The 40,371-nt window shown below is 69.0% G+C and carries 44 protein-coding genes, 1 tRNA gene and 1 other RNA gene; 22 read left to right on the forward strand and 24 right to left on the reverse strand.

Annotation, left to right across the window (positions count from 1 at the left end; genetic code table 11):
- Window positions 1–196 precede the first annotated feature (196 nt).
- The gene (locus ABN401_RS15645; protein WP_349685798.1) at window positions 197–1,861 is read left to right on the forward strand and encodes an amidohydrolase; all 1,665 of its coding nucleotides are present in this window, start codon (window positions 197–199) and stop codon (window positions 1,859–1,861) included.
- A 60-nt stretch (window positions 1,862–1,921) separates the two neighbouring features.
- Here ABN401_RS15645 and ABN401_RS15650 read toward each other — a convergent pair whose 3' ends face one another.
- A complete protein-coding gene (locus ABN401_RS15650; RefSeq protein WP_349685799.1) occupies window positions 1,922–4,567 on the reverse strand; it encodes a TonB-dependent receptor domain-containing protein in 2,646 nt (881 codons plus the stop codon).
- A gap of 83 nt (window positions 4,568–4,650) precedes the next feature.
- Window positions 4,651–6,159: a beta-helix domain-containing protein gene (locus tag ABN401_RS15655; RefSeq protein WP_349685800.1), complete on the reverse strand. Its 1,509-nt coding sequence runs from the start codon at window positions 6,157–6,159 to the stop codon at window positions 4,651–4,653.
- Window positions 6,160–6,445: 286 nt separating this feature from the next.
- Between ABN401_RS15655 and ABN401_RS15660 the strand changes: the two genes are divergently transcribed.
- A tRNA-Gly gene (locus tag ABN401_RS15660) sits at window positions 6,446–6,519 on the forward strand.
- Window positions 6,520–6,586: 67 nt separating this feature from the next.
- On the opposite strand, the gene ABN401_RS15665 is transcribed toward ABN401_RS15660, so the two are convergent.
- The 8 genes from ABN401_RS15665 to ABN401_RS15700 form a co-directional block, all read right to left on the reverse strand.
- The gene (locus tag ABN401_RS15665; RefSeq protein WP_349685801.1) at window positions 6,587–6,790 is read right to left on the reverse strand and encodes a hypothetical protein; all 204 of its coding nucleotides are present in this window, start codon (window positions 6,788–6,790) and stop codon (window positions 6,587–6,589) included.
- The gene (locus ABN401_RS15670) at window positions 6,787–7,746 is read right to left on the reverse strand and encodes a TraB/GumN family protein (RefSeq protein WP_349685802.1); all 960 of its coding nucleotides are present in this window, start codon (window positions 7,744–7,746) and stop codon (window positions 6,787–6,789) included. The genes ABN401_RS15665 and ABN401_RS15670 overlap by 4 nt, the downstream gene beginning before the upstream one ends.
- 59 nt (window positions 7,747–7,805) lie before the next feature.
- On the reverse strand, window positions 7,806–8,393 hold the full coding sequence (locus tag ABN401_RS15675; protein WP_349685803.1) for a hypothetical protein: 588 nt from the start codon (window positions 8,391–8,393) through the stop codon (window positions 7,806–7,808).
- Between the two features lie 2 nt (window positions 8,394–8,395).
- A complete protein-coding gene (locus ABN401_RS15680) occupies window positions 8,396–8,593 on the reverse strand; it encodes a helix-turn-helix transcriptional regulator (RefSeq protein ID WP_349685804.1) in 198 nt (65 codons plus the stop codon).
- Window positions 8,594–8,597: 4 nt separating this feature from the next.
- Window positions 8,598–9,008, reverse strand: a complete 411-nt coding sequence (locus ABN401_RS15685) for a hypothetical protein (RefSeq protein ID WP_349685805.1) — start codon at window positions 9,006–9,008, stop codon at window positions 8,598–8,600.
- Window positions 9,009–9,096: 88 nt separating this feature from the next.
- Complete coding sequence (locus ABN401_RS15690; RefSeq protein ID WP_349685806.1) at window positions 9,097–10,356, reverse strand: DNA recombination protein RmuC; 1,260 nt, start codon at window positions 10,354–10,356, stop codon at window positions 9,097–9,099.
- A 181-nt stretch (window positions 10,357–10,537) separates the two neighbouring features.
- Complete coding sequence (gene recR / locus ABN401_RS15695) at window positions 10,538–11,140, reverse strand: recombination mediator RecR (protein WP_349685807.1); 603 nt, start codon at window positions 11,138–11,140, stop codon at window positions 10,538–10,540.
- 171 nt (window positions 11,141–11,311) lie between these two features.
- Window positions 11,312–11,641, reverse strand: a complete 330-nt coding sequence (locus ABN401_RS15700) for a YbaB/EbfC family nucleoid-associated protein (protein WP_349685808.1) — start codon at window positions 11,639–11,641, stop codon at window positions 11,312–11,314.
- Window positions 11,642–11,792: 151 nt separating this feature from the next.
- Here ABN401_RS15700 and ABN401_RS15705 point away from each other — a divergent pair, with 151 nt between their 5' ends.
- From ABN401_RS15705 to ABN401_RS15720, 4 genes are read left to right on the forward strand one after another with little or no spacing between them, the layout of a single operon-like run.
- Complete coding sequence (locus ABN401_RS15705) at window positions 11,793–12,086, forward strand: BufA1 family periplasmic bufferin-type metallophore (RefSeq protein WP_349685809.1); 294 nt, start codon at window positions 11,793–11,795, stop codon at window positions 12,084–12,086.
- A gap of 46 nt (window positions 12,087–12,132) precedes the next feature.
- On the forward strand, window positions 12,133–12,993 hold the full coding sequence (bufB, locus tag ABN401_RS15710; RefSeq protein WP_349685839.1) for an MNIO family bufferin maturase: 861 nt from the start codon (window positions 12,133–12,135) through the stop codon (window positions 12,991–12,993).
- The gene (locus tag ABN401_RS15715) at window positions 12,986–13,774 is read left to right on the forward strand and encodes an HvfC/BufC N-terminal domain-containing protein (protein WP_349685810.1); all 789 of its coding nucleotides are present in this window, start codon (window positions 12,986–12,988) and stop codon (window positions 13,772–13,774) included. The genes bufB and ABN401_RS15715 overlap by 8 nt, the downstream gene beginning before the upstream one ends.
- The gene (locus tag ABN401_RS15720; RefSeq protein ID WP_349685811.1) at window positions 13,767–14,252 is read left to right on the forward strand and encodes a DoxX family protein; all 486 of its coding nucleotides are present in this window, start codon (window positions 13,767–13,769) and stop codon (window positions 14,250–14,252) included. Before ABN401_RS15715 ends, ABN401_RS15720 begins: the two co-directional genes overlap by 8 nt.
- Window positions 14,253–14,322: 70 nt before the next feature.
- Here the strand turns inward: ABN401_RS15720 and ABN401_RS15725 are convergent, their stop codons facing one another.
- The 5 genes from ABN401_RS15725 to ffs form a co-directional block, all read right to left on the reverse strand.
- Window positions 14,323–14,979, reverse strand: coding sequence for an NrsF family protein (locus ABN401_RS15725; protein ID WP_349685812.1), 657 nt, complete (start codon window positions 14,977–14,979; stop codon window positions 14,323–14,325).
- Complete coding sequence (locus ABN401_RS15730) at window positions 14,969–15,508, reverse strand: sigma-70 family RNA polymerase sigma factor (RefSeq protein WP_349685813.1); 540 nt, start codon at window positions 15,506–15,508, stop codon at window positions 14,969–14,971. The genes ABN401_RS15725 and ABN401_RS15730 overlap by 11 nt, the downstream gene beginning before the upstream one ends.
- A 90-nt stretch (window positions 15,509–15,598) precedes the next feature.
- Window positions 15,599–17,455: a DNA polymerase III subunit gamma/tau gene (locus ABN401_RS15735; RefSeq protein WP_349685814.1), complete on the reverse strand. Its 1,857-nt coding sequence runs from the start codon at window positions 17,453–17,455 to the stop codon at window positions 15,599–15,601.
- Window positions 17,456–17,689: 234 nt separating this feature from the next.
- Entirely contained in the window at window positions 17,690–18,088 is a 399-nt protein-coding gene (locus ABN401_RS15740) for a DUF3597 domain-containing protein (RefSeq protein WP_349685815.1), read from the reverse strand.
- Between the two features lie 244 nt (window positions 18,089–18,332).
- Window positions 18,333–18,426: signal recognition particle sRNA small type (ffs, locus tag ABN401_RS15745), an RNA gene on the reverse strand.
- A 74-nt stretch (window positions 18,427–18,500) separates the two neighbouring features.
- On the opposite strand from ffs, the gene nudC reads away from it, so the two are divergent.
- Window positions 18,501–19,418: an NAD(+) diphosphatase gene (gene nudC, locus ABN401_RS15750; RefSeq protein WP_349685816.1), complete on the forward strand. Its 918-nt coding sequence runs from the start codon at window positions 18,501–18,503 to the stop codon at window positions 19,416–19,418.
- Window positions 19,419–19,614: 196 nt separating this feature from the next.
- Here nudC and ABN401_RS15755 read toward each other — a convergent pair whose 3' ends face one another.
- The gene (locus ABN401_RS15755) at window positions 19,615–20,337 is read right to left on the reverse strand and encodes a 3-deoxy-manno-octulosonate cytidylyltransferase (protein WP_349685817.1); all 723 of its coding nucleotides are present in this window, start codon (window positions 20,335–20,337) and stop codon (window positions 19,615–19,617) included.
- A 155-nt stretch (window positions 20,338–20,492) separates the two neighbouring features.
- Between ABN401_RS15755 and ABN401_RS15760 the strand changes: the two genes are divergently transcribed.
- Window positions 20,493–21,221, forward strand: coding sequence for a c-type cytochrome (locus tag ABN401_RS15760; RefSeq protein WP_349685818.1), 729 nt, complete (start codon window positions 20,493–20,495; stop codon window positions 21,219–21,221).
- A 1-nt stretch (window position 21,222) separates the two neighbouring features.
- Here ABN401_RS15760 and ABN401_RS15765 read toward each other — a convergent pair whose 3' ends face one another.
- The gene (locus ABN401_RS15765; protein ID WP_349685819.1) at window positions 21,223–22,011 is read right to left on the reverse strand and encodes a C40 family peptidase; all 789 of its coding nucleotides are present in this window, start codon (window positions 22,009–22,011) and stop codon (window positions 21,223–21,225) included.
- Between the two features lie 72 nt (window positions 22,012–22,083).
- Window positions 22,084–23,481, reverse strand: coding sequence for a leucyl aminopeptidase family protein (locus ABN401_RS15770; RefSeq protein WP_349685820.1), 1,398 nt, complete (start codon window positions 23,479–23,481; stop codon window positions 22,084–22,086).
- A gap of 82 nt (window positions 23,482–23,563) precedes the next feature.
- Here ABN401_RS15770 and ABN401_RS15775 point away from each other — a divergent pair, with 82 nt between their 5' ends.
- On the forward strand, window positions 23,564–24,421 hold the full coding sequence (locus ABN401_RS15775; protein WP_349685821.1) for a tetratricopeptide repeat protein: 858 nt from the start codon (window positions 23,564–23,566) through the stop codon (window positions 24,419–24,421).
- Between the two features lies 1 nt (window position 24,422).
- On the opposite strand, the gene ABN401_RS15780 is transcribed toward ABN401_RS15775, so the two are convergent.
- Window positions 24,423–24,974, reverse strand: a complete 552-nt coding sequence (locus tag ABN401_RS15780; protein ID WP_349685822.1) for a DUF4168 domain-containing protein — start codon at window positions 24,972–24,974, stop codon at window positions 24,423–24,425.
- Between the two features lie 144 nt (window positions 24,975–25,118).
- Here ABN401_RS15780 and ABN401_RS15785 point away from each other — a divergent pair, with 144 nt between their 5' ends.
- The 6 genes from ABN401_RS15785 (at window position 25,119) to ABN401_RS15810 (ending at window position 28,660) form a co-directional block, all read left to right on the forward strand.
- Window positions 25,119–25,574, forward strand: coding sequence for an iron-sulfur cluster assembly scaffold protein (locus ABN401_RS15785; RefSeq protein WP_349685823.1), 456 nt, complete (start codon window positions 25,119–25,121; stop codon window positions 25,572–25,574).
- Window positions 25,575–25,716: 142 nt separating this feature from the next.
- Window positions 25,717–25,965, forward strand: a complete 249-nt coding sequence (gene yidD / locus ABN401_RS15790) for a membrane protein insertion efficiency factor YidD (protein WP_349685824.1) — start codon at window positions 25,717–25,719, stop codon at window positions 25,963–25,965.
- Complete coding sequence (gene thrS / locus ABN401_RS15795) at window positions 25,962–27,881, forward strand: threonine--tRNA ligase (protein WP_349685825.1); 1,920 nt, start codon at window positions 25,962–25,964, stop codon at window positions 27,879–27,881. Before yidD ends, thrS begins: the two co-directional genes overlap by 4 nt.
- Window positions 27,878–28,177, forward strand: coding sequence for a type II toxin-antitoxin system RelE/ParE family toxin (locus tag ABN401_RS15800; RefSeq protein ID WP_349685826.1), 300 nt, complete (start codon window positions 27,878–27,880; stop codon window positions 28,175–28,177). The genes thrS and ABN401_RS15800 overlap by 4 nt, the downstream gene beginning before the upstream one ends.
- Complete coding sequence (locus tag ABN401_RS15805) at window positions 28,177–28,425, forward strand: helix-turn-helix domain-containing transcriptional regulator (RefSeq protein ID WP_349685827.1); 249 nt, start codon at window positions 28,177–28,179, stop codon at window positions 28,423–28,425. Before ABN401_RS15800 ends, ABN401_RS15805 begins: the two co-directional genes overlap by 1 nt.
- A 67-nt stretch (window positions 28,426–28,492) precedes the next feature.
- Window positions 28,493–28,660: a His/Gly/Thr/Pro-type tRNA ligase C-terminal domain-containing protein gene (locus ABN401_RS15810; RefSeq protein WP_432763575.1), complete on the forward strand. Its 168-nt coding sequence runs from the start codon at window positions 28,493–28,495 to the stop codon at window positions 28,658–28,660.
- A 40-nt stretch (window positions 28,661–28,700) separates the two neighbouring features.
- On the opposite strand, the gene ABN401_RS16385 is transcribed toward ABN401_RS15810, so the two are convergent.
- On the reverse strand, window positions 28,701–29,369 hold the full coding sequence (locus ABN401_RS16385) for an HNH endonuclease (protein WP_432763576.1): 669 nt from the start codon (window positions 29,367–29,369) through the stop codon (window positions 28,701–28,703).
- 429 nt (window positions 29,370–29,798) lie between these two features.
- Here ABN401_RS16385 and ABN401_RS15815 point away from each other — a divergent pair, with 429 nt between their 5' ends.
- Together ABN401_RS15815 and ABN401_RS15820 are read left to right on the forward strand one after the other, a co-directional pair.
- Window positions 29,799–30,800 carry an LLM class flavin-dependent oxidoreductase gene (locus ABN401_RS15815; RefSeq protein WP_349685828.1) on the forward strand — a complete coding sequence of 334 codons (1,002 nt, stop codon included), beginning with the start codon at window positions 29,799–29,801 and terminating at the stop codon, window positions 30,798–30,800.
- Between the two features lie 109 nt (window positions 30,801–30,909).
- A complete protein-coding gene (locus ABN401_RS15820) occupies window positions 30,910–31,410 on the forward strand; it encodes a YciE/YciF ferroxidase family protein (protein WP_349685829.1) in 501 nt (166 codons plus the stop codon).
- A gap of 33 nt (window positions 31,411–31,443) precedes the next feature.
- Here the strand turns inward: ABN401_RS15820 and ABN401_RS15825 are convergent, their stop codons facing one another.
- Window positions 31,444–32,028, reverse strand: coding sequence for a CAP domain-containing protein (locus ABN401_RS15825; protein ID WP_349685830.1), 585 nt, complete (start codon window positions 32,026–32,028; stop codon window positions 31,444–31,446).
- 182 nt (window positions 32,029–32,210) lie between these two features.
- On the opposite strand from ABN401_RS15825, the gene ABN401_RS15830 reads away from it, so the two are divergent.
- Together ABN401_RS15830 and ABN401_RS15835 are read left to right on the forward strand one after the other, a co-directional pair.
- Window positions 32,211–33,416, forward strand: coding sequence for an acetyl-CoA C-acetyltransferase (locus ABN401_RS15830; RefSeq protein ID WP_349685831.1), 1,206 nt, complete (start codon window positions 32,211–32,213; stop codon window positions 33,414–33,416).
- Between the two features lie 177 nt (window positions 33,417–33,593).
- A complete protein-coding gene (locus ABN401_RS15835; RefSeq protein WP_349685832.1) occupies window positions 33,594–35,768 on the forward strand; it encodes a 3-hydroxyacyl-CoA dehydrogenase NAD-binding domain-containing protein in 2,175 nt (724 codons plus the stop codon).
- A 75-nt stretch (window positions 35,769–35,843) separates the two neighbouring features.
- On the opposite strand, the gene ABN401_RS15840 is transcribed toward ABN401_RS15835, so the two are convergent.
- A complete protein-coding gene (locus ABN401_RS15840) occupies window positions 35,844–36,173 on the reverse strand; it encodes a hypothetical protein (protein ID WP_349685833.1) in 330 nt (109 codons plus the stop codon).
- A 174-nt stretch (window positions 36,174–36,347) separates the two neighbouring features.
- Between ABN401_RS15840 and ABN401_RS15845 the strand changes: the two genes are divergently transcribed.
- Entirely contained in the window at window positions 36,348–37,319 is a 972-nt protein-coding gene (locus ABN401_RS15845; RefSeq protein ID WP_349685834.1) for an alpha/beta fold hydrolase, read from the forward strand.
- Window positions 37,316–38,515 carry a BaiN/RdsA family NAD(P)/FAD-dependent oxidoreductase gene (locus ABN401_RS15850; protein WP_349685835.1) on the forward strand — a complete coding sequence of 400 codons (1,200 nt, stop codon included), beginning with the start codon at window positions 37,316–37,318 and terminating at the stop codon, window positions 38,513–38,515. The genes ABN401_RS15845 and ABN401_RS15850 overlap by 4 nt, the downstream gene beginning before the upstream one ends.
- On the opposite strand, the gene ABN401_RS15855 is transcribed toward ABN401_RS15850, so the two are convergent.
- Window positions 38,512–38,748, reverse strand: coding sequence for a zinc-finger domain-containing protein (locus ABN401_RS15855; RefSeq protein ID WP_349685836.1), 237 nt, complete (start codon window positions 38,746–38,748; stop codon window positions 38,512–38,514). The genes ABN401_RS15850 and ABN401_RS15855 overlap by 4 nt on opposite strands.
- A gap of 111 nt (window positions 38,749–38,859) precedes the next feature.
- Here ABN401_RS15855 and ABN401_RS15860 point away from each other — a divergent pair, with 111 nt between their 5' ends.
- Window positions 38,860–39,834: an ABC transporter ATP-binding protein gene (locus tag ABN401_RS15860; protein ID WP_349685837.1), complete on the forward strand. Its 975-nt coding sequence runs from the start codon at window positions 38,860–38,862 to the stop codon at window positions 39,832–39,834.
- 91 nt (window positions 39,835–39,925) lie between these two features.
- Here ABN401_RS15860 and ABN401_RS15865 read toward each other — a convergent pair whose 3' ends face one another.
- Window positions 39,926–40,327: a Tat pathway signal protein gene (locus tag ABN401_RS15865; protein WP_349685838.1), complete on the reverse strand. Its 402-nt coding sequence runs from the start codon at window positions 40,325–40,327 to the stop codon at window positions 39,926–39,928.
- Window positions 40,328–40,371 lie beyond the last annotated feature (44 nt).

The following is a 40,371-nucleotide window of genomic DNA, read 5'->3' on the forward strand; positions in this document are numbered from 1 at the left end:
AGACGCGATGTCGGCGCTCAAGCACCGGCCGCCCCCACCCGGTCTCCGCTTCGCGTCGACCACCCTCCCCAGAGGGGGAGGGAGAGGTGCCCACCTCGACCCTCGACCTCCGCCCCCCGCGCGCCGGCGTCGCCTTGACGTCGCGGCCCGGAGCGCCGCAACTCGCGGTTCGTTCCCGTCGCATCCGGACCTGTCCATGACCCGCGCCTTCCTCGCCGTCGCCTTCGCCGCCCTCGCGCTTCCCGCCGCCGCCCAGGACCTGCTGATCCGGGGTGGGACGATCCACACCGGCGTGGACGGGGCGGCCCCGGCCGAGGTCGTCATCGCCCGCGACGGCCGCATCGCCTATGTCGGCCCCGCCGCCGGCGCGCCCTCGACCGAGGGGCTGGAGGTCATCGACCTCGGCGGCGCGACCCTGTTTCCCGGTTTCACCGACGGCCACGCCCATCTGGACGGCATCGGCTGGCGCGAGCTGACGCTGAACCTCGAGGGTTCGGCGTCCCTCGTCGAGGCCATGGCCCGGCTGACCGCCTGGGCGGAGGCCAACCCCGAGGGCGTCATCATCGGGCGCGGCTGGATCGAGACCCGCTGGCCCGAGAGCGAGAACGGCGCCCGCTTCCTGACCTCGGCCGATCTGGACGCCGCCGCGCCCGGCCGCCTCGTCCTGCTGCAGCGCGCCGACGGCCACGCCACCGTCGCCTCCACGGCCGCCCTCGCTCGGCTGGGCATCGACGCCTCGACCCGGGCCCCCTTCGGCGGAGAGATCCTGAAAGGTCCCGACGGCGAACCCACCGGCCTGTTCGTCGACGCCGCCGAACAGCTGCTGGCCCCCCTGCAGCCCCAGGCCGACCCGGACGCCACCCGCGCCGCCTATCGCGCGGGCTTCGCCGTCGAGGCCCGCTACGGGTGGACCGGCGTTCATTCCATGAGCGTACCGTGGCGCGACGTCCCCCTGCTCGAAGCCATGGCCGAGGCCGGCGAGGCGCCCTTGCGGGTCTACAACAGCGTCACCCCGGACGGCGCGGCCGAGCTGTTCGCCCAGGGACCGCGCGACGTGGCCGACGGCCGCATCATCACCCGCGCGGTCAAATACTATGCCGATGGGGCGCTCGGCTCGCGCGGTGCGACCCTGCACCAGCCCTATTCCGACGCGCCCGAGACATCGGGCCTGATGCAGGTCACGGCCGAGCAGCAGATCCCGCTTTACGAACAGGCCCTGCGCGCCGGCATCCAGCTGGCCACCCACGCCATCGGCGACCGGGGCAATACCGAGGTGGCCGAATGGTATGCCGCCGCCCTGGCCAATGTGCCCCCGTCCGAACGTCCGAACGGCGCCGACGTACGCTGGCGCATCGAGCACGCCCAGATCCTGCGCCCGTCCGACTATCACTGGTTCGAGGATCTGCCGATCATCGCCTCGATGCAGCCCAGCCACGCCATCGGCGACTTCCACTTCGCCCCCTCCCGGCTGGGCGACGCCCGTCTGGACGGGGCCTATGCCTGGCACAGTCTGGTCCACCGCGGCGTCATCGTGGTCGGCGGCTCCGACGCGCCGGTCGAGCGCGGCGATCCTCTGATCGAGTTCTACGCCGCCGTCGCGCGGCGCGACCTGCAGGGGTTCCAGGGGCCCGACTGGCGCCCGAACGAGGCCGTCGACCGCGCCACCGCTCTGAAGATGTTCACCCTGTGGCCCGCCTACGCCTCGTTCCGCGAGGCCGAGCTGGGCACCATCGAGGTCGGCAAGCGCGCCGACTTCACCGCCTTCGACATCGACCTGATGTCCGTGCCCGAGGCGGATATCCCGGGCGGCAAGGCGGTGCTGACCGTCGTCGACGGCGAGGTGGTCCATCGCGCGGAGTGAGACGAAGAACGGCCGCCCCGTCACCGGAGCGGCCGTCAGTCGGGAAGATGTGTTTAGGTCCTAGAACCGCGCTGTCAGGCTGATCGAGGCGCTGGAGCCCAGGTCGTAGTTGTTGATCCGGATCTTGTTGCCCAGCTCCTGGAACTCGTCGAACTCGGTGCCGAGGAGATTGCGCAGCTCCAGGGCGAAGCCCAGGTCGCGGCCCATCGCCGTGAAGTCCTTGCGGTAGACGAAGTCCAGGAACACACCCGGCTCCTGGATGAAGTCAGGCTCGCGGCTGCCGCCGACACCGGCTCCGCGCGCGGTGATCCGCTCGGAGACGTAGTTGACGATCAGGGTCGCCTGCGACCGCGCCGCGTCGTCCTCCCAGCCGAACTGGGCGTTGACGACGTGCTCGGACTGGCCTTGCAGACGGGCACCGTCGGCGATGAAGAAGGCGGCGCTTTCCGGCGTGCCCGCGCCACCCAGGGTCAGGACGGTGTCACCCGCGTCGACCGTCACTTCGGAGTCCGAGAAGGTGTAGTTGGCCTGGATCAGCCACCGCTTGTTGGCGATGAAACCCATGCCGTTGTCGGGGAACTCGAAGTATTTCTTGGCTTCGATCTCCGCGCCCATGATCGTGGCTTCGGGCGCGTTCAGGAACGACTGCTGACGCTGGTTGCCGACGTCGACGATCACGGCTTCGACCGGCTTGTCCAGCTGCTTGTAGAAGACGCCGGCCGTGATGAACTGCTGGCGGGCGAAATACCATTCCCAGCGAGCGTCGAGGTTCAGGATCTCGGTATCGACCAGGAACGGGTTGCCGATGAAGGTCCGGTCGCTTTCCGGGTCCGTATAGGACTGCGGGGCCAGCTCGCGGAACTGCGGACGGCCGATCGTCTGGGACGCGGCGAGGCGCAGCTGCATGTCCTCGGCGAAGTTCCAGGTCACCGTGGCGGCGGGCAGATAGTACTGCTCCTCGATCCGGGTCGAGGCGAAGGTCGGCGCGCCACCGAACAGGTCGCGCGGCGTCACCGACTGTTCGGCGTCCTCGAAGCGGACGCCGACCGTGGCGTTCACCAAGGGGATGATCTCGGCCTCGACCTGGCCGTAGACGGCGTTGACGACCAGTTCGGCGTCATAGGCCGCCGCGCCGTTCGATCCGGTGATCTCGTTGATCTGCAGGACCGTGTCGTTGATGTTGAAGTCCGAGAACAGGAAGTCGACGCGGCTCTCGGTCTGGTCGGTGGTCAGACCGGCCGGCGAGATGAAGCGCAGGTCGCGGCGCTCGGAATCGCGGGTGTTCTCATACAGGGCGAAGCCCGCCGAGAACTTGGCCTCGCGGAAGTCCGAGAGCGGCACGGTGTAGGCGAAGTCGGCACCGCCCGAATAGACGTCGTCGTTCAGCTCGCTGAACGAGATCAGGTTGCGCTCGATGTCGTGAACGAAGTCGCCCGCCGCGTTCTGGCCATAGCCGAAGCGGCTCTCGTACGGCGCGTCGCGCGAAGTGGTCGAATAGTTGGCGCGCCAGTCGATCTCGAAGGCACCGTCCAGGAACTCGTGCTCGCCGGCCAGCTGGCTGGAGAACAGCTGACGCACGAACCACTCGGTGTAGTCGTCGCGCAGGATCGACCCGCCGGCGTCGAAGTCCGGCCCGACCCGCGAACGGGCCTCCTTGGTCGTGTTGCGGACGTAGAAGTTCGTCCATTTGACCTCGTGGTCCAGTCCCGAGAGCGACAGGCCGCCCAGCAGGTTCAGCTGGACGTCATTCTGGGTCGAGTTGAAGGCATAGCTGGTCGCTGCGACGATGTCGGACCCCGAGAACTGCGCCTCTTCCTGGAAGCCCTCACGGGACGTCCAGCTGTTGTCGTAGCCGGCGACCAGGATGACGCCGAGCGTGCCGATCGGCGTCTCGTTGGAAAAGCCGCCGGAGACTTCGAGGCTGCCGTCGACGGGGATTTCTTCGGACTGCAGCAGGCGCAGAGGGGCATTGACCAACGACTGGCCGATGCGACGCAGGTCGTCGCCGGTGTAGTCCGGACCCGCCTGGATCTGGTTGCCCGAAGCGAAGGCCAGGCCCAGCGGACCCGGCACGTCGCGCGTGTCGTCGTCGAAGCCGAGGAAGTCGGTGCGGCTGCCGTAGTAGATCAGGCCGTCCTGGGCCGTCGTCTCGGTGTCGTAGCCCAGGCCGGCGGAGATGGTGAAGAAGGGCTCGCTGGGCGCGTCGATCGTCTGCAGATCGATCACGCCGCCGCCGAACTCGCCGGGGTAGTTGACCGAATAGGTCTTCTGGACGGTCACGCCTTCCAGGATCGACGACGGGAACAGGTCCAGCGGCACGACGCGCTGCAGCGGTTCGGGCGAAGGCAGAGGCGAGCCGTTCAGGAGCGCCGACGAGTAACGCTCGCCGAGGCCACGCACATAGACGAAACGGCCCTCGACCACCGTCAGGCCGGTGACGCGGGTCAGGGCGGCGGCGGCGCTGGAATCGCCGGTGCGCTCCAGGTCTTCCGAGGTCAGGAAGGCGGCGACCTCGGGGCTTTCCCGGTTCGGTTCCGGGATGAAGCGGCCGAGAACCACGATCTCGTCGACCTGGGTGGCTTCGTCCTGGGCCTGTTCGGCCGGGGTTTGCTCGACCGGAGCGGTCTGAGCGTGGGCCAGGCCGGGCGCGATGAGCGCGCTGCTGGCCAGGAGGACCCCTGTCAGGGTCAGAGAGAGAGTCTTCATGATCTGCGCCTTGAAGGGGTTCTAACGAAAGCGGGAAAGGCGGCGACGACCCGGGCTCCGGGCCGCCGCCTCGCTTTCAGTCATCAGCAGGTCGTGTCGCCCGACAGGCCGCAGGTCCAGCCGGCGTACCAGTTGTCGGCCGCGTTCTGGACGGCGCCGATGTAGGTCGTGGCCGAGAAGAAGCTGTTGACCGCCGGGGCGTTGGCCGGAGTGACCGCCGTCTCGTTGGCGCCGTTGATGAAGGTCAGGACCTGGTTGGTCAGGGTCGCCCCCGAGGCCGGGGCCGTCAGAGTGGACGTTCCGGCGGCCGTGTTGCCCGTGCCCGCCGTGAAGATGCTGGCCGAGGTCGCCGCGTTGTTCGAGCGGTAGGAGACCGGGCACGACATGAAGACGGAGGTGAAGGTCGGGTTGGACGTGGCCGTATCGGCATCGCTGATGTCGAGGCAACCCTGGAGCGCGCCCGAGGCGGCCGTGAAGACCGAGTTGATGATGGTCGGATCGGTGCCGGTGTCGAAGTGGGCGACCGTGTGGTTGGTGTTGGTGGTCGAGCGGCCGACCAGGGTCCAGTTCGACAGGAACGGACGCGAGACGTAGCGCGAGGCCAGCGGGATCGAGGTCGGAGCGGACGAGAACTCGAAACCGGCCGAGCGGCTGGACGAGTTCGGCGGACGCTGGGTCACGATGCCGAACTGGGCGGCACCGCGCCAGCCCGTGTCGGTGTCCAGACCGTCGTCATCGGCGCCGGTGATGACGATGCGGCGCAGATTGACGTTGCCGCCGAAGATTTCGATGCCGTCGTCCGACGAGTTGTGGATCTGGACGAACTCGACCGTCGTGCCCGAGCCGACGCCGGCCATGGTCAGGCCCTGCAGTTCGTTTCCGGTCGAGATCTCGAAGCCCGAGAACTTGATCTGGACGTAGCGGACGCGACCCGAGTTATCGGTCGGGGTGTTGCCGCCGTAGAAGGCCGAGGTGCCCTCGACCTGACCGGTGCAGGTGACCGGGGCGGTCAGCTGGCAGTTGGCCTGGGGCGCGCGGCCGGCGATGACCAGTCCGCCCCATTGGCCCTGAGACGTCAGCGAGGTGGTGCCCTCGACGTTCTGGCGGCTGGTGAAGACGATCGGGTTGGACGCCGTGCCCTCGGCGAAGATCTGCGAGCCGCGGTTGACGATCAGATAGTCCGAACCGCCCGAGGCGAAGACGCGCACGCCCGGGTCGATCGTCAGGACGCCCTGGGTGCCCGTGGTCGAGGCCGTGTCGATGCCGCGGTCCAGGCCCACCTGGGTCCGGCCCGAGATGGCGTAGATGGTGCCGGCGCGAACCGACAGCGTCAGGTTGCCGGTGATGTCCGACGGAAGCTGGCAGGCGCGCAGGGTGCCGTTGGCGACCAGGCCGGCGTTCGAAAGGCCGGCCGGGCAGTCGGGGGCCGGGGTGCCGGGAGGCAGCGGGGTGGTGCCGCCACCACCGCCACCGCCACCGGTGCCGGGATTGCCGAAATCGCCCTCGCCGGGCGAAGCCACCTCGGCGGAGCCACAGGCGGCCAGCGCCATCACGGCCGCACCGGCCAGAAGAACCTTGGTCAGTCGAAGCATCGGGAAACCCTCGCGTTGGATGTTCGGTCGCCACGCGTCCGAACGACGCAGTCCCAGCAACCCCGGCGCTGGCTTTAGGGCGTCAATGTTATGGGCGAATGACAGAAAACCGATGATTTGTTACAGTCGATCCGAGGGCGGAGCAGTAACGCTCGATCCGTCCGCGAGGGTTACTTGCGACGATTTGAAGACAGTCTGTCGGGGTGCTGACGGAACAAACTTTCGCCGCGCGGTTCGTCTCCGGACTTGAGCCGTGGCGACTTTCCGCTAGGTTGCCGCAGCTTCCGCGGGCGTGATGTAGTGGTAGCCTGAAAGCTTCCCAAGCTTTTCGTGCGGGTTCGATTCCCGCCGCCCGCTCCAGGCTGAAGACGCCGCGAAGCGCCGCCCTCCGGGGCGGAGAGCGGCGCGATCGCTGCGGGCGCTGGTGTCAGGACTTGCGACGAAAGCCCGGGAGCCCGGCGAAAGACGCGGCCATGGTCGCGACGGCGATGGCTGCCCACAACACGGCTTCCTCCCAGTTGCGCCAGTACAGATGCAGTCCGACGACAGCCAGCCAGACGAGGCCAATGGCGACCGTCGCCCCGGCGACGGCGCGGCGACCTTGGCGGGGCTTCGTATCGCCTTGCGTCACTGCCGCGTGACCGTGACGCCACGGTCTTCCAGAATCTCCTGAACGCTTTCGTCGCCGGCGAGATGGCCAGCGCCGACCGCGATGAAGACCGTGCCGGACCCCGCCAGAAGGGTCTGGATCTGATCCGCCCAGTCCCGGTTGCGACGCACGAAGACGGCCTCATAGAGCTCCGGGCTCTCGGCGCGGGTCTCGGCGATCACCAGACGGTTCACGCCCTCCACGTCGCCCGTGGCCCAGGCCGTGGACATGGCGTCCAGCAGGGTTTCGGCCTCCGCGAAGTCCTCGAGCGAGGCCCTCAGCATCTCCAGCTGGGTCTCCTCGCTCAGATTGGCGAGGAAGCCGATCTGATCCGCGACGGTCTCCAGCCCCTTGACCGGCTTGCCCGCAGCCCGCGCCCGCGCCATCAGGGTCCGATCCACCCCGGCCTGGGGGTCGAAGCCGGCCTTGACGATGGCCGCGACCGTGAGCTGGAGCGAGGCGAACCAGGGACGGAGCGGGTCCAACTGGGCCCCGCTGGCCCCGAGGGCCCGGGCGGCGGTGTCGAGGGTGGCGAACTCCTCGGCCGTCAGAAGGCTGGACAGCGGGCGGTCAGGCGAGATGCCGAGTTGCTGGACGATGGGACCGATGGCGGCCTGATCGTCCGGATTCTCGACCTCGAACCAGACCTCCGAGGCGCCGTCCAGCGCCCGGTCGACCTTGGCGCTGCCCCAGGCGGTGGTGGGACGCAGCAGGTGGAAGGTGCCGTACAGGTAGATGGTCGAATCGGCGTCGGTGACGACCCACAGCGCCGGGCCATCACCCTGGGCCATCGGAACGGCGGCCGGCGCGGCCTGGGCGAAAGCGTCGGCGGGAGCCGATATGAGCAGGGCCGTGGTCAGGCCGAGGCCCAGGGCGACGCCGGCGGCGGAGCGGCCGATACGGGCTGCGGAGGTCTTGAGCAGGGAGACGAGTTTCATCGATCCGATCCTTTCGATCAGGGAGGCAGGCGTTGAAGACACAAGAAAGGCAGAAGGCGTCAGGTGATCCCGCGCCGCGCGGAGGCGACGATGGAGGCGAGCAGGTAGACGGCCATCAGGATGCCGGTCAGGCCCCAACCGCTGATGGTCTCGATCAGCCCCAGTCGCTCGGCGGCGGCATAGAGGAACAACGCCGTCTGCAGGGCCCAGAAGGCCATGACCGAGGTGTCGGCCATCACCTGTCGCAGCATCTCGTCGGCGCGCCGCCACAACAGCACGTTGGCGACGGTCTGGATGGCCAGCAGAACCACGATGCCGCCGAAGACGACGTCGGGCGTGGCCAGGGCCGGCGCATACATCGGGGCCAGCAGCATCACGCCGGCCAGCAGGAAGACGACGACCTGCAGGATGCCGCAGCCCTTGGGCACGGACGACGGCCGGGTGGCCATGACGGCGGCGCTCAGCAGGCCAACGGCGATCAGGGCGACGGCCATGGCCATGGCCAGGACGTCGGGCCAGGGAGCCCCCTCGTCCTTGAATATCTGGGCCATGCCGTAGCCCGTCAGGGCACCGAGGCCGCCCAGAACGACGGCGATGCCGATCTTCTGGGGCAGGGATTGGCGGCGATCTTCGGCTTGGGACATCATGATCAGGCTCCTGTGTCCGAGAAGATGGATTCGATGGGTTGAGAGAAGACGCGGGCGATCTTGAAGGCCAGCGGCAGGGAGGGGTCGTAGCGACCCGTCTCCAGCGCGTTGACGGTCTGGCGCGAGACACCCAGAGCGGCGGCGAGGTCGGCCTGGCTCCAGTTGCGCTCTGCGCGCAGGACCTTGAGGCGATTGTTCATAAGGTCACCGCCGCTTCAGCCACCAGACGGCCCAGGCGACGCCGTAGCCGACGGTCTGCCCCAGCGCCACAAGGCCCGCCCCGCCCAACAGCAGATCCTTCGGCTCCGCCGTCAGGGCGTCGGGCGTCGCATAGGCGAGGGTGAACAGAGCGACGCCGCCGATCGCAAGGCCGAAGGTGGAGCCCCACCACCAAGCCCATTTGTGGGCTTCCTGGGCGGCCTCGTCGAGGGCCCGCCACCAGCGGGCACACACCCAGAGACCAGCCGCCATGGCGAGGCCGACGGAGCCGGCCACGATGACGGGGCCAACACCGGCCGCCTCACCAAAGGCGGCCGAGACGCCGCCGGCGATGCCGCCCGCGACCAGGCACACCGCCATCAACAGGCCGTATCGGGCCAGGGGACGTTCGGACACGCGCACCTCCGTCGCATTCATGACAAGCAACCCCGTCTGTTTGACAAGGACGTTTTACATCACGCCGCAGCGCTGTCAAGTGACCTTGTCAGCGGTCGCGCGAAGATTCAAGAGCCGGCGTGCGCGCCTCGGCCTGGGCGGCGTCGGCGAGCAGTTCGGGCCGGGCGAGCGAGCGGGGCGCGGCGTCGACGGGGGCCGCCAGGGGCAGGTCCTTACCTTCATGATTGACCTGCAAATCCTCGAAGCGGCGAGCCGAGACCATGACCTGGGTCTCCAACGAGCCGACGAAGGCATTATACTTGTCGACCGCGAGGCCGAGCGACTTGCCCAGGGCCACGGCATGGCCGCCCATGACCGACAGCCGCTTGTAGAGCTCCTTGCCCAGTTTCGCGACCTCGTCGGCGTTCCTCGACTGTTCCTCGGCGCGCCAGCCGTAGGCGACGGCCTTGCAGATGGCGAACAGGGTCGTCGGGGTGGCGATCAGGACGCGCGACGCCATGGCCTGAGACAGCAGGTCCGGCTCGTGATCCAGGGCCGCCGCCAGGAAGGATTCGCCCGGCACGAACATGACGACCACGTCGGGGCTGGGCTTGAACTGGTCCTGATAGGCCTTGGCCGACAGCTGACGGACGTGGGTCTTCATGCTGGCGGCGGTGCGCAGGGCGACGGCCCGGGCCTGGGCGTCCTCGTCGCCGTCGGCCGGGTCCGGCAGGGCCAGGGGCACCTTGGCGTCGATCACGAACATGCCGCCACCGGGCATGCGGACGATGAAGTCGGGCCGCTGCTGGGCCCCCGTCTCGTCGGCGGCCGAGGTCTGTTCGGTGAAGTCGAAGCGGCCCGCCATGCCGGCGGCCTCCAGCACATTCCGACAGGTCTGCTCGCCCCAGCGCCCGCGCCGGCCGGTGTTGCCACGCAGGGCCTCGGTCAGCTTGCGGGCCTCGTCGCGGGTGGAGGAGGAGGCGACCATCAGGGCGGCCAGTTCGGCCTTCAGCGTGCCCGTTTCCTCGGCGCGGGCCTTCTCCAGGGCGGTGACCTTCTCGTCGAACGCCTTCAGCGTATCGGCCACCGGCTTCAGCTGGGCCTCAAGCCGGGCGCGGACCGCCATCTCCTGGGCCTCGAACGTCTGGGTGGCGCGGGTGACCATCTGATCGGCGACGGCGCGGGCGGATTCGGCGGCCTGGGCCTTCACCAGATCGGCCATGGCCTCGCTGCGCCCTTCGAAATGGACCAGCCGCTCATGGGCCAGGGTCACCTCGCCGCGCGTCCGTTGCCAGCCGAGAAAGGCCCACAGGAAGCCGGCCCCCAGCGCAAGGGTGGTGACCAGAAGGATCAGGGACATCGCGTTCATGATCCGTTCGATAGCGGGAGTCGGAGGTCAGGGCGAGCGCGCCGAGAAATGCGTGCGAACCGTCTGAATAGTGCGAAATCCACGCAAGGAAGAGGCCGGAACGAGGTCATTCCGGCACTGTAGGAGGCCGATGCGTCAGAAGCGGACGTGGACGCCCCTCTCCCGTGGGGAGAGGGATTCGTTACGCCGGACGCCGTGCCCGCAGCGCCTGGACGATGGTGCCGTCGTCCAGCCAGTCGAGGTCGCCGCCGACGGGCACGCCGCGCGCCAGTGAGGTGATCTCCAGCCCGTCGCCGGCGATACGATCAGCCAGATAGTGGGCGGTGGTCTGGCCGTCGACGGTGGCGGGCAGCGCCAGCACGACCTCGCGCACGCCGCCGCCCCGGACCCGGCCGACCAGTTCGGAGACGCGCAGGGCATCGGGCCCGACGCCGTCCAGCGCCGACAACAGGCCGCCAAGCACATGGTATTTGCCGCGAAAGGCCCCGGACCGCTCCATGGCCCAGAGCGCGCCGGCCTCCTCGACCACGCAGATCAGGCCGTTGTCACGGGCGGGGTCCGAACAGATGGCGCAGGGGTCGCGCGTGTCGGGCGTGCCGCAGACCGAACAGGACACGACCTTCTCGGCGGTCTCGGCCAGGGCGGCGGCGAGCGGAACCAGCAGCTGTTCACGCCTTTTCAGCAGCGCCAGCGCCGCGCGGCGGGCCGAGCGGGGGCCGAGCCCCGGCAGCTTGGCCAGAAGGGCGATCAGCCGCTCGATCTCGGGTCCGGCGGAGGCGGCCATCAGTCCACCGGATTTCCGCTCATCCCCGCGAACGCGGGGACCCAGACCTTAAGCGAGGCACGGTGCATGGGATTGAAGGCGGAGCTCCGGACCCGGGCGGTCATCGCCCAAAGCACTGGGTCCCTGCGTTCGCGGGGATGAGCGGAGAAATGGGCTGTGCCCGCCAAGGCCTCAGAACAGCTTGGGCATGCCGGGGATGTTGAGCCCCGCCATGGGGCCGGCGGCCTCGCGCATCAGCTCGGCGTTGGTGACGTCCAGCTTGCGCTTGGCGTCGCCGTGGGCGGCCACGATCAGGTCCGCCAGGATCTCGGCCTCGCCCGGGACCATCAGACTGTCGTCGATGCGGACCGCCGTGATCTCGCCGGGCCCCTTCAGGGTCATCGTCACCATGCCGCCGCCCGAGGTGCCCTCGGCGGTGGTTTCGGCCATCTTCGCCTGGGCGTCCTGCAGCTTCTGCTGCATCGCCTGGGCCTGCTGCATCAGGGCGTTGAGATCTTTCATGAGGGGTAGATAGGCGCGGGCGGGCGGGGGGTGCAAGGCGGGGCCTGCAGGCTCTCGTCACACTGCGTCCGGTTTCGCGTAACGGAATGTGGATCACTCCGAATGAGGGCCCGTCCGACGCCTCGGACGGAAACGCCAACGGAGCTCACCCATGACCAAGACCCACATGACCATCGGCGGTGCCACCGCCCTGGCCCTCGTCGCCGGTGCCGGCCTGGCTCACGCCCAGAGCAGCAACAGCCGGGCGGCGGAGCCCGCCATGGAGAAATGTTACGGCGTCGCCCTCGCGACCAAGAACGACTGCGCCGCCGGCCCTGGCACGACCTGCGCCGGCACCTCGACGCGCGACTATCAGGGCAACGCCTGGAAGCTGGTTCCCGCCGGAACCTGCACTTCGATCCAGACCCCGCGCGGGAATGGATCGCTGACGCCCGTCACCCGCTGATCCCTCCAGCGGCATGACCCCCCATCCGGTCGCCGAGGCCCGGCCCATGCCTGCCTTCACTCCCCCCGTAGGCAGCTTGACGGTCGGGCTGGGGCTCAAGTCCCCGCACTATGCCGAAGCCCTGGCGTGTTCGGCGGCCGGACTGTGGTTCGAGATTCATGCCGAGAACTATATGGTGGACGGTGGCGCGCGCCTCGCGTGGCTGGACGCCATCCGTCGAGACAAGCCCCTGTCCATACACGGCGTGGGCCTGTCGCTGGCCAGCGAGGCGCGCCCGGATCCGGACCACCTCGATCGGCTCTGCGACCTGGTCGACGGCCTGGAGCCGGCGCTCGTTTCCGAGCACCTGGCCTGGTCGCGACATGGCGACGTCTATCACCCCGACCTCTTGCCCTTTCCGCGCACGCGCGCGCGCCTGGCCTGCATCGCCGACAACATCGATGAGGTGCAGACCGCGCTGGGGCGTCCGATCCTGATCGAGAACCCCTCCCTGTATCTCGCGCTGCGCGGGCACGAGATGGCCGAGACCGAGTTCCTGACCGAGATCGTCGCCCGCTCCGGCTGCGGCCTGCTGCTCGATGTGAACAACGTCCACGTCACGACCCACAACCTGGGCGGCGACGCCCGCGCCTACATCGACGCCCTGCCTGCCGAGGCGGTGGGAGAGATCCACCTGGCCGGCCATGCGCCGGACGAGCGCCTGGGCGACGCCCTGCTGATCGACAGCCATGACGCGCCGGTCTCCAATGCGGTCTGGTCGCTCTACGACCACGCTCTGGCGCGGCTCGGACCTCGCCCGACGCTGATCGAGCGCGACGGAAACGTGCCCGACTTCGCCGTGCTCATGGCCGAGCGTGATCGGGCCCTGGTCCACTACGACGCTCAGGGAGCCCGCCTCCATGCCTGAGCAGGCCACCGACGGCTTCGAGGCCGCCTTCCACGCCATGCTGTCGGGAGACACAGCCGCGCTTGACGGATGGCTGGCCCCTGACGGTCAGGATCGGTCGGTCGTCGATGTCTATCGGAACTCGGTCGTGAAGGCCCGGCTGGATGCGCTGGAGGCCCTCTACCCCACCGTGGCGCGCCTTGTGGGCCGCGACTGGTTCAGGGCGGCGGGCGCGGAATTCGCGCATGGCTCGCCGCCCGTCGACCCGGTCCTGGACACCTTCGCCGAGGACTTTCCCGATTGGCTGGCGGGCTTTCCTCCGGCGCACGACCTGCCCTATCTGGCCCCCGTCGCCCGGATCGATCGGGCATGGATGCGAGCCCACACAGCCGCCGACGCGCCCGTGCTGTCGAGCGCGATGGTCGCCGCCATGCCGCCGGCGCGGCTGTTCTCCTCGACGGCGCGACTGCACCCGTCGACCACCCTGTTCTGGTTCGACTGGAGCGTGGTTTCGATCTGGATCGACAACCAGCCGGACGCCGAACCCGACGAACCGATGGTCTGGGAAGAACGGCCGGAAGGTCTGCTGATCGTCCGGGCCGGCCACGGCGTGATCTGGCGGCGCCTCGCGCGGCCCGAATGGGCCTTCCTCGCCGCTTGTCGCGACGGCCACGACCTCGGCCGGGCCGCGCGCGACGCCTTCGCGGCCGACCCCGCCGTGACCCTTTCGACCCTGTTCGCCGGGCTGCTGTCCGCCCGAGCCTTCTCGACCCTTCATCCGGAGATCCAGAACGATGTCTGAAACCGCCATGACCGCAGAAGCCACACCCCGAACCGGCGCGACCGGCCTTCTGGCCCCCGTGGACGCCGCTGGGCGAGCGTTCGGTCGCCTGGTCCCGGACTGGCTGGTCGGCCTGACCGCCCGGACCGGCATCGCGGCGGTGTTCTTCCTCTCAGGCCGGACCAAGGTGGAGGGCGTCCTCGATGTGTCCGACACCGCCTTGTTCCTGTTCGCCGAGGAGTACCGGCTGCCTCTGATCCCCAGCGATGTCGCCGCCTATCTGGCGACCTATGCCGAGCATCTGTTTCCGATCCTGTTGGTGCTGGGCCTGTTCACAAGGGTATCGGCGTTGGCCCTGCTGATCATGACGGTCGTGATTCAGGTGCTGGTCTATCCGGCGGCCTGGGCGACCCACCTGGTGTGGGCCGGGCTGCTGATCTATCTGATCCGGAACGGTGCCGGCACTCTCAGCCTGGATCGCCTGCTCCGCATGGGCTGAAGCGGGGTCCGCCGCGACATCCGCGCGTCGAGCGCGGTCGTCGCGGCCCTGGGCTGTGATCGGGCCGGAACTACCAGCGAAGGACCCAGCGACCCAGGGCTCCACCCAGCAGGCCGGATGTCACGATGCCCAGGCTGTACCAGGTCGCGACGAAGGTGGCGGTGATCTCCGCGCAATAGAGACCATAGGCCGAGGCGGCGACGGCCCCGGCGACGATGCCGGCGGCAAGGCCCGCCATCGTCGGACGAGCCGGAGCCAGTCTGCGCGCGGCGAAGAAGACGAAGGGCGTCGCCACCAGGCTGATCGCCCCGACGCGCAGCGAACACTGGGTCCACGACTGGCCGAGAAGTGAGTCGAGCCGCGATGCGTCACCCAGCCCGGCCTGCTCCCAGGCCACCAGGCCGATCACCAGCAGGGCGACCGCGCCGAGGCCGATCACCGGGCCCCGGACCGGCGCGCCCGGCTGACCCAGGCGCAGCATCAGCCAGCCCGCGAACCCCGCGACCGACAGGGCATAGACCTGACGCAGGAGGAAGGCCGGTTCGTCGACGACGGACGCCAGATCCGGACGCGGCCCAAGCGTCATCCAGACCACGATCGCAGACGCCACAAGGGCCAGTCCGGCGCAGAGCGCCGCGCGCCGGGCCGGTCTGTGCTCGGGGATCGGGCGAGCCCCGGCGGCCAGCCGGTCGATCAGGTCTTCGGTGTTCAGGGGTTCAGGTCTCACGATCGGTCACTCGGTTCATCAGGGCCTTCATGGCCCTGTGCAGGCTGACGCGCGCCGCCCCCTCCGACAGGCCCGCGCGCTCTCCGGCCTCGGCCAGGCTGTAGCCCGACAGTTTCACATCCTTGACCAGGGCCTGCTGTCGGGCGGGCACGGTCGACAAGAGGCGGTCGAGATCGTGACGGACAGCGCCGTCCTCGACCCCGTCGACCTCAAGCGACAGGTCGTCGACCATGGGCACGAACCTCGCCCGCCCCGTCCTGCGCAGGTGGTCGATCAGCTTGTAGCGCGCGATCGTGTAGCACCACGACGTCACCGGATCGGCCCGCCGCCAGGTCTCGCGTTTGGCATGGACGGCCATCAGGGCTTCCTGCACCAGATCCTCGACATCGGCGTCGCCGTGGAACTGGCGCCGCTTGAAATAGGCGTGAAACGCAGGGCGCAGAAGGCCGAGGAACTCGCGCCAGGCGCGCGTGTCCCCATCCAGCCCCCCGATCATGAGCGGCTTCAGCCGTGCTTCCAGCGTGTTCACACGCCCCCCTATTCGGCCCGGCGACTCAAATGTTACGCCGTCGCGGGTCCGAGGGTTTCTCCGTCAATCAACGCGGGACACGTCGCGCCCTCAATCCTCGTCCCCCACCTCATCCGGGATGACCGGCATCTCGACCACCGGGGCGAGCGTCTTGATCTCGCCCAGCACCGTACCGGGAAACGCGTCCATCACCGCCTGGACGAAGGGGTCGGCCTCGACCTCGGCGCGGAGGGCCTGGGCGGCCTTCTTTTCCTGTTCGATCAGGGTCTCGCCGCCGCCCTGGCCGTTGGCGATGACGAACCACTGGCGGCCGGTCCATTCCTTCAGACGGCCTGCGAGGCGGGTGGCGAGGTTGGCGGGGGCGCCCGGGGCGGGCTCGAACGTCAGCTGGCCGGGCTTGAAGGCGACGGGGCGGACGTAGCGTTCAACGTCCATCTTCAGCGCGATCTCGCGCCGCTCGCCGATCAGGGCGACGACGGCCTCGAAGCTCTGGGGGTCGGGCGGGCTCGGCTGGGCCGACGGGCGGGCGGCGAGCTGGGCCGAGGCGCCGCCACCTCCCGCGCCGCCGCCGCGCGACGGGCCGCCGCTGGAACCGCCGCCGGTCAGGTCGCCGGATTGCAGTTTCTTCAGCGCCTCCTCTGGCCCCGGCAGGTCGGCGGCGTAGGCGAGGCGGACGATGGCCATCTCGACGGCGTCGGCGGGGCTGGGGGCGCGGCGGACCTCGTCGAGGGCCTTCAGAAGCATGGACCAGGCGCGCGACAGGGTGCCGGCCGAGACCGCCGCGCCCATGGCCGCCAGTCGCTGGGCCTGGTCGTTCGGCAGGCGGGTGGCGTTGGGACCCAGCATCTTGGCGACCGAGGCGGCGTGGCAGTGTTCCAGCAGGTCGTTGGTGACCTGGACCGGGTCGGCGCCATAGCCATAGAGGGCGCGGAAGGTCTCCAGCGCCTCGGGCGTGCGGCCGGCCATGATCTGTTCGAACAGCTGGATGGTCTGGCTGCGGTCGGCGAGGCCCAGCATGTCGCGCACGACGTCGGTGGCCACGGGTTCGCCGCGCTCGCCCTGCACCAGCGCCTGATCGAGCAGGGAGAGGCCGTCGCGGACCGAGCCCTCGGCGGCGCGGGCGATCAGCGCCAGGGCGTCGGCCTCGACCTTCATGCCCTCCTTGTCGGCGATGCGGGCCAGGTGTTCGACCAGGATCTCCGGCTCGACGCGGCGCAGGTCGAAGCGCTGGCAGCGGCTGAGGATGGTGACCGGGACCTTCCTGATCTCGGTGGTGGCAAAGATGAACTTGGCGTGGGGCGGGGGCTCTTCCAGCGTCTTCAGCAGGGCGTTGAAGGCCTGGTTGGAGAGCATGTGGACTTCGTCCAGCACATAGACCTTGTAGCGGGCCTCGACCGGGGCGTAGCGGACGCTTTCCAGGATGTCGCGGATGTCGTTGACGCCGGTGTGGCTGGCGGCGTCCATCTCCATGACGTCCATGTGCTGGCCGGCCATGATCGCCGCGTCGTGGCGGCCCAAGGGCGTCAGCTCCAGCGAGGGGCGGTCGATGGTCTCGGTCTCGTTGTTGAGCGCGCGGGCGAGCAGGCGGGCGGTGGTCGTTTTTCCGACCCCCCGCACGCCGGTCAGCATGAAGGCGTGGGCGATGCGGCCGGTGGCGAAGGCGTTGGTCAGGGTGCGCACCATCGCCTCCTGCCCGATCAGGTCCTCGAAGGTGCGGGGGCGGTATTTGCGGGCGAGGACTGTATAGGCGGCCCCGTCGTTCTGGTGCGCCTCGGACGGCGGTTCGACCGGGGCGGGCGCGGCTTTGGGGGCCTCGGCCGCTGGGGCAGGCGCGGGCGCGCCGAACATGTCGTCGGTGTTCTCGTCGCGCACATGCTCTGACGACTCTGGGGCGTCGTCGTCCTCCGCCCAGGGCGGATCGCCGGAATCAAGGTCGACGTCGGTCATCGGGCGAGGTTAGCGCGGGAGGGGGATCGTGCGCGACTCCTTAAGAGCTCGGCCGCAGGCCCATCAGCGGTTCATCACGGCGATCACGGCGGATCACAGCGGTCACGGCGGAAGCATCGTCGCGGCTACGCACGGGGTCCCGCTGTGATCGGCGTGGCCTTGTTTCGCTGTGACCGCTGTGATGAAACTGGAAAAGGCACGGCCAGAGATTGATTGGGCCTGCGGCCCGATCTGTCACGGCGTCATGTCGCGGGGCAGTTGACCGCCGTTGTCGATGATCTTCTGGATGACCTGCTTGTGCAGCCAGATGTTCATGCTGGCGCTGTCGGATTTGTCCCCGGTGTAGCCGAGCTCGTCGGCCAGCTCCTTGCGCTCGGCCAGGCTGCTTTCCAGGCCGATCAGCTTCATCAGGTCGACGATGGAGGTGCGCCAGTTCAGCGTCTGGTCCCGCTGCTCGTTCATGAAGTCGAGGATGCCGGCGACATCGACGGGCTGAGGCGGTTGGGGCGCCGTGGCGACGGCGGCGGTGACGGGGGGCTGGGCCGGGGTCGCGGTCGGGGTCGGTGCAGGTGCGGCGGGGGCGTCCTTCTTGCGATTGAAGATGCCGCCGAGAATCTTGCCGAGAATGCTCATGTCACCGCTCCGGTTGAGGTCGGCACAGGAGCGGTCTCGCGCGGTGAAGGTTCCGCCCAATCCTCACCCTTAGGGGGAGGTGGCTCCGTAGCGCAGCGAAGGAGACGGAGGGGGCCTGCTCCACACGGCGATCTCTGCGGTTGGCCCCCTCCACCGCTTCGCGGTCCCCCTCCCCCTACGGGTGAGGATTACTCGCGCTCAAGCAGCGAGGCTCCGCGCGTCGAGCGGTAGCGCTAAAGAAAGGAGCGGTGGAGACCGCGACCCGAAGGGGAATTCGTTGTGGCTGCTGCCTTCCGGCCCTGACCAGATTGGCGAAGCCTTCGCCCGCGATCTCCGCCCCCCATATCGCGTCCCCGCGCGGCGAGATCAAGGCCCCCTCCCCGGCGGGCGCGAACGCCGCTAGGAAGCGGCCATGGCCCTCCCCGTCCTGAACACCTTCGCCGGCAATCCGCTGGACCGCGCCGGAGACCGGCGAAACGACCCCGACTGGCTGGCCGAACAGGCCGCCAATCCCGAGGCCCTGGCCATGGTGCTGTGGGACGGGCGGCCGTTGCTGGAGGATCATGCCGAGGGTCCGCGCCTGGCCTGGGTCGCGCTGAGCCACGCCCGCGATCTGGTGGGCGATCCGGACCGGGAGCTGTTCCTGGGTCTGTGGAAGGGCGCGCCGGTGTTCGCGGTCGAGGTCACCGGCCCGGCGGACCCGGCGGCGGGCCCGATGGCGGGGCTGGGAGTCTTCACCGAACTGCGCGAGGCGGCGGCGGTACTGTCGGGAGCGGACGCGGCGATGGCGGGTGGGGCCAAGAGCCTGTTCGACTGGCGGCGGCGGCACGGGTTCTGCGCCAACTGCGGCCACGCGACCGACAGCATCTGCGGCGGCTGGAAGCGATCCTGTTCGAACTGTCAGGCCGAGCATTTCCCGCGCGTCGACCCGGTGTCGATCATGCTGCCGGTGTTCGGCGACCGATGCCTGCTGGGACGTCAGGCCAGCTGGCCGGCGGGGCGGATGTCGGCGCTGGCAGGCTTCATCGAGCCCGGCGAGACCATCGAGGAAGGCTGCGCGCGCGAGATCGCCGAGGAGGCCGGGCTGACGGTGACGACGGTCCGGTACCACTCCAGCCAGCCGTGGCCGTTCCCCTCGCAGCTGATGATCGGCCTGATCGCGCAGGTGTCGGACGACCAGGCGACGCCGGACCAGACCGAGCTGGAAGAGGTGCGCTGGTTCACCCGGGACGAGGCGCGGGCGGTGCTGGCGGGGAGCCATGAGGTGAAGGCCCCGCCGAAGTTCGCGATCGCGCGGACGCTGCTGGAGGCATGGGTGGAAGGCGAGTGATCAGGGATCAGGGATTGGGGAGAGGTTGCGTCCTTCTCCCTCCCCCTCGGGGGAGGGTCCTCGCGCAGCGAGGGGGTGGGGGCGGCAAGGCAGGGAAAGACAAGGCAAGCCCTGAAGTTGTGTCGCCTTGCCCGCCCCACCCGGTCTCCGCTTCGCTACGACCACCCTCCCCCGAGGGGGAGGGAGAAATCCCGCGTCACACCATCCCCCGCGCCGCCTCCAGGTCCGCCGGGTTGTCCACCGAAATGGGGGCCTGATCCACCGTCGCGGCCCAGATGGACAGGCCGAGTTCCAGGGCGCGGAGCTGTTCCAGCTTCTCGCGCTTCTCCAGCGGCGACGGCGGGGCGGCGCAAAAGCGTTTCAAGGCGTCCCGGCGGTAGCCGTAGACGCCGATGTGGCGCCAGACGGGGCCGTCGCCGTAAAGGGTCGAGCGGGTGAAATAGAGGGCGCGGGCGTGGCGGTCGCCGTCCTTCAGCGCCAGGACCGCCTTCACCACATCGACGTTGGCGCGGTCGGACGGGTCGAGCTCGGGCGCGACCAGGGTGGCGATGTCGCAGGACGGCTCGCCGTGCAGCAGGGCCGCGCAGGCCATGGCCAGACCCGGATCGGCGAAGGGCATGTCGCCCTGCAGATTGATGACGGCGTCGTATTCGCCGTGAGGGTCGAGTGTGTTCAGCGCGGCCAGGGCGCGGTCCGAGCCGCTGGGAAGCGCGGGATCGGTCAGGACGGCGCGACCGCCGACCGCCTCGATGACTTTGACGATCTCTGCATCGCCGGCGGCCACGGCGACCGGCAGGCCGGAAGCGGCGGCCTGTTCCCAGGCGCGCACGATCATGGGCTTGCCGCCGATATCGGCGAGCGGTTTGCCCGGCAGGCGGGCTGCGGCCATCCGCGTCGGGATCAGGATCAGGGGCGTCATTCGTGCGTTTCCCGATATGCGACTTCAAGGGCGCGGACGCAGCCGCGCGGCCGGTTGCGAAGGCGGCGCTAGCGTGTCAGAGACCGCCCCGCAAGACATTCGCCCGTTTCGCCTCCCCGCGGCACGGGCCTCAGAGACGGGATGCGACGACGCGTATGAGCGGCGATCTGAAGTGGAACAAGATCATGGGCGCGGGTCTGGGAACGGCCTTCGCCGTCCTGGTGCTGCAGCAGGTTTCGGGCGCGGTCTATGCGCCTGAAGAGCCCGAGAAGATGGGCTATTTCATCGATGTTCCGGAAGAAGCTGCGGCCGGTGGGGCCGAGGAAGTCCTGCCGCCCGACTGGGGCACGCTGCTGCCCGTCGCCGATCTGGCCGCCGGTGAGGCCGCCTTCGCGCGCTGTCAAGCCTGCCACACCATCAACGCCGGCGGGGCCAACGGCATCGGACCGGCCCTGTACGGCGTCGTGGGTCGTTCGGTCGGCGCCCATCCCGGCTTCGCCTTCTCGGAGGCCATGGTGGCGCACCGGTCGGTCGATCCGACCTGGTCTCTGGACGCGCTGGACCAGTTCATCAACGCCCCGGCCCGCTATGTCGACGGCACCAAGATGTCGTTCGCGGGCCTGCGCGACACCACGGCCCGGGTGAACCTGATCGCCTATCTGCGCAGCCAGGGCTCGGAAGGCTTCGCCATCCCCGCGCCCGATCCGGCGCGTCAGCCGGGCGGAGAGACCGACGGCGCGACGCCGGGCACGCAAGACACGGTGCCGGTCGATCCGACCGTCCCGGGGGTCGTTCCCGAGGCCGCCGATCCCAATGCGCCGGTCGTCCAGCCCGGCAACATCGCCCCTCCGGCTGCCGACAGCGCGACGCCGCCGAACAGCTGAACTAGACGACGCGCCTGAAGACCGCTGGCGCGAAGCCGTCGGACAGGCAGCGGGCGTCGGCCGCCGCCAGGGCTTCGACGACCACCGCGCCGTGGAACCCCGTGGCGTGGATGAGAGTGGCTTCGTCCAGCATGATCGCCGAATGGCCTGTCCAGCTCTGACCCTCGACCCGGCTCAACCAGATCACCAGGTCGCCGCGACGGGCATCGTCGCGATCGACGGCATGGCCCAACTGGGCCTGTTCATGGGCGCGGCGCGCGCCGGACAGGCCGCAGGCCAGCAGGGCCTGCTGAACCAGGCCGGAACAGTCCGTGGCGATCGACGAGCGCGCGCCAAGGGCGTGGGGCGTGCCGATCAGACGCTGGGCGACCGTGACCGGATCGCGCTCGAAGTCGCCTATGGGGCGCAGACGCAGATCCGGCTCCGACGGATCGGTGACCAGGGCATTCAGCGGCAGGTCGGCGTCGACGGCCGAGACGCTGTGGGTGGGGCGCAGGGTGCCGGGCGCGAGGACGGTCAGATCGACCCAGCCGACGACGCCATCGCGCCGGGCCTGGCCCCAGGCGCGGCCGTCGCGGTGTTCCAACACATCGAAGGCCTCGCCGAACAGCAACTGGTCGATGCGCTCGGAGGCCGCGTCGGCTTCGGCGTGGATGTCGGCGACGGGTGCCCGCAGCCGCATGGCCGTGGTCGCCCGATAGCGGTCGGCGCGGACCAGCCCCTCCAACGCCAGGGCGGCGAGGTCGTGACGGGCCAGCAGCGGCCGGGCGGGAACGGACAGGTCGGTCAAGCGAAGGCCCTGACGATTGGACAGACACACTGAACGTCGAAGGCGAAAATCCCGTTAAGGCGCGGACCTGAATCAGGTTTTTCCGTAACGCGCCTTCAGCATCGCATAGGCGGCGCGCAAGCCCTGCGCCTCGCCGCCCTCGGGCCAGCCGGGGCGGCCCCGGCTGTTCCAGGCGAAGACGTCCAGATGGGCCCAGACGCCGGTGGTCGGGGCGAATTTCTGCAGGAACAGGGCGGCGGTGATGGATCCGCCCTGGGCCCAGCCGGCGCTGTCGTTGCGCACATCGGCCAGATCGCTGTCGATCGCGGCGCGGTAGCCGGGCCAGAGCGGCATGCGCCAGAGGGGGTCGCGGACCTCGGCAGAGGCCGCCAGCAGATCGGCGGCGAGAGCCTCGTCGTCGGTATAGAGCGGAGGAAGGTCCGGCCCGAGGGCCACCCGGGCGGCGCCGGTCAGGGTGGCGAAATCCAGCGTCAGGCCCGGCGAATGTTCGGCCGCGCGGGTCAGGGCGTCGGCCAGGATCAGCCGGCCCTCGGCGTCCGTATTGCCGATCTCGACCGTCAGGCCCTTGCGGGTCGAGAGGATGTCACCGGGCCGGAAGGCGTCGGCGGAAATGGCGTTCTCGACCGCGGCGACCAGTACGACCAGCCGCACGTCCAGCCCGGCCTGCATGACCAGACGGCCCAGCGCCAGGGCATGGGCCGCGCCGCCCATGTCCTTCTTCATGTTGCGCATGCCGGCGGCCGACTTGATGTCCAGCCCGCCCGAGTCGAACGCCACCCCCTTGCCCACCAGGGCGATCAGGGGCCGGTCGGCGCGATCCAGGTTCCAGCCGATCTCCAGGATGCGGGGCGCGCGATGCGGCGCGGCGGCGCGGCCGACGGCGTGGATGGCGGGATAGTTCTGTTCCAGCAGGTCGTCGCCGGTGACCACTGCGATCGTCGCGCCGTGGGCCTCGGCGATCTCGCGGGCGATGGTCTCCATCTGCAGCGGGCCCATGTCGGCGGGCGGGGTGTCGACCATCTCGCGAGCCAGGGCGCAGGCGGCGGCGATGCGAGCGGCCTCCCCGGTGTCGAAACCCTCGGGCGCGACCAGACGGACATCGGCCACGTCCTTCCTGGCTTTGTAGCGATCGAAGGCGTAGCGGCCGAGCAGGAAGGCCAGGGCCGCCGGGCGGGCGGCGTCGGCATCGAGGTCCAGCCGGTAGAGGCCGGTCGGCAGTTTGGCCGACAGGGCGCGGGCGCTCATGGGATCGAAGGTCTGGCCGACGCCGACCAGCACCCGATCGACGCCGCCGTCGGCATCGGGGACCGCGAGAACCTGCCCGGGCCTGCCCTTGAACCCCATCCGTTCGGCCCAGGACCGGGCGCCCGGCGCGATCTCGCCGTCCGGGCCCACGAAACGGATCGGGGTGGCCGACGCGGCCTCCGGTGCATCGGTGGCGACGATGGGATCGGGTGACAGGACGGACATGTCGGGCCTTTGTCAGATTAACCAATGCTTGACGCGAACCACGGACTCTGGAGCGCGTCAGACATCCGGATCGGTCCGCACCATGTCGCTGAACGGCGTCAGAACCTCAATCCTAATCGCCGCCCTCGGGGTCGCCGTGGCCTCGCCGACGCTGGCCCAGACGGCTCAGGGCGCGGCGCAGGCCCAGGCCGCCCAGCCCGTCGCGCCGGCACCCCGCCAGCCCGCCTCGGCCGAGGAGCGCGCCGCCTACAACCGGCTGGACCCGCTGGCCCGCTCGGTCTTCTGGTCGCGCGAGATGGAGGTCAATCCGCTGGACCCCGTCGCCGGGGTCGAACTGGCCGAGGCCCTGCGTCAGCTGGGCCAGCATGAACAGGCCGCTCAAACCGCGCGGCAGGTGCTGACGCTGCAGCCGGCCAACATCGAGGCCATGCTGGAAGCGGGCCGGGCCGAGATCGCGCGGGGGCAGGCCTTCTATGGCATCCAGCCGCTGGAACAGGCGCGGGACCTGGCCCCGAACGACTGGCGGCCGCTGTCGCTGCTGGGCGTGGCCTATCAGCAGGTGCGCCGGGCCGAGGACGCGCATGCGGCCTGGCACAGCGCCCTGGCGATATCGCCCGACAATCCGAACATCCTGACCAACGCCGGCATGGCGCTGGCCACCAGCGGCGACGCCGCCGGGGCCGAGGCGATGCTGCGTCGGGCCGTGGCCCAGCCGACCGCGACGCTGCAGATGCGGCTGAACCTGGCGATGACGCTGGGGCTGCAGGGCAAGATGTCCGAGGCCGAGCAGATCATCCGGCGCGACCTGCCGCCCGAGGCGGCCGAGCGGAACCTGCAATGGCTACGGGCCCAGGGGCAGGGTCGAGCCCTCGCCACGACGGCCGTTTCGCCGTCCGACCAGGCCTCGGCCCGCACCTGGGGCTCGCTGCAGACCCCCTAGATCAGCCGCGCTGGGCGTCCGCCAGCCGCACCCGGGCGCGCAGGTGAGCGTCCTGGGACACGGCGGTGGCGATCTCGTTGAACCGGTCGGTCGAAAGACCCGAGGCCGAGACGGCGGCGGCCATGGCGGCGGCCTGTTCGGTCGTGGGCGTCGAGCCGTCGGCCGGAGCGGCGGCGCGGACATTGACCATGGCGGACGAGAATTGTTCGACCTCGGCGTCGGTCACCCCGGCCGCGACTGAACCGGGCACCGGCTCCGGAGCGTCCAGCAGCGCCAGGCGGGCCTGAAGCACGGTGTCGGTCGAGACCGTGGTCGCCAGGGCATTGAACTCGTCAGGCGTCAGGCCGGAGGCCTCGACGGCGCTGGCCATGGCGGCCTGCTGTTCGGCGTTCGGAGCCGATCCGTCGGTCGGGGCGGCGGCGCGGACATCGACCATGGCCGAGGCGAAGGCTTCCAGCTGGGCGTCGGTGTAGGTCGTCTGGATCGCGGCGAAGGCGGGCGCGGCGGCCAGGACGGCGGCGGCGGAGACGGCGGCGATCAGGGTGAGGCGCATGGGAATTCCTTGTCGTTTCAACACACAGGCGTCGGGGAAGCGCGGACGCTAGTCAGCCAGGGACCCGCTGCCAAATCACCCCTGCTGAAATCCGCGTGATCGGCACCGCTTTTCCGGACCGGTCCAGGAGCCTATATCGGGGCCATGATCGACGACCTCTACAGCGCACGGATCCTGACGCTGGCGGCCAACCTGCCCCATGCGGGACGGCTGGCCTCGCCCGAGGGCACCGGCGAGCGGGTGGCGAAACTGTGCGGGTCGCGGGCGACCGTGGATGTCGTGCTGGACGATCAGGGCAGGATCGCCGACTTCGCCCAGGACGTGAAGGCCTGCGCGCTCGGTCAGGCCGCCGCCGGTGTGCTGGGCGAGAGCGTGATCGGCGCGACGGTCCAGGACCTGACCGAGGCGCGCGACGCCATGGCGGCCATGCTGAAGTTCGGCGGCGAGGGCCCGTCCGGCCGGTTCGAGGGGCTGCGGGTGCTGAAGCAGGTCGCGGACTATCCGGCGCGGCATGCCTCGACGATGGTCGCGGTGGAGGCGACGCTGGAAGCGGTGCAGGCCGCGCAGGCCGCCCGAACCAGACTCGCCGGCGCGGCTTGAACTCTCTTCTCCGCTCATCCCGGCGAAAGCCGGGACCCAGTGCTTTCGTGAGGCATTGCGCCGGATCGCGAGCGTGGGCTACCCGCACAATCATCGCCCAAAGAACTGGGTCCCGGCTTTCGCCGGGATGAGCGGCAAGATCATGAGTTCAGGCTCCCTCTATGAACGCGGCGTCCGCGCGGCCCATCGGGGCTACAAGCTGACGCTGAGCCCCGTCTTCGGACAGTCGTGCCGGTTCCTGCCGACCTGTTCGGACTATGGCCGCGACGCCCTGATCCAGCACGGCCTTCGCAAGGGCGGCTGGCTGACCGTGCGGCGACTGTGTAGATGCCACCCCTTCGGCGGTTCGGGATACGACCCGGTCCCGCCAGTCGAGACCGAGACCCCATGATCCAGCTGACCTTTCCCGACGGTGCCACACGAGACTATCCGGCCGGTTCGACCGCGCGCGACGTGGCCCACGCCATCTCGCCTTCCCTGGCCAAGAAGGCCGTGCTGGCCGAGTTGAACGGCGAGCAGCGGGACCTGAACCGGGTGCTGGAGACGGGCGGATCGTTCCGCCTGATCATGCGCGACGACCCCGAGGCGCTGTACACCATCCGCCACGACGCGGCCCATGTGCTGGCCGAGGCGGTGCAGAGCCTGTTCCCCGGCACCCAGGTCACGATCGGCCCGGCCATCGAGGACGGCTTCTATTACGACTTCGCCCGCGAGACGCCCTTCTCGACCGACGACTTCGCCGCCATCGAAAAAGAGATGGCGAAGATCATCGACCGGGACGCCAGATTCGAGCGCGAGGTCTGGGACCGTGACGAGGCCATCCTGTTCTTCGAGGCGCGGGGCGAGAGCTTCAAGGCCGAGCTGATCCGCGACCTGCCCGAGACCGAGACCATCACCCTGTACAGACAAGGGGAATGGATCGACCTGTGCCGGGGGCCGCATTTCCCCTCCACCCGCCATGTCGGCAAGGCCTTCAAGCTGACCAAGCTGGCCGGCGCCTATTGGCGCGGCGACAGCAATCGCGAGCAACTTCAGCGCATCTACGGCACCGCCTGGGCGACCAGGGAGGACCTGGACGCCTATCTGAAGCGGCTGGAGGAGGCCGAGAAGCGGGATCACCGCAAGCTGGGCCGCCAGATGGAGCTCTTCCACATGCAGGAAGAGGGCCGGGGCATGGTCTTCTGGCACCCCAAGGGCTGGGTGCTGTGGCAGGTGATCGAGGCCTATATGCGCCGCCGCCTGGACGCCGCCGGCTACGTCGAGGTCAAGACGCCCCAGGTGCTGGACCGCAAGTTCTGGGAGGCCTCGGGCCACTGGGAGAAGTACCGGCCCAACATGTTCGTCTGCGAGACGGTGGAGGGCGAGACGCTGTCGCTCAAGCCCATGAACTGCCCCGGCCACGTCCAGATCTTCGGCATCGGCCAGAGATCCTATCGCGAACTGCCGCTGCGGATGGCCGAGTTCGGGGCCTGCCACCGCTATGAGCCGTCCGGCTCGCTGCACGGCCTGATGCGGGTGCGCGGCTTCACCCAGGACGACGCCCACATCTTCTGCCGCGAGGACCAGATCGTCGAGGAGACGTCGAACTTCATCGCGCTCGCCCGGTCGGTCCACGCGGACCTGGGCATGGAGACGGCCTACATCAGCCTGGGCACCCGGCCCGAGACGCGCGCGGGCTCGGACGAATTCTGGGACAAGGCCGAGGCCCTGATGGCGGAGGCGGCGCGCGCCGCCGGGACCGAGCCGGTCGTCACCGAGGGCGACGGCGCCTTCTATGCGCCCAAACTGGATTTCGTGGTCAAGGACGCCATCGGCCGCGAATGGACCTGCGGCACCATCCAGCTGGACTATGTCCTGCCCGAGCGGCTGGGCGCGGAATACGTCGGCGAGGACGGGGCCAAGCACCGGCCGGTCATGCTGCACCGGGCCATCCTGGGCAGTTTCGAGCGGTTCATCGGCATCATGATCGAGAACTACGCTGGGGCCTTCCCCCTGTGGCTGGCACCTGTCCAGGCCGTGGTGGCGACCATCACCTCGGACGCCGACGACTATGCCCATCAGGTCGCCGCCCGGTTCAAGGCCGCGGGCCTGCGGGTCGAAACCGACCTGAGGAACGAGAAGGTCGGCTACAAGGTGCGCGAACACTCGGTCGGCAAGGTCCCGGTCATCGCCGTCGTCGGCCGCTCCGAGGCCGAGAAGGGCGAGGTGGCGATCCGGCGGCTGGGCTCGCAGGAGCAGACGGTGGTGAGCCTGGACGAGGCGGTGCGGATTCTGACCGAGGAGGCGACGCCCCCGGACCTCAGATGACGCTGGACATCCGTTACACCGACCAGGCGCGCGACTGGATCGACGGACTGCGCGACAGGGTCGCGAGACGTCGCGTGTTCTCTCGCCTGGATCTCCTCGCGGACGGACACTTCGGCGATTGGAGGCCGGTCGGCGAGGGCGTCGGAGAACTGAGGATTCACGCCGGGCCGGGTTATCGCCTATACTTCGCCAGACGCGGTGACATGATCGTCGTCATTCTGCTTGGCGGCGACAAAAGCAGCCAGGATCGAGACATTGCAAAGGCCAAGCGATTGGCGCGGGACCTGGACCTGTGATGGCGACCAAGACCTATCCCTTCGACGTCGTGGATTTCTTCAAGGACGACGAGGATATCGCAGGCTATCTGGAGGAAATGCTCGCGATCGATGATCCGAAAGTCACCGCCCGTGCCGTGGCGACGATCGAACGGGCGAAAAACCTGCCGGAGGACCCATCCCTGGACTTCGCGGGCCGCTTGAACCGGGCCGTCCATGCGCTGGGGCTTCGCCTGGCGGCCGTGCCTGTGGAATCCCGGGCTGCATAGCGGGCGTTGAGATCGTCCCCATCTGCGGGTCGAGCGTGACCTGAGGATCGAGAAGGTCGGGGACAAGGTGCGCGAACACTCGGTCAGCAAGGTCCCGGTCATCGCCGTGGTCGGCAGGTCCGAGGCCGAGAAGGGCGAGGTGGCGATCCGGCGGCTGGGGTCTCAGGAGCAGACGGTGGTCAGCCTGGACGAGGCCGTGCGGCTGTTCACCGAGGAGGCGATGCGCCGGATCTGAAGCGGGGCTGCGACACTCCAGTACGAGGGCAAGGGGTGGTTTAGGCAGCGGCAGACAGAAACCGCTCTAGCCCATCCCAATCTGAACCCCGCCGAGGGTGGAGACGCGGGTTCAAAAGCCCGACCTCTTCGAGCGTGAGCGCCATCCGCCCATAGTTGCAGCCTGAGCATGTAATTTGGATGTTCGAGAGGTCGTTGCCGCCGCCTCGACTGTGCGGGAGTAAGTGATCGAACTGCAGCCACATACACAGCAAGGCAGAGTGACAATCCGCGTTCTTCGCACCCCACGTTGCTACTCCTGGATACGCTCGCACCAGCGCCTTCCGGACATCCGCACTGATGAGGGGGATGTGACAGAACCCACAGTGTCGTCCCTGCTGCCGTATCAACTCCGCCTGCTGCTCAGCGTTTGGCATCCTGACGGCGACCCTCACGGATTTGCTGAGAACCGGGGGGGCGGCAGGGACTGGGCGGTACCGGACATAATCTGCTCGATCAGGGTAGGTTGCGACCGAGCCAAGGAGCGGCGCTACCCAATCCCTTATGGCCGGTTGATTTGCTCGACCAATCATGTGTGCTGCACCGCTGCGGTTTCCGCTCAAGTGAGCCTCAACGGCTAGGCTGAGATAGCCTGCGGCTTCAAAGATTTCGGGGACGGGTTCGCGGAGGCATCGTCGCGGAGCGAGGAAATCTTTGTCTAGCTGTTTCATGGCGGCGCTTCCCGCAGCAGACGGGTGATTGAGATGGACCTATTAACTCCCAGACGAGGGTGATCCAGAAGCCATCTGGAGCTTTGCGCTTTCCTTCAATGGATACGAGGAACTGGGTTCCTTCGAGGCGTCGGCGGCATCAGCGCAGCTTAAGAAGCGCGCCGCGCTTCGCGACATCCGAAACGAACTCTTTTTCGCAGCACGGGCCTCCCGCCATGGCGGCGATGATCGTTTCATCGATGTGTATCTGGAGCTTTTGCCCCTGTTCAGAAAATGGGCGAACACGGGAAAAGGTCGGGTTGACCGGTCCTGACCGAGGCTGCCGAGTGTCCGCTCCCCCTAGCGGCCCTTCGAGGCGTATGCATTTGAGCGGAGGGAGAGGGCGGGTCGCTCCTTATCTGCCCTCCGCCCCGCGCCCATTTGGGTGACATGACCGCCCTCTCCATCCTCGACCTCGCCCCGGTGCCCGAGGGCTCCGACGTCTCCCGTTCCCTCGCCAACACCATAGACCTCGCCCGCCACGCCGAGCGGCTGGGCTATCGGCGGTACTGGTTGGCGGAGCATCACAACATGGCGGGGATCGCCTCGGCGGCGACGTCGGTGGTGATCGGGGCGGTGGCGGCGGCGACGAAGACGATCCGGGTCGGGGCCGGCGGGATCATGCTGCCCAACCATGCGCCGCTGGTGATCGCCGAGCAGTTCGGCACGCTGGCGGCGCTGTATCCCGGTCGGATCGACCTGGGGCTGGGCCGGGCGCCGGGGTCGGACATGGCCACCGCGCGGGCGCTGAGGCGCGATCGGGCGGGCGACGCCGACAGCTTTCCCCAGGACGTGATGGAGCTGATGCACTGGTTCGAGCCGGCGGCCGAGGACCAGCGGCTGCGCGCCAACCCCGGCGAGGGGCAGGACGTGCCGATCTGGATCCTGGGGTCCTCGACCTTTGGCGCCCAGCTGGCGGCGCATCTGGGCCTGGCTTTCGCCTTCGCCAGCCATTTCGCGCCCGGCGACATGATGGCGGCGATCCGCCTCTATCGCGAGACCTTCCGACCCTCGGCGCGGCTGGACCGGCCCCATGTCATGCTGGGCTTCAACGTCTTCGCCGCCGAGACGGACGATGAGGCGCGGCTGTTGTTCACCTCGGTCCAGCAGGCCTTCGTCAATCTGAGGACCGGGCGGCCCGGCAAGCTGCCTGCGCCGGTCGAGGGCTATGCCGAGCGGCTCGATCCGGCCGCGCGGGCCATGATCGATCAGGCCCTGTCATGCTCGGCCGTCGGCGGGCCGGCGACCGTGCGTGACCAGGTGCGGGCGTTCGTGGAGCGCACCGGGGCCGACGAACTGATGATCACCAGCCAGATCTGGGACCACGGCGCGCGGGTGCGGTCGCTGGAGATCCTGGCCGAGGCCTCGGCCGCCTGGGCCAAGGCGGCCTGAGCGCGAGCAAGCGCGGCTGTAACCTACTGTAAAATCTAAGCTTCGCCGTCGGAACCGGCGAGGACCGCCTTCGTTCCACCGGCTCACCCCCGCTGGAAGGAGCCGACCCATGGCCGACAAGACCCTAGACACCCTGTTCCACGACACGCTCAAGGACATCTATTACGCCGAGCGCAAGATCCTGAAGTCGCTGCCGAAGATGGTTCGCGCGGCGCAGTCGCCGGAACTCAAGGCCGCCTTCGAAAAGCACATCGGCCAGACGGAAGGTCAGATCGAGCGGCTGCAGCAGGTGTTCGACATCATCGGCAAGCCGGCGCGCGGCAAGACCTGCGACGCCATCGAAGGCATCCTGGCCGAGGGCGACGAGATCGCCGAGGAGTACAAGGGCACGGCGGCGCTGGATGCCGGCCTGCTGGCGGCGGCCCAGGCGGTCGAACACTATGAGATCACCCGCTACGGCACGCTGAAGCGCTGGGCCCTGGTGCTCGGCATGAAGGACGCCGCCGCCTTGCTGGATGAGACCCTGCAGGAAGAGAGCCAGACCGACACCGACCTGACGGCGATCGCCGACGCGGCCGTCAACGCCGAGGCGATGCAGCAGGCGGCCTGATCGAGAGGCCCGCTGGCGACCAGACGGCCGGCGTCAGAGCGGACGCCGGCCGTCGATGTTTCCAGGGGGCGAGTAGCGGCAGGCGAGCAGCTGCTGGTCGTCGCGCGTCTCGATCGCGCAGCCGACATGCGTCGTGCCCGACCAGATCAGCTGGGTGTAGTGGCCGACCGCCGTCCAGTCGCCGGTGCGGCTGACGTTCGGGAAGACGCCGGGGCGATAGTCCGCCCGCTCCGCGATCCAGTCCTCGACCATCTCCTCGGGCGTGAAGACGCGGCCGCCCCAACCGGTCCACAGGTTCTCGCCGTGACCGTGCGGGCGCGGGTCGTGGGCGAAGCGGCCCGTGGCGATCAGTTCGCGGGCCCAGCCGCGCGCCTCGGCTTCCAGGTCCTCGCTCCAGACCAAGGGCGCGACGCCCTGCTCGGACCGTTCGGCGTTGTGGGCCGCAAGAACCCGCGCCTCGTTCTGATCTGAGGGCCGGCCGTCGCGCGGCGGCGGGGTGGGGATGGCCACCCGGGCGTCGGGAGACGCGGGCTCGATCCAGCGTGGACCGCCCGGATCGGCGGGGGCGCAGGCGGCGGTCAGACAGGCGGCGACGAGGGCGGACAGGGGGCGTATCATGATCGGGATCAATGTCGCACGAGCGCGGCCGTTCCGTGTCAGGGTAACTCTTATCTTGACGTTGACGTAAACGTCGGCTTTAGAGCCAACATCGCATCCGTCCTCCGTCCCTCAAGCAGCGAGGCGCCCAAAACGCGATTGGGGCGCCGAGCGGTAGGGACCCAAAAGGGAAGCCGCACCAAATGACCGAAGCCTATATCTACGACGCGGTACGCACGCCGCGCGGCAAGGGCAAGAAGGACGGGTCGCTGCACGAGATCACCGCCCTGTCGCTGGCCACCCAGGTGCTGGAGAATCTGCGCGACCGCAACGGGCTGGACACCTCCAAGGTCGACGACGTCATCCTGGGCTGCGTCTCGCCGGTGGGCGAACAGGGCGCCGACATCGCCCGCACCGCCGTGCTGAACGCCGGCTGGTCGCAGACGGTCGCGGGCGTCCAGATCAACCGCTTCTGCGCCTCGGGCCTGGAGGCCGTGAACATGGCGGCGGCCAAGGTGAAGTCGGGCGAGGCCGAGTTCGCCGTCGGCGGCGGGGTCGAGGCCATGAGCCGCGTGCCCATGGGCAGTGACGGCGGGGCCTGGCCGGTCGATCCGTCCAGCGCGTTTTCGACCTATTTCGTGCCTCAGGGCGTCTCGGCCGACATGATCGCCTCCAAGTGGGGCATGTCGCGCGACGACGTCGACGCCTATTCGGTCGAGAGCCACAAGCGGTCGGCGAGGAGCTGGGCCGAAGGGCGCTTCAAGAACTCGGTCGTGCCGGTGCGCGACCAGCTGGGCCTGACCATCCTGGACCGCGACGAGACCATCCGTCCGAACACGGACATGCAGACGCTGGGTGCGCTGAACCCCTCCTTTGCCATGATGGGCGAGATGGCCTTCGACAGCGTGATCAACCAGCGCTACCCCGAGGTCGAGCGCGTCAACCACGTCCACACCCCGGGCAACTCCTCCGGCATCGTCGACGGATCGGCGGGCGTGCTGATCGGCAGCCTGGAGGCCGGCAAGGCCCTGGGCCTGAAGCCCCGCGCCCGCATCGTGGGCGCCGCCTCGATCGGGTCGGAGCCGTCCATCATGCTGACAGGCCCCGAGTTCGTGGCCAACAAGCTGCTGGCCAAGCTGGGCATGAACGCGACCGACATCGACCTGTATGAGCTGAACGAGGCCTTCGCCGCCGTCGTGCTGCGCTTCATGCAGGCGCTGGACATCGATCACGACAAGATCAACGTCTGCGGCGGCGCCATCGCCATGGGTCACCCCCTGGGGGCCACCGGCGCCATGATCACCGGCACCGTGCTGGACGAGCTGGAGCGGTCGGGCAAGTCGACCGCCCTGATCACCCTGTGCATCGGCGGCGGCATGGGCACCGCCACAGTCATCGAGCGCGTTTGATTACATCGAGCGCGCCAGCGGTCAATAAAGGGGTTCATCACGGCGACCACAGCGAAGACACGGCGATCACAGCGCGCACCGATCGCAGTGTCCTCCGTGCCTACGCCGTGTTCGCCGTGATGAACCGAAACCGGTCGGCCCACACGCCGACGTTTCAGAATGAAGGGCCTTCGGCCAATGGAAAACTTCAAGATCGACGTCGACGCCGACGGCATCGCCCTGGTCACCTTCGACGTGCCGGGCCGCTCGATGAACACCCTGACCGGCTCGGTCATGGCCGAGATCCCGCAGGTGGTCGAACGCATCAAATCGGACGACGCCATCAAGGGCGCGGTGCTGACCTCGGGCAAGACCTCCGGCTTCTGCGCCGGGGCGGACCTGGGCGACATGGCTGCGGGCATGCTGACCGGCGGCTCTCTGCAGGACGCCTATGACGCCGGCTGGAAGCTGAACGGGGCGCTGCGGGCGCTCGAGACCTGCGGCAAGCCTGTGGCGGCGGCGATCAACGGCCTGGCGCTGGGCGGCGGTCTGGAACTGACGCTGGCCTGTCACTACCGCGTGGTCGGCGACAGCCCGAAGATCCAGCTGGGCCTGCCGGAGATCAAGGTCGGCCTGTTCCCCGGCGGCGGCGGCACCCAGCGCCTGACGCGCCTGGTCGGCGTCCAGGCGGCCATGATGGCCATGAGCGAGGGCAAGTCCTTCCGTCCCAACGACGCGAAGGGCGCGGGCATCGTGCATGAGGTCGTGCCCGCCGGAACCGAGGTCGAGGCCGCCAAGGCCTGGATCAAGGGCGGCGGCAAGGCGGCCCAGCCGTGGGACGACAAGAGCTTCAAACTGCCCGGCGGCGGCCCCTATCACCCGGCCGGCATCCAGAACTTCCTGGTCGGCAACGCCATGCTGAGGAAACAGTCCTACGGCAACTATCCGGCCGTCGTGAACCTGATGAAGGCGGTCTATGAGGGCGTGCAGGTGCCGATGGACGCCGCGCTGCGCATCGAGACCCGCTACTTCATCAAGACCCTGATGACGCCGCAGGCGCAGGGGATGATCCGGTCGCTGTTCCTGTCCAAGCAGGAGCTGGACAAGGGCGCGGTGCGGCCCAAGGACGTGCCCCAGTCGGATCCCAAGAAGGTCACCGTCCTGGGCGCCGGCATGATGGGCGCGGGCATCGCCTATGTGAACGCCATGGCGGGCATCCAGACCATCCTGATCGACCGCGATCAGGACGCCGCCGACAAGGGCAAGGCCCATGTCGAGGACCTGCTGAAGAAGCGCCTGTCGCGCGGACAGTTGACCCAGGACAAGTACGACGCTCTCCTGGCCATGGTCGTGCCGGCCACGGACTATGACCACATCAAGGGCTCGGACCTGGTGATCGAGGCGGTGTTCGAGAACCGCGAGATCAAGGCCGATGTGACCCGGCGCGCCGAGGCCCAGCTGACGCCCGGCGCCGTGTTCGGATCCAACACCTCCACCCTGCCGATCACCGGCCTGGCCGAGGCCTCGGTGCGCCCCGAGGACTTCATCGGCATCCACTTCTTCTCGCCCGTCGACAAGATGATGCTGGTCGAGATCATCATGGGCGAGAAGACCGGCCAGGAGGCCCTGGCCAAGGCGCTCGACTACGTCATGAAGATCAAGAAGACCCCGATCGTCGTCGAGGATGGCCGTGGCTTCTACACCAGCCGCTGCTTCGGCACCTATGTCGCGGAAGGATTGGCCATGCTGGAGGAGGGCTATGCACCGGCCATGATCGACAACATCGGCCGCATGACCGGCATGCCGCGTGGGCCGCTGGAGATGCACGACGACGTGGCGCTGGACCTGTCGGTCAAGATCGCCAAACAGACGGCCGAGGACCTGGGCGACGCCTATGTGCCCCTGCCCGGCTGGACGATCGTCAAGACCATGGTCGAGGACCTGGGCCGTTACGGACGCAAGAACGGCAAGGGGTTCTACGACTATGACGCCAAGCCCAAGACCCTGTGGAAGGGCCTGTCCGAACTGGCCCCGGTGACGATCAACGACTCGACGCCCGAACTGGTCGAGGACCAGAAGCGCCGTCTGCTGTTCCGCCAGGCCGTCGAGGTCGCCCGCTGCTGGGAAGAGGGCGTGATCGACGATCCGCGCGAGGCCGACGTCGGTGCCATCCTGGCCTGGGGCTTCGCGCCCTGGACCGGCGGCCCGATCACCATGATCGACCAGATGGGCACCAAGGCCTTCGTCGAGCAGGCCGACGAGTACGCCGCACGGTACGGCGAGCGGTTCAGCCCGCCTCAGCTGCTGCGCGACATGGCGGCCAGGGGCGAGACCTTCTACGGCAACTTCGCCGGGGTGAAGGCCGCGGCCTGATCCCGACGACAAGCCTGAACGACAACGGCCCCGGGATCGCTCCCGGGGCCGTCTTCGTCTCGAGAGGTCGTCGGATCAGGAGCCGGTGAACTCGAACTCGGTGCCGTCGATCTCGCACATGTTGACGCGTTCGACGTAGTCCGAGCCATCGTCGAAGGTGTAGTAGAAGTCATACATGCAGTCCTCGAGACCGTCGTCGACGGTGACCTCGACGGTGTCGCCGGGCTCGACCTGGTAGTCGAGGATGTTGTCGCTCCATTCGTCGGACGACGACTGGCCGTACAGGATCGAATCGATCGTGGCGTTGGAGTTGTTGACGATCGAGAACGAGACCGAGCCGGTCTGGGCCGACGCGGGCAGGGCGAAGGCCGCGGCGACGGCCACGGCGAGGAACAGATTACGCATGAAAGAAAACTCCCCCAATCGCAGGCGGAATGCCCGCGTTGTTGGCGGTGGTGTAGGACACTTCCGCCCCCTGACAAAGCGTCGGGGAAGGCCCATCATCTTTCGTCAGACAGGGGTCGGCGTGCCCCGCTCCTCCACCAGCCTGGCGCTGCATCCCTACGGACATCAAGCCGCATGAAGACCCACCAGCTGAAGACCGACGGCCTGACGCAGCAAGTGCTGGACGCCGGTCCGGACGACGGCTCGGCGCCGCTGGTCCTGCTGATCCACGGCTTCCCGGAGCTGGGGATCAGCTGGCGCGCGCAGGTAGCCGCCCTGGCCAAGGCCGGTCATCGCGCGGTCGCTCCGGACATGCGGGGCTATGGCGGGACCGACAAGCCCTTCGAGACCGGTTCGTACACCATCCTGCATCTGGTCGGCGACATGGTCGATCTGGTGCGGGCCCTCGGCCACCAGAGCTGCACGGTCGTCGGCCATGACTGGGGCGCGCCGGTCGCCTGGCACTGCGCCCTGATGCGGCCGGATGTGTTCACGGCGGTGGCGGGTCTGTCGGTGCCGTTCCAGCCGCGTCGCGCGTCGGGGCCGCCGACACCAGCGATGGCCGCGATCTCGAAGCGGCTCGGCCGGGGCGAGCTGTACATGAACCAGTTCCAGGCGCCGGACGCCCACCACATCTTCGAGGCCGATGTCGCGACGGGCCTGAGGAAGGGCTTCTATTCGTACGACGGCGCGACGCCGGACGGACGACAGTCCACCGGTTTCATCGCGCCGGGCCACGACTTCCTGTCCGAAGTCCCCGACGACGCCACCCTGCCGCCGTGGATGAGCGAAGATCACTTCGCCGAATACGTCGCCGCCTTCACCGCCTCGGGCTTCAAGGGGCCGATCGACTGGTACCGCTGTCTCGATCTCAACTGGGCGCTGACCGCCTTCCTGCAGGGGCGCAAGATCGCCCAGCCGTCGATGTTCATGGTCGGCGAGCGGGACCCTGTGCGCCACTACGCCGGTCAGCACGAGGCGGGGCTGAAGGACTGGCTGACCGATCTGCGGTCACAGACCGTCCTGCCGGGCACCGGTCACTGGCTGCAACAGGAGCGACCCGATGAGGTCAACGCGGCCCTGATCGCCTTCCTGCGGTCGCTGTGAGCCCACGCCCCCAGACCTACGACGTCGTCATCGTCGGCGCGGGCGCGGCGGGGATGATGTGCGCCATCGAGGCCGGGCGGCGCGGACGGCGCGTGCTGGTCGTCGATCACGCCCGCGCGCCGGGCGAGAAGATCCGCATCAGTGGCGGCGGGCGCTGCAACTTCACCAATCTGGACGCCGGGCGGACCGACCGGTTGCTGGGGGCCAACCCGCGCTTCGCGGCGTCGGCGCTGGGCTGCTACACCCCCGCCGACTTCATCGCCCGGGTGGATAAGGCCGGCATCGCCTGGCACGAGAAGACCCTGGGCCAGCTGTTCTGCGACGACAGCGCCAAGCAGATCGTCCGCATGCTGACCGACGACATGCGGGATGTGGGGGCCGAACTTCGGCTCGGAACGGCGGTCGAGACGCTGGAGCGGTCCCCCGGGGGATTCGCCCTGACGCTGTCCGACGGGTCGACCGTCTCCTGCGCCAGTCTGGTCGTGGCGTCAGGCGGAAAGTCGATCCCCAAGATGGGGGCGACGGGCTGGGGCTATGACGTGGCGCGGCGGTTCGGCCTGACCCTGACCGAGACGCGACCGGCGCTGGTGCCCCTGACGTTCGAGGCCGGACTGCTGGAGCAGATGACGCCGCTGGCCGGGGTGGCGGTCGATGCCGTCGTGACGGCGGGCAAGGCCCGGTTCGAGGAGGCGATCCTCTTTACCCACCGGGGCCTGTCCGGCCCGGCCATCCTGCAGATCAGCAGCTATTGGCGCGAGGGCGAGGCGATCACCGTGGCCATGGCCCCGGGCGTGCCGGTGCTGGAGCGGCTGAAAGCGAGGAAGGCCGAGAACGGCGGCAAACAGGCCGTCCACACCGCCCTGTCCGCCATCGTGCCCCGCCGCCTGGCCGAGACTCTGACCGCGCGCGAGGGGGCAAACGGCAAGCTGGCCGAGGTCGGCGACAAGGTGTTGGCCCGGCTTGAGGCGGCGGTGAACGCCTGGACCGTCAAGCCGGTCGGCTCCGAGGGCTACCGCACCGCCGAGGTCACCCTGGGCGGGGTCTCGACGGACGATCTCGACCAGAGGACGATGGAGGCCAAATCCGTGCCCGGCCTGTTCTTCATCGGCGAGGTCGTCGACATCACCGGCTGGCTGGGCGGCTATAACTTCCAGTGGGCCTGGAGCTCGGGCTGGGCGGCGGGGCAGGCGTGCTAGTGAGCCCCCGGACCCCGCGCCGCCGGGTCCAGATATTCGTTCTCGCGGTGGCCGTCCGAGGCCAGCACGAACCGGCGGTCGCAGTAGCCGCACTCGACGAAATCCTCGCCACCCATGTCGAGATAGACCAGCGGATGGCCCAGCACGCCGCCGCCGTCGCAGGCCACCCGCTTGGTGGCGACGACGATCTCCTCGGGCGGAGGAACGAGGGCTTCGGGGTGGCGCGGCGGCATAGATCGGTCCGTGGTCTTGGCGCGAGAGGCGGGCGCGCATAACTAGACCCCACGGCGCGCCGCCGAAAGCCCCTACCCCGCCCCGAAAGCCCCCTCTTCCCGAAAGACTGCATGACCGAGACCGATGCCCTGCCCGTCAACGCCATCGAGGTGCGCGGGCTGGAGAAGACCTATGCCGGCTCCAAGAAGGCCCCGCCCAAGACCGCGCTGAGGGGCGTGGACCTGGTCATTCCGCGTGGCTCGATGTTCGGGCTTCTGGGGCCCAACGGCGCGGGCAAGTCGACGCTGATCAACATCCTGGCCGGCGTGGTCAACAAGACCGGCGGCACCGCCGCGATCTGGGGCCGCGACATCGACGAACGCCCCCGAGACGCCCGCGCCGCCCTGGGGGTCGTGCCCCAGGAGATCGTGGCCGACGTCTTCTTCACCCCGCGCGAGGCGCTGGAGGTGCAGGCGGGCTTCTATGGCGTGCCGGCGGGCGAGCGTCGCTCCGACGAACTGCTGGCGGCGCTGGGTCTGTCGGACAAGGCGCACGCCTATGTCCGGGCCCTGTCGGGCGGGATGAAGCGGCGGCTGATGGTGGCCAAGGCGCTCGTTCACAATCCGCCGATCCTGATCCTGGACGAGCCCACGGCCGGGGTGGACGTCGAGCTGCGTCGCCAGTTGTGGGAATACGTCCGCCGCATCAACGCCGAGGGCGTGACGATCCTGTTGACCACCCACTATCTGGAGGAGGCGCAGGAGCTGTGCGACACCATCGCCATCATGAACCGGGGCGAGGTGGTGGCCTGCGAGCCGACGCCGCAGCTGCTGCGCCGGCTGGACACGCGAAACGTCGTGGTGACGCCGGAGGGCGACCTGCCGGCCCCGCCCGCGCTGAAAGGGTTCGAGGTGGCGGCCCGGCCGAACGGAGCCTTCGCCGTGACCTATCGCAAGGGCCAGTCGTCGGTGGAGCAGGTGCTGGCGGCCGTGCGCGCGGCCGGGGTGACGATCGCCGACATCACCACCGAGGACCCGGACCTGGAAGACGTGTTCCTGGCCCTGACCTATGGCGATGCGAACGCGGTCAGCCCGACGAAGGATTAGGGGCGAGGGGCGAGGGTCGAGGGCGAGGTTTGGGCGGTCCGCGATCGACGCAGGGGCGCGGGCACGTTCGACCCTCAAGTCTTGACCCTGATCAGACGATCATCACCGTGCCGAGCAGCAGCTTGGCGGCACCGCGCTGGCCCAGGATGATGTTGACGGCCGACTGAAGCTGGGCCGCCAGCCGGTCGATGTTGGGCACCCCACCGGGCAACAGGCTCTCGGCCTCGCGCTGGACCAGGATGGCGAAGACGGCGCGCATCCGGGGCTGGGATTGTTGGGCGCGCAGGTGCATGGCGGGATCGGCGACGTCGACGCCGGTCTCGACCGTCATCACGCCGCGGCGGCCGCCTGAGCGGATCGTGGTGGCCGTGATCGTGGGATAGCGGAGATAGCCCCCCGTCGAGGCGGTCGCGCCGCCGCCGCCGCCACTCGCGAGGGCGGGGGTCGCGGCGGCGAGCAGCAGGGGGGCGGCGAGAAGGGCGCGACGATCCATGGCCGTCGCTATGCCACGACCGCGCTTAAGGTCGGGTTAGGTCG

It is taken from the genome of Brevundimonas aurifodinae (assembly GCF_040195595.1).
Taxonomy (GTDB): Bacteria; Pseudomonadota; Alphaproteobacteria; order Caulobacterales; family Caulobacteraceae; genus Brevundimonas; species Brevundimonas aurifodinae.

Coding starts and splice junctions, on each gene's coding strand:
- ABN401_RS15645 (WP_349685798.1), top strand. CDS start 197: ATGACCCGCGCCTTCCTCGCCGTCGCCTTCGCCGCCCTCGCGCTTCCC.
- ABN401_RS15650 (WP_349685799.1), bottom strand. CDS start 4,567: ATGAAGACTCTCTCTCTGACCCTGACAGGGGTCCTCCTGGCCAGCAGC.
- ABN401_RS15655 (WP_349685800.1), bottom strand. CDS start 6,159: ATGCTTCGACTGACCAAGGTTCTTCTGGCCGGTGCGGCCGTGATGGCG.
- ABN401_RS15670 (WP_349685802.1), bottom strand. CDS start 7,746: ATGAAACTCGTCTCCCTGCTCAAGACCTCCGCAGCCCGTATCGGCCGC.
- ABN401_RS15675 (WP_349685803.1), bottom strand. CDS start 8,393: ATGATGTCCCAAGCCGAAGATCGCCGCCAATCCCTGCCCCAGAAGATC.
- ABN401_RS15680 (WP_349685804.1), bottom strand. CDS start 8,593: ATGAACAATCGCCTCAAGGTCCTGCGCGCAGAGCGCAACTGGAGCCAG.
- ABN401_RS15690 (WP_349685806.1), bottom strand. CDS start 10,356: ATGAACGCGATGTCCCTGATCCTTCTGGTCACCACCCTTGCGCTGGGG.
- recR (WP_349685807.1), bottom strand. CDS start 11,140: ATGGCCGCCTCCGCCGGACCCGAGATCGAGCGGCTGATCGCCCTTCTG.
- ABN401_RS15700 (WP_349685808.1), bottom strand. CDS start 11,641: ATGAAAGATCTCAACGCCCTGATGCAGCAGGCCCAGGCGATGCAGCAG.
- ABN401_RS15705 (WP_349685809.1), top strand. CDS start 11,793: ATGACCAAGACCCACATGACCATCGGCGGTGCCACCGCCCTGGCCCTC.
- bufB (WP_349685839.1), top strand. CDS start 12,133: ATGCCTGCCTTCACTCCCCCCGTAGGCAGCTTGACGGTCGGGCTGGGG.
- ABN401_RS15715 (WP_349685810.1), top strand. CDS start 12,986: ATGCCTGAGCAGGCCACCGACGGCTTCGAGGCCGCCTTCCACGCCATG.
- ABN401_RS15720 (WP_349685811.1), top strand. CDS start 13,767: ATGTCTGAAACCGCCATGACCGCAGAAGCCACACCCCGAACCGGCGCG.
- ABN401_RS15735 (WP_349685814.1), bottom strand. CDS start 17,455: ATGACCGACGTCGACCTTGATTCCGGCGATCCGCCCTGGGCGGAGGAC.
- ABN401_RS15740 (WP_349685815.1), bottom strand. CDS start 18,088: ATGAGCATTCTCGGCAAGATTCTCGGCGGCATCTTCAATCGCAAGAAG.
- nudC (WP_349685816.1), top strand. CDS start 18,501: ATGGCCCTCCCCGTCCTGAACACCTTCGCCGGCAATCCGCTGGACCGC.
- ABN401_RS15755 (WP_349685817.1), bottom strand. CDS start 20,337: ATGACGCCCCTGATCCTGATCCCGACGCGGATGGCCGCAGCCCGCCTG.
- ABN401_RS15760 (WP_349685818.1), top strand. CDS start 20,493: ATGAGCGGCGATCTGAAGTGGAACAAGATCATGGGCGCGGGTCTGGGA.
- ABN401_RS15770 (WP_349685820.1), bottom strand. CDS start 23,481: ATGTCCGTCCTGTCACCCGATCCCATCGTCGCCACCGATGCACCGGAG.
- ABN401_RS15775 (WP_349685821.1), top strand. CDS start 23,564: ATGTCGCTGAACGGCGTCAGAACCTCAATCCTAATCGCCGCCCTCGGG.
- ABN401_RS15780 (WP_349685822.1), bottom strand. CDS start 24,974: ATGCGCCTCACCCTGATCGCCGCCGTCTCCGCCGCCGCCGTCCTGGCC.
- ABN401_RS15785 (WP_349685823.1), top strand. CDS start 25,119: ATGATCGACGACCTCTACAGCGCACGGATCCTGACGCTGGCGGCCAAC.
- yidD (WP_349685824.1), top strand. CDS start 25,717: ATGAGTTCAGGCTCCCTCTATGAACGCGGCGTCCGCGCGGCCCATCGG.
- thrS (WP_349685825.1), top strand. CDS start 25,962: ATGATCCAGCTGACCTTTCCCGACGGTGCCACACGAGACTATCCGGCC.
- ABN401_RS15800 (WP_349685826.1), top strand. CDS start 27,878: ATGACGCTGGACATCCGTTACACCGACCAGGCGCGCGACTGGATCGAC.
- ABN401_RS15805 (WP_349685827.1), top strand. CDS start 28,177: ATGGCGACCAAGACCTATCCCTTCGACGTCGTGGATTTCTTCAAGGAC.
- ABN401_RS16385 (WP_432763576.1), bottom strand. CDS start 29,369: ATGAAACAGCTAGACAAAGATTTCCTCGCTCCGCGACGATGCCTCCGC.
- ABN401_RS15815 (WP_349685828.1), top strand. CDS start 29,799: ATGACCGCCCTCTCCATCCTCGACCTCGCCCCGGTGCCCGAGGGCTCC.
- ABN401_RS15820 (WP_349685829.1), top strand. CDS start 30,910: ATGGCCGACAAGACCCTAGACACCCTGTTCCACGACACGCTCAAGGAC.
- ABN401_RS15825 (WP_349685830.1), bottom strand. CDS start 32,028: ATGATACGCCCCCTGTCCGCCCTCGTCGCCGCCTGTCTGACCGCCGCC.
- ABN401_RS15830 (WP_349685831.1), top strand. CDS start 32,211: ATGACCGAAGCCTATATCTACGACGCGGTACGCACGCCGCGCGGCAAG.
- ABN401_RS15835 (WP_349685832.1), top strand. CDS start 33,594: ATGGAAAACTTCAAGATCGACGTCGACGCCGACGGCATCGCCCTGGTC.
- ABN401_RS15840 (WP_349685833.1), bottom strand. CDS start 36,173: ATGCGTAATCTGTTCCTCGCCGTGGCCGTCGCCGCGGCCTTCGCCCTG.
- ABN401_RS15845 (WP_349685834.1), top strand. CDS start 36,348: ATGAAGACCCACCAGCTGAAGACCGACGGCCTGACGCAGCAAGTGCTG.
- ABN401_RS15855 (WP_349685836.1), bottom strand. CDS start 38,748: ATGCCGCCGCGCCACCCCGAAGCCCTCGTTCCTCCGCCCGAGGAGATC.
- ABN401_RS15860 (WP_349685837.1), top strand. CDS start 38,860: ATGACCGAGACCGATGCCCTGCCCGTCAACGCCATCGAGGTGCGCGGG.
- ABN401_RS15865 (WP_349685838.1), bottom strand. CDS start 40,327: ATGGATCGTCGCGCCCTTCTCGCCGCCCCCCTGCTGCTCGCCGCCGCG.